This is a genomic window from Acinetobacter sp. UBA991 (assembly GCF_002292065.1).
GTDB classification, from domain to species: domain Bacteria; phylum Pseudomonadota; class Gammaproteobacteria; order Pseudomonadales; family Moraxellaceae; genus Acinetobacter; species Acinetobacter higginsii.
Window position 1 is genome coordinate 1 of the sequence record NZ_DBBF01000001.1, and the last position, 44,127, is coordinate 44,127.

A 44,127-nucleotide genomic window follows, 5' to 3' on the forward strand; every position below is an offset into this window, starting at 1 on the left:
TGATGAAAATGCTGGTGGTGACACTCAATCTGTCAATGTCATTGGTTTAACATCCTTAGTTTTTGGTAATGTAAATGTTTCGTATACCCAACATATTATAGCCAATGGGTTTGATAGCTCGCTTTATGGTATTGCAAAAGGGTACAACACGCGCCAACAGGTGCAGACTGGTGGATTTTTTAATAACACTTTCGGTGTAGCTGTATTAAAAAATAAAAATCAAAGTATATCGTTAATCTCATTTGTCGCATCACAATATGGCTACCCTACTGCATACAATCTACGTCAATATTTAAATTTAAATGGTAGTGGAATTAATGCGGCTTTATATGGTGATGCATATTTACAAGGTGGTGTTAAATATGTAACACCGACTGGATTTGATTCAAATGTATTAACAAACCCCGAAGTAGTTAATACTAAAGCCAATCAATATATAGAGTTAAGCGGAATACCATCACTCGATGTACCAAGCCCTAATGTATCACCGCGTATTTTGTATCCAACTGGTATTTTAGCTTGGTCATTTGGTGTCGCATGGATACAGCGCAATCCATCACCAAAAGGTTTTACTACTGATAGCTACGGTATCACCTGGATTTCACATAGTCCACGATACTTAGGGCCAAGCTATATAGATGCTTTCAATTCAGGCTATCCGAAAGTATTTGATCCTACTCAAAAAATTGGGGTGACAGGTGTAAATACTGTAATAGCTGGCGGTATTTTTGGTGATACTTCAATAAGAAATACCAGAAGAATAATTAAAGTATCGGGTTTATATGCACAATCTTTCAGTGATTGGGGTGTTGTTGAAAGCAATCTAAGAAATATAGTTCCTAATGGATTGGATAATCAAAACTTTGGTAGCAGTGCAATACGCAATAAAACGCCATCTATTGCACCTATTGGGATTAACAGCTTTACTGGATTAAATGCAGCAATTGGTTATCGCATTCGTACCATTAAGCCAAGTGGGTTTTATCAACCTAAATTTGGTACACATATACTTACTAAGCCACCAGAATTAAAACCTAGTGGAATTAATCAAAATATTTTTGGCTCTACATGGATTTCGCATAAGACTCGTTCTATTTATGCAGGGTTTGGGCGTGAGTCTTTATTGTTTGGTGAAATAAATGTTTGGCACTTTACAAGGTATTTAAAGCCAACAGGCATCTTTAATGACGGTTACGGTACGCCACGTGTAGAACATGGACGCAGAGTATTATTAGCAAAGGGTTCAACACACTCATCATTTGGGGATAATTCATGGCTATCTTATGGCGTGCGGTCACTCGCACCCATATCTATTGATTACCCTAAAATTGCTAACCATCGTGTTGGTGGAACACAAAATATTCAACCTTTTGGATATGTTGCAACACGATTTGGTAGTCGAATCATTCCTGAAAGTCAGTTGATTTACCCGCAAGGTTTCATCAATCCCTTTGGCATATCTGCAATTGATTTATGGAAGAAATATATTAAACCAAATGGCTTTTTGACAAACGGTCAAGAGGGTAGTCATCGTTTTGGTACACATAAATTTTGGAATTTAAGACAATATATTGTTCAATTTTACGATGGTGATAGTGGTTTAGTCCCACCTAAATGGACGGGTTGGACAAGTATTGAGAATCGAAACAAAACAATTGGTGCTATAGGGAGTAATTTTGCACGCATTGGTGAACCTAATACTGAAAACAAAGCCCGCTTATTGTCTCCAAACGGATTGAATGCATTAGTTTTTGGTCAGGCAATGATTGCTGATCGAATACGAAAATTAAAACTACAAGGTATGGAACCACCTTATATGAGTAGTTGGTCAGTGATTTACAATGCTTCACCCGTTATTGCTCAAAAAGGTTTTAAAGCTGATGCCTTTGGTATAGGGGCTATTCTGAATACCAGAAGATATTTCAATCGTATTGGTAATTTTGAAAGTCTTGAGTTTGGCAAGCCCATGATTGCTGATCGAATCAGGGCCTTAAAATTTGAACAACGCTATGCCATTACCCCACCTTATATACCAATTCATCGCATTGATTTGCACACTCGATATATCGAAGAAGTAGGTCGATTCGATGATTACCAAGCTTTTGGAAGTCCATCATTAAGTATTCACTGGAATATCATTACTCCTCGTTGGACACTGAGAGATGCTTATGGCACACCAACAGTTAAAAATCTTACACCAGAATTAGGTACTAGAGGTCGTAATAGTGAAGAATTTGGACAAGCTAGTATCCGTACACAATGGCGTGATCTATTACATTTAGGTAGTGAAACAGTTGTATGGGGTAGAAGTGAGATAGCATTTAGGGATCGACAATTTTCAGTGAGTGGGTTTACTCAATGGGCGATACCTAGACATACCGTAACTAAGACAGGTGTTCCACCTTATTATCCGCAATACATTTGGCTTGATGCAGTAGAAATAGATGGTAAACAAAATGATGGACATGGTATCAGTTTGCCTAAAGACCAAGTATCTGTGCCTAATGTTAAAACGAATGTGATATTTCCAAAGGGTTTTATCGCTAGTCTTTATGGTAGTCATTACACACAATCCAATGGAATTTTGGTGCAGCCTGGTTTGCAAGAATTGACGATTGGCAATCACTTTGTAGGGCTAAAAAATAGAAATGTCACAGTACCTTCTTTAGGTGACTCGATGATCGTTTCAAAACCTAGGTTATCACCTCACACAATTTATGCAGTGATGGAGTCACCTGCACAGGCAAGACAGAACCATGAGTCAAGAGATTTACATTTTGTAAATAGTGATTATGGTAACCGACAACCTGGCGAGGTCTTTGGTCGAACCACAATAACTTTACAGCATAGAAAGCTATCAGTTGGTTTAGGGAATCAAAGTAGTTTTGGTAATGGTCATAAAGTTGATTTAAAACGACGTTACATCAATCTTAAAAATTTTGGATTTAGAAGTCAGCGAATTGGATTTCATGTTGTTGGTCCCTTTGATCAACGTGTAGAACAGTTTGATTCCAATAATATGCAGAGCTTTGGACGGCCTTCATTAAGTATTCCTTATGGCGGTGCATTTTTTATTAAACCAAATGGTCTCAATTCTCCAGCATTGAACCGACCTATAGTGGATTTTTTTAATCGTACAATCAAAGCTATTGGTAGTAATCATCTACAAATGGGGACTCGAAAAAGTGGTGACACACCTTTCATGTGGCAGGGTCTACGTGTTGGTGAATTGATTAATGGAAATTATGGAGGTTTTGAAAATCAAGTATTTGGGAATACCTTTATTTCTTTAAAAGTCAGAAATATTGAAGCACAAGGCTTTGAAAGTTTTGTGATGGAGTATGACTACACACAATTCGATAAACGTATGAGAGTTATTCGTCAAGAGTTGCCTAAACCGAAACTGTTTATCAAGCCTGTGGGTGTTGATGCCTTATTCATAGCAGTGCCTAATATAAAGCCAGCAGTACATTATATTCGACCTGATGGAAATGCAGATCAGTACAGAAAAGGGGCATTTTAGTGGCAGCTTTAAAATTATTCCCACTTGCAGGCATCAATAATGTGGTTGCAGATGATGGATTACAGCAAGGTGGAGACTCACCGAAGTTATATTTACGTGATGCAGTGAATCTTGATATTACGGATACTGGTCGAGTTAAATTACGACAAGGCTCAAAGCAAGTTTCACCTTTGAAGTTTCAGAACATTTGGCAAAGTCCTTTACATCATGATGTGTTTGCCACATTGGATACTGAGTTCGTTAAATTAGATGCACAAACATGGCAACCTGAGGTATTAGGAAAAATTGGTCATACTGAGCTCTGCTATGAGGTCATCAATAATCGGGTTTATATTGCAAGTGAATTAGGCTTGTGGACATATAATGGAAAAACTATTCATCCATTAACCATTGATACGCCTGCAATGCCAATGTTAACAATGCAAAGCAGTGGCGGTTCGCTAAAAAGTGGAACTTACAGTTTGGCAATTTCATGGCTACGTGATCAACAAGAATCAGCTTTATCACAAGTTGCGTCTGATCAAATAGAACTCCAGTCGAATAGCAATCTTGATGATCAGGCACATGCAAGTATTCAGATAAACTTACCATACTGTTTTGATTCATCTGTTACGCATGTACGAATTTATATTACAGATCGCAATGGCGGTGAGCTATTGTTCCATTCAGACTATCCAATTAATACTCCTGTTATTACGCTTGGTAGTTTAGATTTAGGTATGACAGCTCGGTTTAAAGGTTTGTCACCTATGCCAACAGGTCGATATATGAAATATTGGCAAGGTCATTTGCTTATAGCAGATAAAAACATACTCAGATTTTCTGAGCCAATGGCATACCATCTTCATGATGAAAAATTTGGTTTTGTTGTTATGCCTCAGCGTATTACTTTCATCTTACCTGTTGATAATGGTATTTGGGTTGGCCAAGTCACGCATGTGGTTTTTCTTACTGGAACAAATCCATCAGAAATGACATTTCAGTCCAAAACTTCTCATGCGCCAGTACCTGATAGTGTAATTGAAATTGATAATAATGATATTGGTTCTGATATATCACAAGGCGGTAATACAACTGCATTATGGCTAGCAGAGAATGGTTATATTCTTGGAACATCGAGTGGTCAGATTATTGAGTTACAAGCTGGCATATTAAAAGGAATCACTGCAAAGTCTGGTAGGTCTGTAAGGCTAGGGAGAAGGGTTACAACCATTGTAACGTGATGTCATTGTTTACTTACATGGTATCTAATGATGAACACGAAAGAATTGGCGAATGATTTAAAAGCGGAAAACTATCAGATCACTGAGCAAGGCATTTATTTTCCAAAACAGGGAATTTTGGCTCAAGGTGAATATTTTGACCGTATTAACGGTGGTGAGTGGCAAACAACCCATAACCTAGTGGTTAATGAAGGTATTGTACATTTGCTCAATGTTGCAATGGGCACAACTGCGAAACCTGCAGGTTACTACCTTGCATTGTTCAGTGGTGCAACAGCACCAGCAGCGAATTGGACAGCAGCAAACTTTGCATCTGTTGCAGCTGAAATTGTGAGTATGACCGAAGGTTATACATCTGCAACACGTCCACAATGGACACCACAAAATACAACAACCAATTCAATTGATAACTTCAATACAGTAGCTAAAGTGACTATTGCAACATCTTCACAACTTACAGTGACAGGTGCTGCGATGTTAACCAATAGTACGAAAGGTGGTACAACAGGTACCTTAATTTCAGCATCAAAATACACCGCAGTTCGTGTATTCCAAGATGGCGATGAATATGAGATCGGTTATCGTCTGAGTTTTACTGCAGCGTAACCGATGCATAGTCCACGTCCCTATGGGCTTTTGGTGATCAATGGTGAACTCACTGAAAAAGATAATTTATTCATTGATCATCAGCTTAAAAAATTAAGTAATCAGAAAGCCATTTCAAATTTAGAGAACGTTAGGCAGGTCAAAGACTTGCCTGATGGCGGTTACGTCATATTGCAAGATATGGGCGGAATGTTAAAAGCGATTGCTCACAAAGAGCTATTATTAGATGAGTTTGAACCAGATGGTTTGGCAAAAATCTATGTACCAATGCTCTATAGTGGTGTGATTACAAAAGCAAGAATAAGAAAAGAGGAAGGGGTTGGCTTTAAAATTACAGAACAATGCCGTAGGCGTTTAATCAATTATTCTAATGACGCATTACCCAATAAAGAATTACATTTACAGCGATTTATTATTGAACCTAATGCTCAGACTGTACCTGAATTTATACCTCAAAATAATTTTAGTGACTTCATTACTACACAATACGTGCAACAACGTCCTACTTGGTATAGCGGAGCAATGGCTGAGGTCATGCAAATTGTTGGTGGTTACGGAAGACAAGATTTTAACAATCTGCCTGATCTACCATTTGAAAAATCACGAATTCAAATACCTGAAAAATATATGGAACGTATAGCTCAGGAAATCGAGGGTATACGGTTGCCAGCATATAGTGGTATTCCACCGCTAGATGGGGCATTTCAATATGACTATAAATTTCATAGTACAAATGGTGTTGTTTTTGATACAACAAATAAACCATGGCTAATAAGAATTAGATCAAATGGCGTTTTTGCTATGCCGATGCCTATCGTTCCAGTTACTGCAACACAAACATTTCGTGAATATATTGAAGAAATGGGTGATGAAGAAATTTTGAATATTTTAAATCGTTTTGGTGCTATGCCAAGTGGCGAAGGATTTCCAACAGGTGAGGACTTTGAAGCATGGCGTAGAGCAGGTGTGATGATTAAAGTCTGTGATACAGCAGATTTTTATTCACATATGTATTATTCACCTGCATGTGGTTGGTCACTTAACTTAACAGGCTCTGAAGGTTTTAATACGGCTTATACTTATGGTGAAGATGGAATTGCGGTAGGTGTGGCATATAAATTACGCTGTGAATTCGCACCTACTGAAAATCAGGGTTGGTTAAAAGCAGTTAAAATTACAGGTGAGAAAGCTAGGGTTATCTCACAATATTTATCCAAACTTTATGAAATTTTACCCAAAGGCGATCAGAAAACTTTAGCGATCCTTTATAAATTGCGACGAGTTGATGCTGATGATGTTTTTCAACGTGCTTTGATCAGTCAATACGATCCTCTTGGGGTAACACAGAATGATGTAAATTATTGGGATAACCTAGAGTTAGAACCAATTGCATCACTCAACGGAAATATTTCACAAGTAGCAAAAGGATTTTTATATCACAATGCAAAACCAGAATTTCAACCACAAATTAAATTTCCTGTGGTTGAAATGGGGGGATGTGTCTCATTCGATTTTGGTGCATATGCAGTACCAAAAGATAAACCAAATTGTGACACCATCATGCATGGCTATTATGTAGGCAATAATTTAAAAGTTATCAAATATTTTGTAGATTGGCGTGGCTATCAAAAGCAAATAGAGAGTAACTACGAACCTATGATGACAGTGGGTTCATGGGAACAAACAGAAACATCGGGAAGTTCATCACCGCAAGGTTATTTCTATACCACTGATTTTGATTTTAGAGAGGTATTTTCACCTGTTGTAACAACGACAACAATCAAAGGTGAAGATAAAGGTTTTGATAGTAAGCCTTTTTTTAGTTTTGTACATTTTTATGCAATGTCTGGTGATCTATGGCGTAATCGCTATTACACGCATCTAACAAAGACAAATCGAACTGAATCGGAAGCGATAAATTTGGCTATCTGTATTCCATATTTGACACGTAACTCAGCAGCTTTAGCTAAAAAAAATACAGTAATAGGAATTACAAAATCTGAATCATTAAATTTATATGCAATGCAAGACCCAACAACTTATAGATATTGGACATATGACTTTGTATTTGCATGGAATACGCCACTGAATAAACAAACAGGTAAACCATATCCTGTGAATGGGAATCCAGTTTGGGTAGAAATAGAACAATATAATCCTTCGGAATATTCCGACTTTGCGGATCAGGGAAGTTGGTTACCTGGTTTGCCTTATGACATTACTTGGTTAATCCATCCTGATACAAATCAATGGAATCATTCTGGTGGTGGGGGGGCTCCAAAAGTCAAAGAGTATTCAATATCAAATACGGAGCCTAGCAACACAACAGGTTCACTGTACTTCGATATAAGTGAAACGCCTGTTCAAGTAAATAGTCAAATACCACAAGAATGGTATTTTTATATTTCACCAGATGAATATGGAAATGTATTTTACAGAGATGCCTGTAAGGTTGTATTTGGCAATAGTGAATATGCCAACATATCTGAAACAGATCAGAATAACCTTCGCTATAAATGGGGGTACAGCAGTTTAGTTGAACATAAGTCCGCATATCATTTTATTGGAGTAATTAACGAATGACTTTATATCGTGATGATATTCAGGAAACCATTGCGTATTCCAATAATACAATAGGGAAGTCCAAAGCAGTCACGGAAGAAGTGATCAGAATCCGAGAAGATTCACTATATCGGCTTTCCGTGCTATCTGGTGATGTTGTTTTAATTACAGATGAATTGGTTGATTCTGCTATTTTTCCTGTCAAAGATGAAATCAATGTGACTGATCATATTATAGGTCGTAAACGCCATGTAGATTTTATCCATGATCAAATTATCGTTTCTGATGGTTTTAAAAATCGCCTACGTGCTAAATCGTTGATTCAAGATAATATTAGCTCTACATCAGCACAAAAAGATAAACAACGAAATATAAATATTGAGCAATTGTTAATTGGTGAAAACCTCAATACTAAAAAATATAGTTTTTCAAAATTAAATGAAGCTTTAAAAATTAAAGAGAATTTTAAGGCAATTGCTCGTTTTAAAGATTCAATTGCTGATGATCTTGATATTTTAGATACTTCTTTAAAGTCTAAATTACGAGCTTTTACAACTGAGCAGATTATTTATCAAGAAAATTATAGACTTAAAAAACTATCACGATCAGTGATTGCAGAAACACTGAAGGCAAAAGACAGTTGTATCACTCGATATTCTGATTTTATTGTGGATCATGTGACTTACTCAGAACAATATCGTCAGCGTATAAAAGCAAAACAACGTGTCATTGATACAATCAATATTAATGAGTTGTCAAAGCAACAGCGCAAATCACAAGAAAAAATTAATGAAACAGTAACGGCATTTGATTTTAATCAAGGGAAAAATATTGCCAAGCAATTAATTAACGACCTTATTTTTGTTGAAGATGATCATGCAAAAGAAAAACAATATGGCTATGCATGGACAGCAAATGTTGATACATGGGCAATGAGCCGTTACCAAGATTATGGTTTTAGTGAATTAGCTGTGATTAATGGCGTGCTCTATGGTGTTGCTGAAGATGGTGTGCATCAACTGGATGCCAATGAACTTATCGAAGCAAAATTGGTAACAGGACAATTAGATTTAGGCCAAGGACAGTTGGTTCATCCATTGGGTGCTTATCTTGAATATGAATTATCTGGAAATTCCAAAAAGGTTGAAGTTGGTGTAAGCACTACGCAAAGTGGCACAAAGCAAACCTTCTATTATTTACTACCTACAGAAAAAGCCGACTACTTGACCAATGGCCGTGTTTTATTTGGGCGTGGTTTACGTGGTCGTCACTTTGCATTTGAAATCAAAATATCTGGTGAACATGGTTATATCAATGATTTAAATATTGATATATCTGCTACCAAACGGAGAGTTTAAAATGACAGTTACAGTTCCTCAGATTGATATTGTGACGAAAGAAGTCACTGAAAAACTCGATTATTTTGAGCGAAAAGTAAATACTTATGCAAATGATGTATCAGAAGCTTTGGGTAATCTTACTGAAATTTCTGTTGCGGAAATTACCCCACCTTCCAATTTAGCTAAACCTAGTGAGTCAGGGTTTGAACCATTAAATGGTTTGAAAGCTCCTGAATTGAATATTGAGCGTCCAGTACCACCTGTCATTGATCTTGATATTCAGCAACCTAGGGAAATGATTAGTCCTGAGTTTACAGGGTTAAACATTAATATTCCTGATGCGCCTATTTTTTCAGAGGATTTATCTACACCTGATTTTATTAATGCATCAATGATCCCTGAGTTTGATACAGCAATTAACTTACCCACTGCACCAACCTTTGATGTGCAAAATTTTGATGCAGGTGCCTTACCAGACAAAATTAATTTAAGTGATTTAATAAAGGATTTAGATTTAAGTGATCTGGAATTACCAGCAACTCCTGAAGCACCAATTTTAAATTTACCCACAGCACCTAGTATGGATGTAATTTCGGTTCCATTAAGACCTGAAATTAATGACGATGTTGAAATGCCTAGTGCACCAACAATTGTCATTCCAGAAATGGATGTAATGGAAAAAATTCAATTGCCCGATTTCAAATATGAAGAAATTCCTGTATTTGAAGATAAACCACCTGAATTCAATATTACAATCCCAGACAATATTGATGCTTTGATTTCTGAAGCAAGCACAGTTGTTAAGCAAGACTATTATGCTTTTAATGCTGAGAGTGCAATTAAGCCATTGGTATTGGAAATCCGTTCATGGTTGGATGGAAGCCATACTGGACTTGGTTTACCAGCAGCGGTTGAGCAATCATTATTTAATCGAGCAAGAGAACGTACCAGTCGAGAAACTGAACGAGCAGTACAAGAAGCTGTTACCGAGTGGGCAAGTCGTGGTTTTTCAATGCCACAAGGGATGTTGGCAAAGCAGGTCAGCGACATTCGTGATCAAGGTAAACTCGCTATTGCGGATTTAAATCGTGATATTTTAATTCAGTCTTTTGATAAACAGCTTGAGCATATCCGTTTCCTGACTGAGCAAGGTATGGCTTTGGAAAAAATGAAGCAAGATATGTGGCTTGCTTATGTTTCTAACACCATGGAACTGGTTAAGTTTCAAATTGACAGTAAAATCAGTGTGCTAAATGCTCAGATTAGTATTTTTAATGCTCAAAATTCTGCATTTGAGAGTTTGATCACAGTTTATAAAACTAAAATTGATGCAACTATTTCACGGATCAGTGCCTACAAAGCAATGCTTGATGCACAGGCAGTTATTGGGCAACTCAACCAACAAAAAGTTGATGTTTTTAAAGCTAAAATTGAAGCGGTTATGACCAATGTTGAGGTATATAAAGCATTGGTTCAAGGTGCGACTGCACGAGCTGGATTGATTGCGACTAAATTTGATGCATATAAATCAGAGGTTCAAGCATATTCTGAACAGATTGGAGCTGAAAAGCTTAAAGTCGAAGCATATGATTCCCAAATTAAGGCTGAAACTTCCAAGGCATCCATGTATGAATCGCTTGCTCGTATGTATGCAGCAACTGTAGATGGCGTATCTGCTAAAGCCAATGTTAAATCTAAACAGATTGAACTCAACCTCGAAGCTGCACGTGTGAAAATATCTGAATATCAAGCAAATATTGAAGCGTACAAGGCGGAAATTGATGCAAAAATGGGTGTTGTTCAAAGTAATACATCAGCATTTAATTCACAAGTAGAGTTATTTAAAGCACAAGCCGACGTTGAAACATCCAGAGTAAATACTCAAGCAAGCGTTATTGACTCAATATCACGGACTAAAATCTCATTTGCAGATGCACAAGCCAAGTTTGCTGAAATGCGTATGCGTGTTGGTATTGCCAATAGTGAGTCATTGGCTAGGTTTGCTGATATGAAATCACGTACAGCGATTGCAGTATCAGAAGCACACTCACGTTATGCAGACCTAAGTTTAAGAACGACGATTGCGAATGCAGATGTTTATAACCGTTATATTGAATCTAAGTCACGAGTTTCTATTTCAAATGCTGAGATGCAAGCACGTTATGCTGATATGAACAGCCGAACCAATATTGCATTTGCGGAAACTCAGTCACGATATAATGACATGCTACTTCGTACTCAGATTGCAAATGCTGAAACGAAAGCAAGGTACGCAGATATGAATGTTCGTACCAATATTGCATTTTCAGAAATGCAGTTAAAAGAGTATGAAGCCAAGATGCAAAATGCGATACAAAAAGCACAGCTTGCATTAGAAGCAGCCAAAGCAGTGGGGCAGTTTTCATCTCAATTGGCTGCAGGTGCAATGTCAGCTATGCATATTTCCGCAAGTATTGGTGCAAATGCTTCAATTGGTGGCAGTGTTTCAGAAAGTACAAGCACTAGCACAAGTCACAATTACTCGTACTAACCCTGTAAGGCTAACGCCCATAGCTTAGATTGATTAACCATACATGATATTTATATTGGAATAAGTGTCATGTACGGCTTAAAAAAACGCCCAAAAGATGAAAGTGGACTGATTCAAGGTGCAGGTACGGGCACTTCTGATGATGTTAAAAAAAATGTTCCAGCAGGTAGTTATATTATGCCTGCTGATTCTACTCAGCAGATTGGTACCAATAATTTAAAAAATATGGGGAATCCCACGCCAGTTAATCTCAGTAACGGTGAATTCCAACTCTCGCCTGACCAAGTTCATTCGGTGGGTGTGCAAACACTTGATGCCATGAAAGATCAGACGCATATGCCTGTTGATCAACCTCAATTGGGTTTTAAGCCTGGTCAAAATAAACCTGAGTTATTTTTTGCTAATGGTGGCTTGGTACCAAGTGTTTATCCAAGTGCAGATGATATTCGTCGTGCACAACAAAATAGAATTGGTGGTCCACAAATGCGTGATGTCACACCAGTAAATCGTCAACTTCCAGCAACATCAACTACACCTTCAACAACCAGCTCACCATCAGCAAGTCCAGTTAATCCAGCACCAACACAAGGTGGGGGTTTTGGCGGAGGTATAAGAAACTTTGTCAACAATAGCAAGCTTGTAAAAGGTGTTGGTTACTTAGGTGCTGCATCCTCTCTATTTGCAAATGCTGCTACACCAAGTGAGGATTATCGAGAACGTTTTGGTTTTGGTGATCAGTCACCTGAAGATTTAGGTACAGCAAAAGGATTTGCTAAAGATTTTGGTGTTCGTGCATTAGGTTATGCTTCAGACTTGGGGAATGCGTTAACATTTGGACAGGCTGGGCGGTTCTATGCTGATAAACAACGCATTGCAAGTGAAGCAAAAGCAGCTCAACCTGAATTTAATGCTAAACAAAATAATCCAAATGCTGTAGTAGATAATCCATTTGGAAATACCAAAACATCAGCTACAACACAAACACCAGCACAACAAGAAGTTCAAACTCCATCAAACTCTGTACAGAACTCTAACCCTTATGCTATCCAGCAAAAAGGAAATAGTTTTAGCTACGCTAATCCTGGTGCAGCTGCACAAGCTCGAGCAGATGGTATTCGAGAAGGGGAAGGATTAGGATTTAAAGTAAGACCAGTGAATGACCCTCGTGGGGTGGCAAATTTATTTGCCAATACTCAAGAAATGGGACCAACTGAACAACAGATTCAAAATGCAATCGCTCAACGTGAATTGAATTTAGGCTTGGGTATGCGAGGTTATGGCAATAACCCTGTGCAAGCACCTCAACGTAATGATGCACAGGAAGCTGAACGTCAATCTGTAATTCGTGCAGCAAGCACACCAATTGCAGGTGCAAGAGGATTAACTGCTAATCAAGTCCGTACTTTATCTGATTTACAGCAAGGTGAGGATAATCGTGCAAATCAACGTTATACGACTGATGCAAATAATGTTGCTGCTTTACAGCGTGAAGCCATGGGGCAAGCTGGACAGAATTATCGTACAGAACTAGGTGAGCAAGGTACCAACAACCGATTTAATGCAAATTTAGGCTTTGATGCACAAAAGTTCCAAGCTACCAATGATTTGGCTAATCGTGAATTTAATCTTAATGCCACTGAGAAAGGTTTTGGTATTCGTAACTCAGCACGATTAGAGAAATTGTATGAACAATATGATTCTGCGAAATCAGATGAAGATCGTAAATCTATTCAAGAAAAAATTAACCGTTATACAGGTAATAAAGCAGACACTGGTAAAGACCGTTATATGACTGTGGGTGGTGGTCAAGTTTATGATAAAGAAAGTGGTTTGATTAATCAGCCACAACAATTATTTGACACTCAGACTCAGCAGTTCGTAAATACTCAAATTAATAATCAAACCAGTAATGGCCCAAAAGTAGGACAGGTTCAGGGTGGTTATAGATTTAAGGGGGGTGACCCAAATAGTCAATCTTCATGGGAAGCTATTTAAAAAGTTTATCCCCCTATAAGGTTCGACTAAAAAGTATTTAAACTAGAACATACATGACATGCTAATAGGAGTTTGTCATGTCTGAGCAAAAGAAACCTTGGGAACAAAATTGGAATCAACCAACTGCAAATAATTCTGACTCTACCAATAAAAAGCCTTGGGAACAAAACTGGAGCGAAGAAAAGACAGACCGACCTAAAGATAAAGGTTTTCTTGGTCAAGCAAAAGATCATGCAGTTTCCTTTCTTGGCAAGGGTACGGTAGCCGTAGGTGAGGTAGCAGTCGGTCTAAGTGACATGATGTCCGATGGTGCTACAGGTAAAATACTTTCCGAAAAACTTGGTTACGACCCAAAAGCTGCCAAAAATGTAATGACAGGTTGGCAGTCTGAGCAATACCAACAACAATTAAAAGATTCTGCAAATATTGGCAATCGAAAAATTGAGGAAGGTGACGACTTCGCAACAAAGGTTGGTAAAAAATTCGACAATGCTGTTGATATAACAAAAAATGCCATCAACAACCCATCACTTATCACAAATACTGTTGCTGAATCTCTCCCTTCAATGCTACTGGGTGGTGTATTAGGTCGTGCTTCTGGTATAGCCAATCCAGTTGTAGCTGGTGCTGTTGGTGAAGGTGCAGTTATGGCAGGTAGCCAAGCTGAACAAATTCGCCAAGAAACCGTAGATGGACGCTTAACCGCAGATCAATCTTTAGCAGGTGCGGCTACTGGTGCCCTTGGTGGCTTGTTTGGCTATGCTGGTGGTCGTCTTGCTCAGAAAATGGGCTTATCAGATGTTGATACAGCCATGCAAACAGGGCGCTTAACCACGCAACAAGTGGGTGAGGAAATCGCTAAGACACCGATGAGTGCAATTCCAACTGCTGTGATCAAAGGTGCAATTTCAGAAGGCTTTTTAGAAGAATTACCTCAATCCGTTTCAGAGCAAATTTTACAGAACTTGGCATTAGATAAGCCTTGGCATGATGGTGTTGAAAATGCAGCAGTCATGGGTACTTTGGCTGGTATGGCAATGGGCGGTACAGTCAGTGGTGCGGGTAAAACTGGTGATTGGTGGAATAGTCGATCTGACACAGGGTCACAAGATAGCCAACAACAATCAGGTTCACCTAATTTACCATCGGCACCTCCACAATTAGGTTCAAACCCAAATAGTGCATTGACCGGTGAATATATCCCACGTGAAGATGTGTCACAGGGGGGTAACCAAGGCCGCACAGCTTTTGTTTATGATCAGCCATCAATGGATGCTGATAATTTATTAAACAATAATGGCTTTGATTATGGCAGTGCAGCAACTGGTAATCCAGTCAGCCCAGATACACCACCGGCACCGAATGGTAATTACTTTGACAGTGATCAAGCCTTTGATGATCTGTTAAACGAAGTACCACCGTTGAACCAAACGCCTTCACAGCGTATGGGCTTGAATCCTAATGAGGGTCCATTGTCTACAGCCGCAGCTTTGGCCGTGGATACCGGTGTATCTTCACAGATGCAGCAAGCGGCTGCAGCAGCGGCACAGAATGAAAATAATAATTCACCTTTAACGACAGCAGCAGGTCTACTTAATGCGCCAAACGAAAATAGCTCAAGCAATGAATCAGGTACCGGATCTTCAAGTAATGGACCTCTTGGAGAAACAAGCAATTCGCAGCTTCGAGAAACATCAGGATCTATTTCCACCGTTGCAAACAGTAACGCAGATGACAGCAAAGGCAACAACCTTGAGCGACCAGGAGATACAGCACTCCTTTCAAATACTATCGGAAATGAGGGAAAAAATACGTCAGGAGGAGGAAGCGATAGCGTCAATTCAATTTCAGGAATTAGTGAGCCTTCACAAGCTGCACAAGGGCAGCCAGATCGTAATAACCTCAACACCGTCGGGAATAACTCCGTTTTATCAGGCGAAAATGAAGCAGCAGCGACAAGCAGTTCTACTATCGGAACAACTGCAGGTGATTCACAAAATCGAACTGTAGAGCCTATTCTAGGTGCCGACGGTAAAAATAAATGGTTTGGCAACCAGGATAAAGCACAAGCGTTTCTTGATAAGAAAAATTTAGGCAATGATTACCAGGTGGTCCAAGACGGCAAGCGTTTTGAGATTCAGCCTAAAGTCCAAGCTCCGGTGCAAGATAAAGCAGCTCCGGTGCAAGCGAAAATTTCAGACCTGGAACAGCAGCTTGCTACTGAAAAAAGCGTACCGAAAAAGGCACAGATCCGCAAACAGATTGCCGAACTGCAAAACGGTTTAGCAGACCAGGCACAAAGCGAAGTAAGTTTAGATGAACCACGAAAGGCAACCGCTGAGAACCTGAGTGGCGAATTTAAAAGAATGGAACAAGCGACTGCACGTGTGAATGCAGTACGTCAACGTATTCGTGAAGCCAATCCTGAAATCTTCACAGCTGAAAATGATCGTGTCCGTGAAACGCATGGCCTGACCAATGCGCGTGTGACTTCTATTGCCGACGAAATTGAAACATCGGGCAGTTATGAATTATCTGATCGTGAATACGAGAAGATCAAGAACAATCCGAATTACAAGATTGACTATGATGCGCGTAACTTCATGGGCAAGGTGACTGCGGTTAAGGACCCACATAGCGGTGAATGGGTAGGGAATAACGAACAGTCTGATTTAGATAATGCAGCACATGAAGCCGCGACCAGTGTGCAAAATGATTTACCTGCACCGACACAGGCACAGATCGAAGCCGGCAACTACAAGAAAGGTCACATCAAAGTAAATAACCTGGATATTGCCGTGGAGAATCCGCAAGGATCCGAGCGCAGTGGTACTGATCCAGATGGTAACGAATGGTCGCATAATATGAGCGACCATTACGGATACATCAAGCGTACTACTGGTGCTGATCAAGAGCATATTGATACCTATGTAGGTAAAAATCCTGAATCTGAAAATGTATTCATTGTAGATCAGATTGATCAGGGCAGCGGTAGATTTGATGAGCATAAGGTGATGCTTGGTTTTGACAGCCAGGAGGAAGCCATTACTGCATATAAATCCAATTTTGACAAAGGTTGGAAGGTTGGTCCTGTTACTCAAATGTCTAAAGATCAATTTAAAGATTGGTTAAAAAATTCAGATACCTCTAAACCAGTGGCTGAAAGTGGACAAAAAATAGAACCACAACACCCTGTCAACAAATGGCAAGAGGAAATGAACAAGGCTTTGGCCAAGGCTGATCCTGAGCATCCACTTTTTAAAAAACTACAAGCTAGTGCTAAGAACGGATTACGCTCTGTTTCAGATCGAGCGGTGGCATTACGTCAGGCACGTGAGATTGAGAAGAAAGCGGAAGCACAGGAACAAAAATATCTACCTGAAAAGCCAAAAGCAAAAGTCGAACCTTCTAAAAACACGTTAGTATCCGATGATCGTGCAGCGGAATTACGCGCTCGTCTAAAAGCCAAGCTATCACAACTGAATAGTGGTATTGACCCTGAAATCATGGCTATTGGTGCGGAACTTGCGGTTTACCATATTGAACGTGGTGCACGTAAGTTTGCAGCATTAGCTAAAAATATTGCGAATGATCTTGATGTGAGTGTCGAAAAGATCCGTCCATACCTGCGTAGTTGGTATAACGGTGCACGTGACATGATGGAGGATATGGGTGCGGATATTCAGGGCATGGATAGTGCAGAAACCGTTCGTGCAGAATTAGCAAAACTCGATAATCCACAACAACAGTCAAATACAGTACAGAGCAAAACAGAAACGGTTGTTACACCTGCAGGTCGTGAATTTGAGGTGCGCCACAAAGTCGTTGAAGCAAGCGACTTAATCACATCAAATCTGGACAGCGGTGCAATTAATGCAGAATACCCACAAGCCTTACAACCACGTGACCGCACCACTTTAAAATCCATTACCCAGGTCAATGACATTGCCAACAAACTTAACCCTAAATTATTGGGTGATAGTGCAAGCTCTACCAATGGTGCGCCTATCGTGTCGTCTGACAATGAAGTTGAAAGCGGTAATGGTCGTACACTGGCGATTCGCAAAGCCTACCAAATAGGCAAAGCAGACGCATACAAAGCATGGTTGGCTGAACAGGGTTATGACGTAGCCAACATGCAGCAGCCGATATTGGTGCGTGAGCGTATCACATCAATGAACATGGCTGAGCGTGTAGCCTACACAACAGAATCCAACGAGCGCGACACACTGGATATGAGTCCAAGTGAACAGGCTATGTCGGATGCGCCAAAGGTGATGGATATTTTACACCTGGTACAAGGGGGCAGCTTTAACAACACAGCCAATCGTGAGTTTGTGAACGCCTTTTTAACCGGTGTAGCATCTAAGAATGAACGCGGCACCATGCTTGATAAAGATGGCGTATCACTGACCCAGGACGGTTATCGCCGTATTGAATCAGCCTTGCTTGCAGCTGCTTTTAATGATGCTCAAATCATTAGCCAGGTGATTGAATCCAAAGACAGCGATATTAAAGCCATTGGTAATGCTTTGATTGAAGCGGCACCACAATGGGCGCAAGTCCGTAAAGGTGTACAGGAAGGTATCCTGGTTGAAGGCGTAAACGTCGAAGCCAATTTGGTTGAAGCGGTCCATCTGGTACGCAAAGCACGTCAGCAAAATTTATCCTTATCTGAAATGCTAAACCAGGACGATATTTTTAACGGAAGTATTGACCAGGTAACAAAAGACTTCGTTAGTATCTTCTATCGTGGTGATAAACTGGAAAAAGCGCGTAGCAGCCAGAAAGTTGCAGAAGCATTAAAGTCGTATGCGCAATTGGCTATGACTGCAAAAGCGACACCTAATCTGTTTGGTGATGCACCTTTAAGCAATGAACAAATTTTAGGACAAGTACATGAAAAACTCAGACAAAGTGAAGCCGAAAAGCAACAAGACATCTTCACTAGCCCGCAATCTAATGAACCAGACGCTGGCACAGTTGGCGGTGGACGATCAGGACGAGGAACTGGCCCAAGAAGTGAAACAGCGCAAGAACAATCAGAGCCTACAAAAGCCTTAAAGAAGACAGCTCCAACATCTGAAAAAGAAACGATTCAAGATTTTGGTGAAAAAATTGGTGGTGCTCGTAAAGATACTTCAGTGAAGACTGGCCCCAAAACCTCTGGCACTACTACAAAGGACAATCGTCCAACTTGGGCCAAGCGATTTGAGATTACTGAAATTGCTGCCTCAAGTAATCCAAATGAAGTTGGTAAATGGATTATCACGGATACAAGAAAAAAGGATTGGAAGGGGAATGCCAAGCAACTAGGCAAACAATTTTTTGATTCTCAAAAAGATGCTGAACTTGCACTACCAATTCTAGCTGTAGCTCAAAAGCATCGTGTGTGGGCTGCTGGAAAAGATAGCTTTTCTATCTATCGTGAAATTAGTGATCGGAAGCGCGTTAAAGTTGTCGAACAAGAATTTCAAACACGTGAAGATGCTATGAAATATATGGCAATCCATGCGATTGAAATTCTAGAAACCAATACAACTTTTGGGGAAATTGATCTTCCTCGACCTGAAAATACGGTAAGAAAAGGACTAGATAGCCGTAAAGGTGATGCTAAAGATGCCGATTTTATTCGTGTGTTTGGTTTCCGTGGTGTTGAATTTGGGAACTGGAATAATCAGGCAGAACGCCAAGAGCTATTAAATGATGCCTTTGATGGTCTCATGGACTTGGCTGAGATTTTAAATATCCCACCTGCAGCAATTAGCCTAAATGGGGAACTCGCTTTAGCGTTTGGTGCCAGAGGGCAAGGATTAAGTGGTGCAAAGGCGCACTATGAACCCGAACGTGCTGTGATTAACTTGACCAAATTGAATGGCGCAGGTTCATTAGCTCATGAATGGTGGCATGCATTAGATCACTATTTTGGTCGACAAGATGGCAAAGCCCCATCTGAATGGGTAACGAACGCGGATGGCAGTCGATCATTAAAGATTGCAAAACACTTTGAAGATATGAGCGTCACTTCTGGATTCTCTTATAAATCAAATGTTCGTGAAGATGTGCAAGAAGCCTATAAACAATTGGTACAGACAATTTTTAGAAAATCTGAAAACTATATTGATGATACTGTTAAGGTTGAAAGCTTCGTTAGTTCTGCGAGAAACAACTTAAAAGATCAATTAGATAAGTTACGTGCTGATCTTAATCGTGAGCTTGATCCAAAATATTACAAGCGCTTTAACAAAGCTGCCTCAGCTGAACAGCTGGCTGAGTTTGATACGGTTGCTGAGTTATTGCTTACAGGTACGGCACTTACTACGGAAATACGTCACAACAATAATAAGAATAGTCGAAATATATTTAGTGGTGCACGTTGGTCTAATGATGCCCTAGATAAATTGAGTGTGATTTATAAATCTGTCCGTGGTAGATCAGGGTTTAATGCTGAACAAAAGGGTGTACTAGACCGATTACGTCAATACATGAATACCTATGCCCAACGCCTCAAACTATTGGCAGAAGCTCAAAATGGTACAGAGAAAGCGAAAATGATACCAACGGATTTTGCTATGAACGCAAAAGAGTTAGATCAGGGACGCGGTACAGATTATTGGATTACTACTCCTGAAATGACAGCACGTGCATTCCAAGGGTATGTAGAAGATAAAATTTCTCAAAATAGTGGCTACAGTCCGTTTCTGAATTTTGGCCCTGAGAGTGCTGCGATTTTTACCCCATGGGGTTTTAAGCGACCATTTCCTACTGGTACAGAACGAAAAGCAATCAATGCAAAGTTTTCTGATTTGGTTGATACACTAAAAACAGAAGAAACAGAAACAGGGATTAAACTTTATAGTCGTGACAAATTAAAACCTGATAACGAGCGTAGAGGCGCTTCACCATTAGACACGACCTTTACTCCCTTATCCGTTGTCAGTGCTACCCGTAGAGTCCTTTCTGTTCTTCAGCATCTCAAAATAGTTACTGCACAAATAGATGCCTCTGTTCGGGGGCGGATTGTCGTTGGGGGGCAAAGGGTCGGGGTCAACAAAGTCAAAGGTTTGGATAGCCATAGCTTTATGGTTCAGGTGGTTGAGTCGTTTGATGGCTTGCCGTCTGCGATACAAGAAGATAATCGCTACCAGGGCGAGAATGGTGAAACCAAGCGATATGATGTATTGGGCGTATGGCATAACGGTACACTCTATATCAATGCAGGTGATATTCAGGGTAATAATAGCACTCAGCAGACCACTTTTGAAATGTATGAGGAATTGATTTTACATGAGGTGGTTGGACATTTTGGTGTACAACAGATATTTGGTCGAGAATATAAAACTAAGTTACAACAATTGTTTAATGCGCTTGGTGGGCTGGAGGGTATTCGCAAAATAGCCAAAGATAATGGCGTGGATATGCAGCAGTTTAATGATGTGTATATTAACCCACGTATGCAGGCGGTCAAAGATGAAATCTATACTGAATCTGATGTGCAGCAGTCTTTAGTCGGCGAATTATTTGCCTTTGTCGCTCAAAATGCCAAGTCACGTCCTTTTGTGCGTCAAAAGCTAAAAGAAGTTATAGGATATATCCGTCAATGGTTCCGTGATCGTGGCTTTGATAAATTCCTTTCACGTTACAATGATGCCGATTTGATGATGTTTTTGTCAGAAGCTCGTAAGGCTGTAGTTGATCGAAGCTATTTTGGTAAATATAAAAATCAAGAATTTTCATCTAAGAACAATTCTGATACTCCACTTTATAGCCGTGGCACTAAAAGTAATTCAGGTTCTACAACTCAACAAGTACGAGATGTGTTGATTGATCGTTTTGGTAAAGAGACCATTAATGAGCTTGAACGACAAGGTAAGCTTGAGATTATTCAGGATTATCAGGTTGAAGGTGTTGAGGGCTTCTATTACAACGGTAAAGCGGTACTCGTTGCATCGAATCTGACTGCTGAAAGCACAGTGCCAACATTCTTACATGAGTTGGGTGGTCATGCTGGTTTTCAAAATATGATGAACCAAAAACAATATAATGAATTGATGAATCAATTTAATAAATTGGTTGAGCAGGGTAATCCTGTTGCTTTAGCTGCAAAGATGCTTGCAGAACGTGAACAAGGCTCTGAACGTCAGCAGCTTGAATATTTACCATATTTATTAACTCTTTCATCTACTATGCAACAACGTAATGTGATTCAACGGAATGCACTGCAAAAGTTGATTAACAATATTGTTTCGTATGTAAAAGCATGGGTATTTGATAATTTTGGTATCAATCTTAATTTGAATCCGTCGGATATGCTTGCATTATCAGAGCGTATGATTGGGCAAATTAAACATCAATCATCATTGGATTTAATTCGTCAAAAATATCATGGTACAAATCAATGGATGACAGCACCAAACGGTGCAAAGACACATCTTTCAGAACAACAATGGTTACAAGTCCGGACACCAGAATTTAAGAAATGGTTTGGTGATTGGGAAAATGATGCAGCAAATGCTTCACAGGTATTAGATGAAAATGGGGAGCCTAAGGTTGTTTATCATGGTACTGCCACCGAGTTTAATGAATTTAAGCAGGGTCATGGCTTATTAGGGGATGGCATTTACTTAACTGATAGTTTTGATACAGCAGATGTATACGCCAATATCCGTGGGGAAAATGGCTTTGTACTTCCATTATTTGTAAACATTCGGAATGTGTTCAAAACTACAGGTAATGTTTCACGTGATGAAGTTGTAGAAGCGACAACTTCTGGGAAATATCAGGGAATTGTTCATCAGTTTGAAAATCAAGAATATATTGTTGCGTTAGAGCCTAATCAAGTAAAAATGGCTGAGGGGAATAAAGGCACATTTAATAGTGAAAGTTCAGATATTAGATTTAGCCGATCTTCAAATGATGTTGCTGATCGCCTAAGTGAAAATATTAAAAATTTGTACAGTGGCAACTTTAAACTACCAAGTATGGCTGATGCAATGAAATATGGTTTGATGTTTCTGAGTCGTATGCAGATCACAGATATTTATAAAAAAATTCTACCTCAGTTATCTGTATATAATGACTTGGTGCATCAGATGGATGCTGATAAAAATGATATAGCTGCTCATGCAGATAATATTGTGCGTGAGTGGGCTAAGTTAAATAAAAGAATCGATAAGAATGACCCTAACTCTAAAACAGAAGAAGAAGCATTGGCTGACTTAATGCATGAAGCCACTTTGGCTCAGATCGACCCAGCCAAGCCATACCAGTCAGGTGATGATAAAGTTAAGTATCAGCAATTATATAAAGCTTACAACGCTTTATCTCCTGAAGCTCGAACAATGTATAAAAAAGCACGTGATGCTTATAGTGGGCATTATGCCAAAGTACGTGAGGCGGTCAGGGAGCGTATTTTAAGGTCTGCTTTGAGTAGTGAGAGAAAAGCTGATTTATTGAAAAAAATCGAAGGTTCTTTTGGTCAAATTAAAGGTGTTTATTTTCCATTGGCTCGTTTTGGTCAATATGTCGTTGTGGCACGTAATCAGAATGGTGATGTGGAGAGCATTAGTCGTGCTGAAACTGAAAATGAGGCGAAGGCTTTACGTGAGCAATTGATAGAAAAATATCCTCAATTAAAAGTGGATTCTGTTATCCGTGATCAAGAGTATAACGCCTTACGTGATAAGGTTGGGCGTGGCTTCATGTCAGACCTGTTTGATGAGGTGGGTAATCTTGGCTTAGATGCAAAAAAACAAGCTGAATTTGAAGATACATTGGGGCAGCTATATTTATCTTCCATGCCTGATTTAAGTTGGGCAAAACATGGTATTCACCGTAAAGGAACTGCGGGATTTAGTAATAATGCTAGACGTGCTTTTGCGCAAAATATGTCAAGTGGGGCAAGTTATTTGGCTAAGTTGCGCTATGGTGATCAACTTACAGCACAGCTAGATGAAATGGAAGAATATGCTAAGGCTCAAATCAAAAAGGATCCTAGTTATAGGCAGCCTTTAGCATCCGCAGTCATTGATGAAATGAATAAGCGCCATAAAAATCTAATGAATGCAAAAGGGAATGCTGTATCTTCACTTTTAACCAGTATGGGATTTATCTATTTTCTTGGGTTGTCACCAGCAGCTGCAATGGTGAATATTCTGCAAACCCCACTTGTTGCATATCCTATTCTTGGAGCAAAATTTGGATTTGATAAAGCAGGTATAGCACTTTTAGGAGCGTCTAGCGATTATGCCAAAGGTGTTGGGTTTGAGATGCCTGATTTTACGGACTTGGAGAGTTTCAGAAATAGTCTTAGTGATTCAATTGATCCAGATATAGCAAAAGTATTAAAAGAACATGAAAAGCAGGCTTATGAAAAAGCTGTTTCTGCTGGTGTGATTGATGTAACACAGGCACATGATTTAGCAGGGATTGCTCAGGGTGAAGATAGTGGCGTGATGTGGAAGATGAGACCTATCATGCGCGCGGCATCTCTTATGTTTCATCATGCTGAACGTTTTAACCGTGAAGTGACTTTTATCGCTGCGTATCGATTATCTAAAGAAAGCGGTATGGCAGATCATGATGCATATAAACAAGCAGTAAAGATGACTTACGATGGGCATTTTGATTATTCAGCTTCTAACCGTGCCAGATTTATGCAGGGTAACGTAGCCAAAGTCATTTTTTTGTTCAAGCAATTTGGACAGAATATGATCTATACCATTGCACGTCAGTCTTACATCGCTCTAATTGGTAAAAACCACACTAAAGAGGAAAGAATAGAAGCTGCAAGGGCGATCAGTGCAATACTTGTAACTCACGCTTTGGCAGCAGGTGTTCTTGGACTACCAATGGTAACTACAATACTAGCTATAGCATCTGGTCTTGTTGGAATGGCAGGGGGTGGAGATGATCCATGGGATGCAGAAGTAGCTTTACGTAATGGTTTGGCCGATATGACTAGCCCAACTTTTTCAAATTTAGTGATGAAAGGCTTGTCTCGTGGTACACCTGCCGATATTTCTGGTCGTGTGGGTTTGGATAGTATGTTTTTAGCTAGAGCACCCGATGGTTTAGAGGGGCAAAAGCTTTATGAACAGTTAATCTTAGGCAATATGGGTGCAACAGTCGGGATGGGGGCAAACATAGCAAAGGGTATACAAGAACTTGGCCAGGGGAATTATGCTCGTGCTCTTGAAGAAATGTTACCTACTTTTGCAAAAAATCCTTTTAAGGCGTATCGGTATGCGACTGAAGGTGTACAGGATAAAACAGGTGTGGATATTTTGGATGGTCATCCAGTATCAGGTGCAGGAATATTCAGCCAGACAATTGGTTTCTCACCAAGTCAGGTGCGTACAGCATATGAAGGTAAATCAGCGATCTATCAACAACAACAAGCTCTGCAAAAACGTAAATCCAAATTAACAGCAAATTGGGTCCGAGCTAAACGCAATGATGATCAAGAGGGCATGGACTCTGCATGGAAAGATATTCAGGAATTTAATGAGGTTAATCCTAAGTTACGGATTAACCGTATAAATTTAATGCAAAGTTATCATCAAAATGCCAAACGTATTCGTGATGCTGAAAATGGCGTTTATCTTTCTAAGAAGTATCGTGATATTGGTGATTATGGACGATTTGCTGAAACGGATTAGTAAAAACTACAAAGCGACTGACTAGGTCGCTTTGTTCATTTTCTATATTGAATAAAAATTTAAACTAGTGAAAAATTAAACTCACTTTATAAACAGATGAAATAATTATGATTAATTATGATTTAATTTTTGAAGAACTTCAGGCTATGCATCCAAAAGGTGTAAAATTTTTCAAAGATCATACATCCCAAGAGTTTGAAGAGTTGAATGACTTTTTAGAAGATAATAAATTTGAACTAGGTATTGAGATAAAGCCTCATCGGGAAAGTCAAACAGGGCATAGATCAATAGATGCAATTATGGTTAAAAAACTATAATGTTTTTGTCGACAAGTTTGTGAAAGAAGCCACCTTATGGTGGCTTCTTTATTGGATTTTATTTGAGTTTTTCCTTATTTACTAAACCTGTAATCCTAGTCAAGCCAAATGCTGTCACTCGCATGTGTAAAAATACACGCTCTTGACCATCATTTTGATTTTTGATTACTGGTGATGCTTTATTGGTAAAAACACCATTCAACACATACTGTGCATGTGGTTGTAATTTCTTTTCAGCATCTCGATAACACCATTTTTTTTGAAGTAAAAGATTAATGAGATCCTTTTCTTTTATTCCAATTGTTTTGGCACATTCACGGATACAGTAGGTATGTACTGTTTCAGCAATGATATCGAGTGCTTGAGCTTTAGGTTCAAGTTTTTCAACTTTTTGGGTGAGTTCAATATTTTGTTTTGCCTGAGTTTCAATTGCTTGTAGTAGGTGATAAGGATTTGAAATATCAAATACTGGTTGAGCAACTTGAGCTTCAAGTTCTTGCCAACGATCTACCAAGCGAGCTGTAAATTCTGGGCAAAGTTGGGCAACCACGATAATACTGTCGCGCTTACCTTGTTCACCTGTGAATACATAAACTTGAGTAGTACGAGTACGACCCATTTTATCAGTAGATTGTTCATCCTCAATTTGAGGTTGAACAATAACGCTAGTGTTTACAAGCGTTTCAATAGTACGCTTAACATTGTCATGGCGTTTTTCAACAAGTTCAGCAATTTCCAAACTTGTCATCATTTGAATTTGTACAGGAACAATTGCATTCATGCTGCCAACTCCTCTGCAAAAAACTTTACCAAGTCAGGTGAGCATTCTTTGAAGTTATCAAATTCTTCAACACAAATATCTTGAAAGTTATTTGCTATTGATGAAGCTAAATGTGCCAAAGTTTTAATTGTTGGAGATAGTTCTGACTTTTCAGCAATTACAGTTGTTAATGCTGAAATTTCATCAAAACGATTATTTGCGATACGCACAAATTCAAGCAAACTCCGTAATTGCTGTTCACTGACCTGAACTTGCTTGTCTTGGGTGAATTGGGTTATATTGTTCATAGGTATTCATCCTTTGTGATGGCAACTAGACCTTGCGTTTGATTGGTAGTCGGGCAAGGTTTTTTTGTACCTGTTGATTTCATGCTTTCGCACTCTTTCTATTTTCAATTAATAATTTAACTGCCTCATTCAATAGAAATACCATTGAGCGTTTTTCTGAATTAGCAATAACCTTAAGTTCTTTGTGAAGTTCTTCTTCTAAGCGAACTTTCACATAAACAAATTCATTCTCCACTATCTTCTCCTAGTCCCCATTATGGGGTGTTGATTTATAGTACCCATTTTGGGGTTATTGGTCAAGACCCATTTTGGGGGTAATATTCGTTTTATTTGGGTTAATTTTTCATGAGTGAAGATCAAAACAGTGTTGTGACGCTCAAAGTTCGAGTATCACCTGAATTTAGAGAGAAAATTGTAAATACAGCAAAAGCAAATAATCGTTCTATGAATCAAGAAATTGTTGCACGTCTTGAAAAGAGCTTTGAAAACAATATTCCTTCAGCATTAGTTTCTGAATACATGCAGGCTGTTGAAGAAAAAAATGATATGATTAAAAAACAATTAGAAATCTCTAATCTTCTTGTACTCAAACTAGCTGAAAAGCTACCTGATGACGATCCATCGAAAAGCAGAATGTTAGAATTAATTAATCAATTGAATTAAAAAAAAGCCGACTTGATGTCGGCTTTAATTGTTTAATTACACTGCATTTGTCCGCCGACATTTTGGCATACACCACCAGTAGATGGAAAATATGTATCACCTGCACCACGATTATAGCGTGTGCCATCTGAACCCCAACATCCTGCACCATCACAGTTGGTTATTGTGGATGGTTGACGTTGTGGCATAGGTGCAGAGTAAGAGTTGTTTGAGTTTGAGTAACTATCACCACTCGATACATTTACACCATTCATTGCTGCTAGGGTTCTTAATTGGTTTGCGGTTAACTGACCATTTTGAGAACCTTTATATGGCGTACTAGCTTCCTGAATAATTTTTTGGCGCAATGCTTCATCTTCAGCAGAGCGTGTAGGCTGACGAGGCACAGTATAAGTATTTTGACGAGTGCCCTGATAGTGATTTACATACGTGTCAGGAATGGATGAATTAGAGCGATAAGTTTGTTTAGGTGCTGGTGTACTGGTTGTACCCAACGATCGTAAAGTTTCTATATTCTGTTGCTTAGCACCCTTAGGTGGTGGCTTACTTGAATAGGTAACATTACCTTTTGCATCAACCCATTTGTAAACCCCTGCATATAGATTTACTGGGATAGATAGCAAAACAAATGCTGTAAATTTTAATACACTCATGCGCATCTCAAAGATAATAATTATATGAAATTACGATAGATTAATTTTAGAGCAGTATCAACCCCCTGTAAGGTTCGCTAAATAACCACCTTTAAATAAAACTCTACGAAATAAAGTAGAGTTTTATTTCGGGGCAAGTTATGCAAGAAAACACAATTCCATGGATCATCAAAGTTGTGCCTGCCGTAGTGGGGGCTATTCTTGCCCTGGTATTAAGTGGTGATATTGATAAAAACGGAAAAATTCAAGTTTCTTTGGGTGTTATAGGCAAGTTTTTATTCAGCGTTTCAGTCAGCCTTTATGGCGGTTCAGCATTTATTGAATATTACGAATTATCAAAATATTCTCACATGGCTCAAGGCTTTGTGATGCTTATGTTTGCAGTTTTTGGATTATTAGGGATTGGCATTCTTTATCAGTCCATTGCACTGATGCAGGGTAAGCCTTTATCCGAGGTTATTAGTGAGGTCAAAGCTGCCTTTATTTCAATACTTAGTAATGGTAAAGGTGGGAAAAATTGATGAATACTCTTGATATTACACAACTTCAAAAAGCCGTTGGCGTGAAAGCTGATGGAATTCTTGGGCGTAATACTTTAACAGCTGTATTTCAAAAACTTGGTGCTAATCCTGCACGAGCTACTGAATTAGCATTAGCAGCAAATGTGCACTTAGAGACATATTCAATCAAGACGCAGTTACGCTTTTGTCATTTCTTTGCTCAACTTGCTCATGAAAGCGGAAATTTTCGCTATATGGAAGAAATTGCTTCAGGTGTAGCTTATGAAGGTCGAAAAGACTTAGGTAATGTAAACAAAGGCGACGGTGTGCGTTATAAAGGTCGAGGACCAATCCAGTTAACTGGTCGAGCTAATTATCGTAAGTATGGTCAAGAACTTGGAATTGACTTTGAAAATAACCCTGCAATTGTTGCGCTGCCAAGTGTTGGAATGCTTGTAGCTTGCAAATACTGGTCTGAAAATAACTTAAATGTATTTGCAGATTATGATGATGTAACCACGATTACTCGTCGTATTAATGGCGGTTTAAATGGCTTTGATGATCGTAAAAATAAACTTTCTATGATTAAAGGGTGGTTTAAATGATTGATGCCGTGTTAGGTAAATTTTACAAATACATCATTTTAGGCTTGATGATATTTATCTTTGGCTATGTTTTTTATGCCAATTCTCTTGCTGGAAAATTGGCAGATTCTGAAAAAGTTAAAACTAAAGCAATAGCTGATGCTATTAAGCCTTATCAAGATGCAATTGATCAGGCTCAAGAGGAAAAAGCCACCATTATGAAAACATGGTCAGCTAAAATTATAGAGGTTGAACAAAATGCAATTAAACAAATCCAAGCTGCCAATAGTGATGCTCGTAATGCTCAGTTTTCAGCTGATAGCATGTCAAAGCAACTCAGTGAAGCCAACAAACGTTTGTCCAGTGCTCCCAAGCAAACCATCATTAACTACACCATTGCCAACTCAGAATTACTCGAAAGCTGCACAACAGAATATAGAAGTTTGGCAGAAAAAGCTGATGGACACGTCATTGATGTCAGGCGATTAAATGAAAGTTGGCCAGAACTAAATAAAACCCTCAATTGAGGGTTTATTTCTTGATAAGATTTGAAATATCAGCATCAAAATATTTAGTAATATCAAACCATTTTTCTATTTCTTTTTCCCATTTGTACACACGTTCATTTTCAATTTTTAATACGTCTAACCCTTTGATGCTAAAGTGAGTCGTATCATTTGGAAGGTGTTTCCAATCAATAGTCCCATTATCATTAAACCAATTTTCCCAAGCATTTTGTATGTATGGGACCACAAAAGATTGTTGCACATCATTCCATGCAAATATGTTCTGTATATTGGATTTTTCTTTATACATATCTTTAACACTTTTAGTCGGGCGGAATGATTTCATAAATCTTTCCAACTGTTCTTTAATAAAAGAAAATTCAGTATTTATAACGTCAGGTGTTTGAACTTGAGAATAAGCTTCCTCTGCATCCGCAATATCAGCAGCTGATACATACCTTTGTTTTAAAGCAAATTTAGAATAATTATCGTCATATTGTTGTCGGGCAAATTGAATAGCTGTCTGATAATCTAAACGTTCGCCACGTTTTCTTAGGTTTACATACCGTTTAAGACTATTCCATGATGAATGCAATGTAATTGTTTGAAGTTGCGGTATCGTAAAGCCATCCTCTGCATAGCGTGTTGCAGCTTCATGGCGTAAATCATGGAACCTTAAATCTTCAATTCCATTTAAACGACATGCTCTACGAAAATAATCACTGACTGTCTGTACATTGACAGGTAATAAAAGCTCATCACTATAACCCAGCTCGAGCATTCTTTTTCGAGTAGAAGGTTCAAGTAATTCTTCAATAATGAGGAGGGCATTAGGCTCTAAATGGGCAAACTTATGATTTCCTTTGGATCCATCTGGATTTTTAACGTCTCTGATCTTCCATTGACTATTTTTTTTGTCAAAATCAGCTAAACGCATTTCACATAGTTCACCTTCACGACGACCTGTATAGATCGCAAGCCACATGACCAGGTGCATAGGAATGGCATTGCGAACTCGTTTCCAGCCTTTATAAAAGTGATTGGTCAGAATATGAAGTTCTTCTGATGTGATTAAACGATCACGTTCCTTTGATTTAGTAACAATACGAGCTTTTTTTAGACCGATCAGCGAATGTGACAATTCATTTTTTGCATGTGCAACATCTTCACCCCATACAAGTTCAGCATGGTTTAGGACCGATGAGATATGGGATAAATCTTTTAATGCAGTTGCTGGGGCAACTCCATCTATCATTTCAATTGGATTGCCTTTTCGTCGTTCAATGGCAAATGATGAGAAATCTTGACGTGAAAGGGTATAAGCATCTTTATGGGCAATATCATAATTACAGATATTTTTTAGTGCTGCAGTTTTGGTATCAGCAAATTCATCACTAATTTCATCTAAATATTGAGTGATGAATTGTTCTAAAGTTTTTGACACAACCTTAGCTTCTGGATTTAGAATAGCAGGATTAACCAGAATCTCTGCTTCAAGTCGCTTAATCCATTCTTTGGCTAATGACTCTTTTGCAAAAGTTCTTGTTTTAATAAATGGTGGTAAGCCTTTACGAGTTATTCGTATTTGAGCTCTGTATCGAGTTTTACCATCTGCTGTAGTTCGTTCTGCAATTGTTCCCATATTTACGCCATAAAGTTGGATTTACGCCACAAGGGTGATTATGGCGCAAATAAGGCGTAAAGAATAGTTAAGAATGATTGAAAATGATGTAAAACCTTTGAGAATATGGGAAAGTGAAAATTGAGTAAAAACAACGTAATTGCAGAATTGTTTGATAAATCAAAGCATTCCCCTATTTTTGTCGCCCCGATGGCTGGCGTTACGGACCGTCCTTTTAGAACGCTGTGCAAATACTTTGGTGCAGGGCATGCGGTCAGTGAAATGATGACTGCAGACAAGACACTACGTATGAGTAAAAAGAGTCTTTATCGGGCTAATTTTGATGGTGAGCTTGCACCAATCTCTGCACAAATCGCAGGTTCGGATCCAGAGCAACTGGCTGAAGCAGCACGTTATCAAGTGGCGAATGGTGCGCAGATTGTTGATATCAATATGGGTTGCCCAGCTAAGAAAGTATGTAACAAACTTGCAGGTTCGGCTTTATTACAAGACGAAGATCTCGTTGCGCGTATTCTCGATGCCGTAGTTTCTGCAGTGGATGTACCAGTCACTTTAAAAACCCGATTAGGTTTTTTAAATGGCCATGAAAATATTTTACGTGTGGCCAAACGTGCTGAAGAATCTGGAATTGCAGCCTTAGCCTTGCATGGTCGTACCCGTGAAGATATGTATTTGAATACTGCACGTTATGAGCTGATTAAGCAGGTTAAAGAATTGATTGATATCCCATTGATTGCCAACGGTGATATTGATAGTCCCGAAAAAGCCAAATATGTACTGGATTATACGGGTGCAGATGCCATTATGATTGGGCGTGCAGCCCAAGGCCGACCTTGGATATTCAGAGAAATTGCTCATTACTTAAAAACAGGTGAGCATCTTGCTGCGCCTGATATTGCAGAAGTCAAAGCAGTATTATTGGGGCATCTGGCTGAGCTGTATGATTTCTATGGTGAATACTCAGGCTGTCGTATTGCCCGTAAGCATATTGCTTGGTATACCAAAGGCTTACGCTCAAGTAACGAGTTCCGTCAGAATATGTATAAAGTTGAAAATACGGCTGATCAAGCCAAAGTGGTGGAATCATATTTCGATGAATTACTTGATCAAGGTCTACGTATGAGTGATGTACAAGTTGAACAAGTGAATTTATTGGATATTTAATAATTATTTTAATTGTATTGAAAAGCCTGTAATTCGATCTGAATTACAGGCTTTTTTTATTACGATAAATGAGCCGTGATTTTTTGCAGAATCTGCAAGATCACATCAAACTCACTTTGTAATGGTGTGCTTTTACGGGTCACTAAAGCCAATGTACGGCTTGGTGCAGCTTCAATCGCTTTCACATCAATATCTTGATTGAAATGAATCATACTGTTTTTAAGCGCGATCTCAGGTAAAAGAGTAAAGCCTAAATCAGACGATACCATTTCAACCAGCGTTGGTAATGAACTTGCTTTTAAGCGATGATCATTTTTGCGCTCACCAACAGGGCAGGCACTTAAAGCATGGTCGCGTAAGCAATGACCTTCCTCAAGCAGCATTAAACGAGATAGATCCAAATCATCGAGAGAATTTGCATTGGCTGCATTGGTATCTTTCTTGTTATACACAAGGAATAAGTGTTCTTTGGCAATTTCAGCAACTTTTAAACTGCGCGTATCAAACGGAAGTGCAAGTACAATCATGTCTAAATTACCATGTTCCAACTTCTCTACAATCTTCTCACTTTGTGCTTCATGTAAGTGTAGCTGGATTTTTGGCAATTGCTGATGAACTTCATCTAAGAGTTGAGTCAGAATAAAAGGTGCAATGGTTGGAATAATACCGAGATGTAAATCACCTGTTAATGGTTCACTCATCTCTCGGCTTAAACGCATCAGGTCTTGGGCATCGGCAAGCAACACTCGCGCTCGCGCCACCACTTGCTCACCTAATGGGGTTAAACGGACGTTTTGACGATCACGCTCAACTAAGACCCCACCTAATAAACGCTCCAATTCCATGATGCCACCAGACAATGTTGACTGGGTAACAAAGGAACGACGCGCTGCTTCAGTAAAATGTAAAGTTTCTGACAACGTAACTAAATATGATAGCTGTCTTAATGAGGGTAATGCAGCCATAGTGTCCTAGTGTGATGATCTAAAGTGGTGAGTAAACAAACCACTAAGTTGCGGAATGAAATGTGCAGGAATATCATGCCCCATTCCTTGAATTAATTCAAACTTAGCACCCGAAATTGCTTTTGCAACAGCTTTCCCGTGACTTGGTGGTAACAGGCGATCTTTTGATCCGTGTACAACCAATGTCGGCTGAGTAATCGTTTTGTTCAATGGTAACAAAGAACCTGTACATAATATTGCTAAAAATTGTTGAAGTACACCCGCTGGATAGAAACTACGTCGATATAATTTGCGAATGGTTTGAATTGATTCGACTGGATTGACATAACCAGGTGAACCGATAATACGGAAAACATTTAAACTATGATTAATAATTGTTTCTTCATCATGCCCTTCAGGTTTACCCAATAAGCTAAAAAGCTGCTTTGGAAAAGGCGGAGGTAAAAACGGCTGATTATTACTGGTAAATAACAAACCTATTTTTTCTACTTTTTCTGGATATTTCGCAGCAACAATCTGTGAAATCATTCCGCCCATTGAGGCACCAATAATATAGGATTTCTCGATGCCAAGTTGATCAATCAACATTGCTACATCATCGGCCATATCATATAAGGTATAAGGTGCACCTTCATTGCGAAGTCCAAACATGAAACGACTCATCAGTTTCATGGTATTGAGTCGTTTGCCCTTATTACGAATTTTAGAAGATAAACCGATATCGCGATTATCAAAGCGAACTACACGGAAACCTTGATCGATTAAGGCTTTACAGAAGAAATCAGGCCAAAACAGCATTTGTGCACCTAGGCCCATGATCAATAAGATGGTTGGATGCTCAGGATTTCCGCCCATTTCAACATGTAGTTCAATGCCATTGCCCAAAGTAACTTTGGTTTCCTGCATAAAAGAAGCATATGGTGACACGTTAAATTGGAGGGCACTGTTCATGATCTTCGTTCCAAATTGAATTCTTCTTATTGCTTAGAGAGTTTGAAGGAAATTCTTTTCTCAACAAACTCTCGTATTTAAACCTTAAACTTGCGCTGGAATCAAGTCTGGAACCAGCTTGGTGAGGGTTAAACGTTGTTTGCCCGCAGTTGCACCTAACAGTACAAAACCCCTTAAGGTTCCTTCACCATCAGCTGCTTTGGCAAGCATACCATCATCAAACTCTTCGGTTTCCCAGTTCACATCCACATTAAGCGGTGCAGGTAAAACCGTCAATGGCGCAGCGGGTGTTTTTACTGCAACAGGCATAGCAGGGTAGTGTACCGCTGTGCTTTGACCACTGAGCGTTTTTGCTAAAGCACGTGCTTGCTGCATAATTGGCATCACATATGGCAATAACGTGCCATTCACTTCTGCACAGTCACCGACGGCATAGATATCCGCTTGATTGGTTTCCAAAAGCGTGTTGGTAATAATGCCACGACTGGTTTGAATGTCTGCTGCTTTCGCTAAAGAGATATTCGGTTGTAAGCCAATTGCAGAAAGAACAATATCAGCGACCAGTGTTTTACCATTGGCTAAGGTGACTTCGTAGTCTTCACCATTATTAATCTTGGTTACTTTTTCCACGGTGGTGGAGAGTGCAAATTTAATGCCTGCTTGTTCTAAGTTGGCCTTAAAGGCTTCAGCGACATGGTTTGGTAATAAACGACCGAGTGGCTGAGGGGCTAAGTCAATTACAGTAACATCATATTGGCTATGCAATAAGTCATTGGCAAATTCACAGCCAATTAAACCTGCACCAAGAATAACCACGCGTTTGTCTTTACGGTTTGTAAGGTTTTCACGGAAGATACGATAGTCGACCAATGAGTTCACAACATGGATGTCATCACTGCCATCACCGGCAATCGCTAAGCGGATAGGGTTTGCACCGACAGCCAGTACTAATTTTGAATAAGGTTGGGTAATGGTTTGCCCATTTTTTTCTAATGTAAGTTCATGGTTTTCGGCATTGATTGCTTTCACCCATGTGTCTGCATCAATGCGCATATTCAATTGGGTTGCCATCTTTGTCGCATCGCCTAAAGCAATTTGTTCTGGTGCTTTATTCCCTGCAAAGGCATTAGATAATGTTGGTTTTGCATAATTTACCGCATCATCTGCACAGATCATAACCAGTTCTTGTTCAGGACTTAGTTTACGAAACTCTCGCGCTACGGTGTAACCTGCCATGCCCGATCCGATGATAACGATAGGATGCATTCTATTCTCCAATATTTTCTTATTTAAAAACAAACGATAGCAAAAAAAAGACCATGATCATTGTCACGGCCTTCTTGATCTATTTAGATTTCAACCATTTCAAAATCAGCTTTTGAAACGCCGCAATCTGGGCAAGTCCAATCATCTGGGATATCTTCCCATTTGGTCCCTGCTGCAATGCCGTCTTGTGGCCAACCTTCTGCTTCGTCGTAAATCCAACCACAAACGATACATTGATATTTTTTCATGTGACTCTCCAAACTGATAGGTATGTTCAAGTTGCCTTTCAGTAAAACTATTCCGTAATGTCGCTATGATCGCTGCAATAGGAACTAACTTATGCTAATCGGGAGTTAGATTTTTACGCAGAACGACATTTAAGTAAAGTAAATGCAAGAGTTTAATCATTTATTCAAAAAGTGATATGGCAATTCTATCTGAAAGTCTTGTTATTTGAGCAATTACTCTAATTTTTTTTAGGGATATAACGCTTATACAATTAAAAAAAGCCGAAATGTATAAATATAGTGTGTATAAAAAACAAACATTCAGAATCAAGATATGATGATGAAAACAATGATCAAGGAGAATAAAACATGGAAACCTTATCTTATAATATAAAAATTTATGCGACCCCTGAAAAAGTTTGGGAGGTTCTTTGGACTCCAGAAAGTTATCAAGCATGGACAAAATTCTTTGCATGCGATTCAACCATGACTACGGATTGGAAAGTGGGTGGTAAAACCTATTTTGGAGATGGCAAAGGCAATGGCATGATCTCTACCATTGAAAGTATCGATGAGCCTAAAGAGATTGTTTTTAAGCATCTTGGGATGATTGAGAACGGTAAGGAGGATCTGGAAAGTGAGGCTGTGAAGTCTTGGGCAGGTGCTTTGGAAAAATATATGCTGTTTGATTTTAATGGTGAAACGCAATTGCATGTAGAGGTCGATATTCAACCAGAACATGCAGAATTTATGAATAAAGGCTTTGATCAGGGACTTGCTATGGTCAAGCATTTAGCGGAGAAATAAGCGACAGCGAATCGATTGTTGAGCGGAAAATTGCTGCGTTATCTTGATTCAAAAACTGATCAATCTTGATTTTTTTGAATTGTCTGGTTGAAACAATACGAAAATGAGTTGTGATCTGCTATCCTATGTCACTTCATTTTTTACTTAATCGAGGCAGAGATGACGCAACAAAACGCTCAATCGACTTCTGAACAAACACTTTCCGAAAACGATTTAATCGCACAGCGTCATGCCAAATTAAAGCAAATCCAAGAGACTGCAAAACAAACGGGTAAGAGCCCGTGGCCAAACACGTTTAAACGTGAGCACTATGCAGCTGATTTGCAAGAACAGTTTAAAGATCAAGACAAGGCGCAAATTGAAGGCGCTGAAAAAGTTTATGTAAAAGTTGCTGGTCGTGTGATGTTGAACCGTGGATCATTTATGGTGATCCAAGATATGACGGGTCGTATTCAACTTTATGTGGATCGTAAAGGTCTGCCAGCTGATATTTTAGAAACCATTAAAAGTTTAGACCTTGGCGATATCATCGCTGCTGAAGGTTATATTGGTCGTTCGGGTAAAGGTGACTTATATGTGCACCTTGAAGGTTTTGAATTACTGACCAAATCACTTCGTCCACTTCCAGATAAATTCCATGGTTTAACCGATACAGAAGCTAAATATCGTAAACGTTATTTAGATTTGATCGTAAATGAAGAAACACGTAAAACTTTCGAAATTCGTGCCCAAGTAGTTGCAGGTATTCGTGCATTCTTGACCAATGAACGCTTCATGGAGGTGGAAACGCCAATGATGCATGTGATTCCGGGTGGCGCATCTGCTAAGCCATTCGTAACACATCATAATGCTTTGGACATGGAACTGTATTTACGTGTTGCACCGGAACTCTATTTAAAACGCCTTGTAGTGGGTGGTTTTGAGCGTGTGTTTGAAATTAACCGTAACTTCCGTAACGAAGGGGTTTCAACACGCCACAACCCTGAATTCACGATGATCGAGTTCTATCAAGCCTATGCTGATTATAAAGACTTGATGGTATTGACTGAAAACATGCTTGAAAAATTGGCAGTTGATATCTTGGGGTCTACCGATGTGCCTTATGGTGACGAAGTTTATAGCTTCAAAGGGCCATTCAAGAAAATCTCAATGTTTGATGCAATTCTTGAGAACAATCCAGACTTCACACCTGAAAATGTGAATGACCGTGAATTCTTGGCCAAATTTACCAAAGAAGTTTTAAAAGAGCAGGTAAAACCTGGTTTTGGTTTAGGCAAATTACAAACGATTGTGTTTGAAGAAACTGTAGAAACTAAACTGCGTCAGCCGACGTTCATTACTGAATATCCAGCTGAAACTTCACCACTTGCTCGTCGTAATGATGATAATCCACATATTACCGATCGTTTTGAGTTCTTTATCGGTGGTCGTGAGTTGGCAAATGGTTTCTCTGAGTTAAATGACCCGATTGATCAGGCTGAGCGCTTCCAAGCGCAGGTTGCAGAAAAAGATGCAGGTGATGATGAAGCAATGCATTACGATGCAGACTTTATCGAAGCATTGGAATATGGCTTGCCACCGACAGCTGGTCAAGGCATCGGTATTGACCGTTTGGTGATGTTGTTTGCCAATGCTGCGAGTATTCGTGACGTGTTGTTATTCCCGCATATGCGCCGTAAAGATTAATTTACCATTCATTAAAAAGCCACTTCCATGAAGTGGCTTTTTATATTCATGATTAAAAAAATATAATTATTGCATTTGATGATTGAAAAGAGATCGTAAAAAAACGATCATGTGCACATAAATAAATTTGAGAACAGTTTAGATATGTTTCTAAAAAAATCCCTTTATGTCGCATTATTTGCTTCGCTTTCCTCTGCAACATTTGCACAAGGTCTCATCTTAAACGATGCAAATTTACGTACAGATTTAAATTGGCTGAACCAACAAGGTGTTATTCAAATTAGTACGTCGACTTGGCCAATGAGTGGCGATGAAATTCAACGTGCTTTATCCCAAGCGAAAGTGAGCAATAATGCTCAGCAAAAGGTGGTGAATTCAGTTGCTAATGCACTGAAAGCAGATAATGAAACGGTTAAACTTGGTTTACATGCCGGCTCTGATCTTAAAACTGTTCCTCAAACATTTGGTGATAACCAAAAATCACAATATCAGGTCGCTGCTGAGTTTAATGCAGGTGGTGAAAATTGGGATGCAAAACTTCGTGTGAATGGAGAGAAAGATCCACTGGTTGATAATGGGCATGATGTCAATGTAGAAGGTTCTTATCTTGCTGGTAAGCTTTGGAATCAATGGGTGATTGCAGGTCAGATTCCGACCTATTGGGGTCCTGGGCATGATGGAAGTTTGATTCGCGGTGATGCGAGTCGTCCTGTGTATGGTGTTACAGCACAACGAGCTGTACAAAATGCATTTGAGAGCAAATGGTTATCTTGGATTGGTCCTTGGCAGTATCAAGCATTTGCTGGGCAATTGGATGATTATAAGGCTGTTCCTGATGCAAAACTGCTTGGTTTACGTGTAACGGCACAACCTTTGTCTTATCTTGAACTTGGTGCATCACGTGTATTGCAATGGGGCGGTGAAGGCCGTTCAGAAAGTTTGGACTCACTTTGGAATGCCATTAAAGGTAATGATAATCTTGATTATGATACTGATAAGTCAAATCAGATTGCAGGATTTGATTTTCGGTTGAATACACAACCATTACTACAAGTCCCTGTCGGTGTTTATGGACAATATGTGGGGGAAGATGAAGCCGGTGGACTCCCTGCTAAAAAGATGTATTTAGCGGGTATAGATTTCTCTTCTTCTTATAAAAATATGCCGTATCAACTCTATGCAGAATGGGCAGATACGCGTAGTAATGGAAAAGTAGATGGTGTTTCATATAATCATTATGTTTACAAAGATGGCTATTATCAACATGGTTTTTCTTTAGGCCATGCAATGGGTGGTGATGGTCAAATGTATTCGGTTGGTGGTGATATTCGTTTTGATACAATGAACCGTTTAAATGGTCGTTTGCTTTATACCAAGGTGAATCCATTAGATTTAAGAATTAATGAGGCATTTCCAAAGCAAGATACAATAAAAGCTCTTGATTTGACTTGGACACACTACTTGAAACCAACAATTCCATTAAAAGTGAATGGTTGGGTCAGTGATTCTGATTTGAATGGCAGTGATGGTGGTGTTTCTGTTGGTGTTGAAATTCCATTAGAACGGAAAATGTTCGGTTTTTGATAGGTTTTAAACCTTTGAAAAAAGGAGCCTTTTGGCTTCTTTTTTTATATTTTTTGGTGAGGAATAGATTGTATTGATATTCCATAATCTTATTTTTATATCATAATTTTGCATATTGATATGAAAAAACAAGCTAAAGAACTGGATCTAAATTATTATAATGAATAACCGCTATTGAGTGGTTTTTTGCCACCAGTAAGAATATCTATATCATGAAAAATTGGAGTTGTTATGGCACTCGTTCCTCCACACAGTCTTCAAAGTGGTGGTTTAATCCCACTTATAGATTTTATGGATAGCATGGATAAGGAGGAAATTGTACATGACTGAAAATAGATTAACTCACCTCAAGCAACTTGAGGCAGAAAGTATTCATATTATTCGTGAAGTTGCAGCTGAATTTGAAAACCCTGTGATGCTTTACTCGATTGGTAAAGACTCGGCAGTAATGTTGCATTTGGCATTAAAAGCATTCTATCCAGCGAAACTCCCATTCCCACTACTGCATGTAGATACGGGTTGGAAGTTTAAAGACATGATTGCTTTCCGTGACAACATGGCAAAAACGCATGGCTTTGATCTGATCGTGCATCAAAATGTAGAGGGTCGTGAGGCGGGGATTAACCCGTTTGATCACGGCAGTTCAAAATATACGGACATCATGAAAACCCAAGGTTTAAAACAAGCCTTGGATAAGTATCAGTTTGATGCTGCTTTTGGTGGTGCACGCCGTGATGAAGAAAAATCTCGTGCCAAAGAGCGTGTGTATTCATTCCGTGATAATAAACATCGTTGGGATCCAAAAAACCAGCGTCCGGAACTTTGGAACCTTTACAACGGTAAAGTGAACAAAGGCGAAAGTATTCGTGTATTCCCATTGTCTAACTGGACTGAGTTAGATATCTGGCAATATATCTATCTCGAAAATATTCAACTCGTTCCTCTTTATTTCTCTGCAGTTCGACCTGTGGTTGAACGTAGTGGTACGTTAATCATGGTCGATGATGAGCGTATGCGCTTAAAAGAAGGTGAAGTTCCACAAATGAAATCGGTACGTTTCCGTACACTTGGTTGTTACCCGTTAACAGGTGCAGTTGAGTCTGAAGCAGATACCTTGCCTGAAATTATCCAAGAAATGCTTTTAGCAACCAGCTCAGAGCGTCAAGGTCGTATGATTGACCATGATGAGGCTGGCTCGATGGAAAAGAAAAAGCAAGAAGGTTATTTCTAATTTCCTTAAGCAAGTCCCTCTTTTTAAAGAGGGATTTAGGGAGATTAAAACCGATTTCTAAAGAATATGTGGAGTTTTGAGCAATGTCTCATCAATCAGATCTTATTAGCCAAGACATCTTGGGATATTTAAAACAGCATGAGCAAAAAGATTTATTACGCTTTTTGACGTGCGGTAATGTCGATGATGGTAAAAGTACCTTAATTGGTCGTTTACTTTACGATTCAAAATTGATTTATGAAGATCAATTGCAAGCGGTAACACGTGATAGTAAAAAAGTGGGTACTACAGGTGATGCACCTGATCTTGCTTTGCTGGTTGATGGTCTACAGGCTGAACGTGAGCAGGGCATTACCATTGATGTGGCTTATCGTTATTTCTCTACAGAAAAGCGTAAGTTCATCATTGCTGATACCCCAGGACATGAACAATACACGCGTAACATGGCGACTGGTGCATCCACTGCCGATCTTGCGATTATCTTGATCGATGCACGTTATGGTGTGCAAACTCAAACTCGTCGCCATTCATTTATCGCAAGCTTACTCGGTATTAAAAATATCGTTGTTGCGATTAACAAGATGGACTTGGTTGAGTTCTCTGAAGCACGTTTCAATGAAATTCAAGTTGAATATGATGCTTTCGTGAGTCAACTTGGTGATCGTCGCCCTGAAAATATTGTGTTCGTACCGATCTCGGCATTGAATGGCGACAACGTTGTTAATCCATCAGCAAGTACGCCATGGTACAAGGGTCAAACCTTGATGAGCCTTCTTGAGTCAGTGGAAATTAAACGTGAATCAAATAAACGTGAATTCCGTTTCCCTGTTCAATATGTGAATCGACCAAACCTCGATTTCCGTGGTTTCGCAGGTACGATTGCGCTTGGTCAAGTGAATGTTGGTGATGAAATTATTGCCTTGCCATCTGGTAAAAAATCAACAGTTAAAGAAATCGTAACTTTTGATGGCAATCTAGAACAGGCCGTTGCTGGTCAGGCCGTGACTTTAACCTTAAACGATGAAATTGATATTTCTCGTGGTAACGTTTTGGTCCGTGCAGGCGAGCAACCATTGATTTCACGTAGTGTGCGTGCATCAGTGGTCTGGATGAATGAGCATCCGCTGGTAAAAGGCAAACTGTACAATGTCAAAATTGGGACTCAAACTGTTCCAGCGAAAGTGACGGCAATTAACTTCCGTGTCAATGTGAATACGTTGGAACACACACAAGTTGAAGAGCTTGAGTTGAATGCAATTGCGGATGTTGTAGTTGAGTTTGATGCGCCAGTGGTCTTTGATCAATACCAAGACAGCCGTTACACCGGTTCATTTATCTTTATTGACCGTCTAAGCAACGTAACTGTTGGTGCGGGTATGGTTGAAGCTGCGGTTGAATGGGCAGCGCATAGCAATCCTGTGACTGCAGAAGATCGTGCAGCTCGTTTAGGTCAGAAGCCTGCGGTGATTGGTGTTTCTGCATCGTTGATCGAGAAAGCTCAAGCTTTAGAAAGCTTGTTGATCCAGCAGGGTGTGGTTGCGATTGCGAAAGCCAATTTAACTGCTGAGCAAATTGCATTGTTGCGTGAAACAGGTGTTGTAATTATCACTACGACTGTTGAAGGTACAGATACCGAGATTGCTGCTGAAACGGTTGAAGAAGCCGCTGAAAAAGTGGTGGAGTTAGTTCGTCTTTAATCGGCTGAGTTGATTTTGGAAACCCGCGCAAGCGGGTTTTTTTATTTGAGTGGGCTACAAAAAGCTGGAATTGGTTCTGTTGGATATTTACTCATTGTATTCTTTGCAGTTGTAGTTTTGATATTATGTTGTGCAACTTGGTTTAACTGCTTTTCTATACACTAAATAAACACCACTCAAGATTGCTGTAATTCCAATATAGTCGAAAGTAGAAAGTTGGGTATTAAAAATCATAAAGTCGAGTATTAAAGTCACAAGGGGCACAAGATAGAATAAGCTTGTTGTATTCACCAGATTGCCTGATTGTAGTAATTTATAAAAAATTAGTTGAGCAATCACAGAAACAATGATGCCTTGATATAAAACTGGAATCCAAAAGCCCCAATTCATCTCAAAATTAAATGATTGAAAAGGGATGATTAAGATCATGAAAATCAAAGAAATTGCATATTGTAGTGGTAAAACGTGCCATGGTTTTTCAGAAATTTTTCTTTGTAGAATCACACCTGCCGTAATACATGTCAGGCACATAATTGAAGCAAGCGTTGCCCATAAAGATAATTTATTGACAAACATATTGTTATAAACCAAACAAATAATTCCAAAAAAACTAAGCAGTAGTCCAGTAAGCTTCACTTTGGAAAAACTCTTTTCGGTAATAAAAAAAGTCAAAATGGGCTGTAATGCAAGGATGGTGGAAAGGAGCCCTGGTGAAATTCCAAATTCAAGGGATAAAAAATAAAATAGGGTATAACCCGTAATTAAAAAGCAACCCGTCAATATGACATATTTAAAAGAGGTGTTTTGTGGGTAAAAAGGCTGTTTTGAAATCACACAGAAGGATAAAATTAATGCGGTAGCAATCAAAAAGCGAAAAAACAGAAAAGGAATTGCAGCACCATGATGAAGTCCCCATTTGGTAAAAATAGCAGCGCTACCCCAAAGCAAAACAAATAGGCCAATATAAAGGAAATTCTCATTCTTAAGTTTGACCATTTTACTTATCCTTTTTAATATCTATATTTTTAGGTCTTTGAATATCAGTTTTATATGATCACTAAACTATGATTTTCACTCGATGGTTATAAAAATGCTTTACCATCTAAGACGGATAGAGCAAGTTATTTTAACAAATAATAAAAAGAATATATTTAGAAAGGGGCTTAGGAAGTTAAAG

General features: G+C 39.1%; 29 protein-coding genes. 19 read left to right on the forward strand and 10 right to left on the reverse strand.

The features are described from left to right. The 9 genes from B2727_RS00005 to B2727_RS00045 form a co-directional block, all read left to right on the forward strand. Positions 1 to 3,523 (forward strand): hypothetical protein (locus tag B2727_RS00005; RefSeq protein WP_291345672.1); only part of this gene is annotated, 3,523 nt, incomplete at its 5' end. Next, positions 3,523 to 4,746: a hypothetical protein gene (locus tag B2727_RS00010; protein ID WP_291345674.1), complete on the forward strand. Its 1,224-nt coding sequence runs from the start codon at positions 3,523 to 3,525 to the stop codon at positions 4,744 to 4,746. The genes B2727_RS00005 and B2727_RS00010, both read left to right, overlap by 1 nt. Before the next feature lie 30 nt (positions 4,747 to 4,776). Next, positions 4,777 to 5,352 carry a hypothetical protein gene (locus B2727_RS00015; RefSeq protein ID WP_291345676.1) on the forward strand — a complete coding sequence of 192 codons (576 nt, stop codon included), beginning with the start codon at positions 4,777 to 4,779 and terminating at the stop codon, positions 5,350 to 5,352. A gap of 3 nt (positions 5,353 to 5,355) precedes the next feature. Further along, positions 5,356 to 7,935 (forward strand): hypothetical protein, encoded by a 2,580-nt coding sequence (locus tag B2727_RS00020; protein ID WP_291345678.1) that lies wholly within the window; start codon positions 5,356 to 5,358, stop codon positions 7,933 to 7,935. Then, a complete protein-coding gene (locus B2727_RS00025) occupies positions 7,932 to 9,272 on the forward strand; it encodes a hypothetical protein (protein WP_291345680.1) in 1,341 nt (446 codons plus the stop codon). Before B2727_RS00020 ends, B2727_RS00025 begins: the two co-directional genes overlap by 4 nt. A 1-nt stretch (position 9,273) precedes the next feature. Continuing rightward, complete coding sequence (locus B2727_RS00030) at positions 9,274 to 11,784, forward strand: hypothetical protein (protein WP_291345682.1); 2,511 nt, start codon at positions 9,274 to 9,276, stop codon at positions 11,782 to 11,784. A gap of 69 nt (positions 11,785 to 11,853) precedes the next feature. Next, complete coding sequence (locus B2727_RS00035; RefSeq protein WP_291345684.1) at positions 11,854 to 13,779, forward strand: hypothetical protein; 1,926 nt, start codon at positions 11,854 to 11,856, stop codon at positions 13,777 to 13,779. A gap of 77 nt (positions 13,780 to 13,856) precedes the next feature. Further along, positions 13,857 to 25,439 (forward strand): PLxRFG domain-containing protein, encoded by an 11,583-nt coding sequence (locus tag B2727_RS00040; protein ID WP_291345686.1) that lies wholly within the window; start codon positions 13,857 to 13,859, stop codon positions 25,437 to 25,439. Between the two features lie 107 nt (positions 25,440 to 25,546). Further along, a complete protein-coding gene (locus B2727_RS00045; protein ID WP_010112791.1) occupies positions 25,547 to 25,756 on the forward strand; it encodes a hypothetical protein in 210 nt (69 codons plus the stop codon). A gap of 58 nt (positions 25,757 to 25,814) precedes the next feature. Here B2727_RS00045 and B2727_RS00050 read toward each other — a convergent pair whose 3' ends face one another. The 3 genes from B2727_RS00050 to B2727_RS00060 all read right to left on the reverse strand — a co-directional run bounded on the left by B2727_RS00050 (position 25,815) and on the right by B2727_RS00060 (position 27,059). Continuing rightward, on the reverse strand, positions 25,815 to 26,537 hold the full coding sequence (locus B2727_RS00050; protein ID WP_291345690.1) for a phage antirepressor KilAC domain-containing protein: 723 nt from the start codon (positions 26,535 to 26,537) through the stop codon (positions 25,815 to 25,817). Next, complete coding sequence (locus B2727_RS00055) at positions 26,534 to 26,824, reverse strand: hypothetical protein (protein WP_151835264.1); 291 nt, start codon at positions 26,822 to 26,824, stop codon at positions 26,534 to 26,536. The genes B2727_RS00050 and B2727_RS00055 overlap by 4 nt, the downstream gene beginning before the upstream one ends. Positions 26,825 to 26,903: 79 nt before the next feature. Next, on the reverse strand, positions 26,904 to 27,059 hold the full coding sequence (locus tag B2727_RS00060) for a hypothetical protein (RefSeq protein WP_171057658.1): 156 nt from the start codon (positions 27,057 to 27,059) through the stop codon (positions 26,904 to 26,906). A 110-nt stretch (positions 27,060 to 27,169) separates the two neighbouring features. Here B2727_RS00060 and B2727_RS00065 point away from each other — a divergent pair, with 110 nt between their 5' ends. After that, positions 27,170 to 27,487: an Arc family DNA-binding protein gene (locus B2727_RS00065; RefSeq protein ID WP_010112787.1), complete on the forward strand. Its 318-nt coding sequence runs from the start codon at positions 27,170 to 27,172 to the stop codon at positions 27,485 to 27,487. A 32-nt stretch (positions 27,488 to 27,519) separates the two neighbouring features. Here B2727_RS00065 and B2727_RS00070 read toward each other — a convergent pair whose 3' ends face one another. Next, on the reverse strand, positions 27,520 to 28,140 hold the full coding sequence (locus tag B2727_RS00070; RefSeq protein WP_291345706.1) for a DUF4124 domain-containing protein: 621 nt from the start codon (positions 28,138 to 28,140) through the stop codon (positions 27,520 to 27,522). A 140-nt stretch (positions 28,141 to 28,280) separates the two neighbouring features. Between B2727_RS00070 and B2727_RS00075 the strand changes: the two genes are divergently transcribed. From B2727_RS00075 to B2727_RS00085, 3 genes are read left to right on the forward strand one after another with little or no spacing between them, the layout of a single operon-like run. Continuing rightward, on the forward strand, positions 28,281 to 28,661 hold the full coding sequence (locus B2727_RS00075) for a hypothetical protein (protein ID WP_042890510.1): 381 nt from the start codon (positions 28,281 to 28,283) through the stop codon (positions 28,659 to 28,661). Further along, a complete protein-coding gene (locus B2727_RS00080; RefSeq protein WP_174498793.1) occupies positions 28,661 to 29,245 on the forward strand; it encodes a glycoside hydrolase family 19 protein in 585 nt (194 codons plus the stop codon). Before B2727_RS00075 ends, B2727_RS00080 begins: the two co-directional genes overlap by 1 nt. Further along, positions 29,242 to 29,751, forward strand: coding sequence for a hypothetical protein (locus B2727_RS00085; protein ID WP_291345712.1), 510 nt, complete (start codon positions 29,242 to 29,244; stop codon positions 29,749 to 29,751). The genes B2727_RS00080 and B2727_RS00085 overlap by 4 nt, the downstream gene beginning before the upstream one ends. Positions 29,752 to 29,755: 4 nt before the next feature. Here B2727_RS00085 and B2727_RS00090 read toward each other — a convergent pair whose 3' ends face one another. After that, complete coding sequence (locus tag B2727_RS00090) at positions 29,756 to 31,372, reverse strand: tyrosine-type recombinase/integrase (RefSeq protein ID WP_291345714.1); 1,617 nt, start codon at positions 31,370 to 31,372, stop codon at positions 29,756 to 29,758. 147 nt (positions 31,373 to 31,519) lie between these two features. Between B2727_RS00090 and dusB the strand changes: the two genes are divergently transcribed. Continuing rightward, entirely contained in the window at positions 31,520 to 32,536 is a 1,017-nt protein-coding gene (dusB, locus tag B2727_RS00095) for a tRNA dihydrouridine synthase DusB (protein ID WP_291345762.1), read from the forward strand. Between the two features lie 59 nt (positions 32,537 to 32,595). On the opposite strand, the gene oxyR is transcribed toward dusB, so the two are convergent. From oxyR to rubA, 4 genes are all read right to left on the reverse strand, one after another. Continuing rightward, entirely contained in the window at positions 32,596 to 33,501 is a 906-nt protein-coding gene (gene oxyR, locus B2727_RS00100) for a LysR family transcriptional regulator OxyR (RefSeq protein WP_005202466.1), read from the reverse strand. A 6-nt stretch (positions 33,502 to 33,507) separates the two neighbouring features. Continuing rightward, entirely contained in the window at positions 33,508 to 34,452 is a 945-nt protein-coding gene (gene estB / locus B2727_RS00105; protein WP_005202467.1) for an esterase EstB, read from the reverse strand. An 84-nt stretch (positions 34,453 to 34,536) separates the two neighbouring features. Continuing rightward, the gene (rubB, locus tag B2727_RS00110; RefSeq protein WP_005314280.1) at positions 34,537 to 35,718 is read right to left on the reverse strand and encodes a rubredoxin reductase RubB; all 1,182 of its coding nucleotides are present in this window, start codon (positions 35,716 to 35,718) and stop codon (positions 34,537 to 34,539) included. 83 nt (positions 35,719 to 35,801) lie between these two features. After that, positions 35,802 to 35,966, reverse strand: coding sequence for a rubredoxin RubA (gene rubA, locus B2727_RS00115; RefSeq protein ID WP_004678010.1), 165 nt, complete (start codon positions 35,964 to 35,966; stop codon positions 35,802 to 35,804). Between the two features lie 348 nt (positions 35,967 to 36,314). Here rubA and B2727_RS00120 point away from each other — a divergent pair, with 348 nt between their 5' ends. From B2727_RS00120 to cysN, 5 genes are all read left to right on the forward strand, one after another. Further along, positions 36,315 to 36,752 carry an SRPBCC family protein gene (locus tag B2727_RS00120; RefSeq protein ID WP_005202469.1) on the forward strand — a complete coding sequence of 146 codons (438 nt, stop codon included), beginning with the start codon at positions 36,315 to 36,317 and terminating at the stop codon, positions 36,750 to 36,752. A 159-nt stretch (positions 36,753 to 36,911) separates the two neighbouring features. Beyond that, a complete protein-coding gene (gene lysS, locus B2727_RS00125; protein ID WP_005202470.1) occupies positions 36,912 to 38,438 on the forward strand; it encodes a lysine--tRNA ligase in 1,527 nt (508 codons plus the stop codon). Positions 38,439 to 38,582: 144 nt separating this feature from the next. Beyond that, positions 38,583 to 40,022, forward strand: a complete 1,440-nt coding sequence (locus tag B2727_RS00130) for a capsule assembly Wzi family protein (RefSeq protein WP_005202471.1) — start codon at positions 38,583 to 38,585, stop codon at positions 40,020 to 40,022. A gap of 322 nt (positions 40,023 to 40,344) precedes the next feature. Beyond that, positions 40,345 to 41,253: a sulfate adenylyltransferase subunit CysD gene (gene cysD / locus B2727_RS00135; protein ID WP_004808480.1), complete on the forward strand. Its 909-nt coding sequence runs from the start codon at positions 40,345 to 40,347 to the stop codon at positions 41,251 to 41,253. 83 nt (positions 41,254 to 41,336) lie between these two features. Beyond that, positions 41,337 to 42,950, forward strand: coding sequence for a sulfate adenylyltransferase subunit CysN (gene cysN / locus B2727_RS00140; protein WP_005202472.1), 1,614 nt, complete (start codon positions 41,337 to 41,339; stop codon positions 42,948 to 42,950). A gap of 123 nt (positions 42,951 to 43,073) precedes the next feature. Here cysN and B2727_RS00145 read toward each other — a convergent pair whose 3' ends face one another. Beyond that, a complete protein-coding gene (locus B2727_RS00145) occupies positions 43,074 to 43,946 on the reverse strand; it encodes a DMT family transporter (RefSeq protein WP_005202473.1) in 873 nt (290 codons plus the stop codon). Between the last annotated feature and the right edge of the window lie 181 nt (positions 43,947 to 44,127).

Bases quoted from the DNA above. Each gene is read 5' to 3' on its own strand.
- B2727_RS00145 (WP_005202473.1), bottom strand. From the start codon at position 43,946: ATGGTCAAACTTAAGAATGAGAATTTCCTTTATATTGGCCTATTTGTT.
- B2727_RS00075 (WP_042890510.1), top strand. From the start codon at position 28,281: ATGCAAGAAAACACAATTCCATGGATCATCAAAGTTGTGCCTGCCGTA.
- B2727_RS00040 (WP_291345686.1), top strand. From the start codon at position 13,857: ATGTCTGAGCAAAAGAAACCTTGGGAACAAAATTGGAATCAACCAACT.
- cysD (WP_004808480.1), top strand. From the start codon at position 40,345: ATGACTGAAAATAGATTAACTCACCTCAAGCAACTTGAGGCAGAAAGT.
- B2727_RS00045 (WP_010112791.1), top strand. From the start codon at position 25,547: ATGATTAATTATGATTTAATTTTTGAAGAACTTCAGGCTATGCATCCA.
- B2727_RS00030 (WP_291345682.1), top strand. From the start codon at position 9,274: ATGACAGTTACAGTTCCTCAGATTGATATTGTGACGAAAGAAGTCACT.
- rubB (WP_005314280.1), bottom strand. From the start codon at position 35,718: ATGCATCCTATCGTTATCATCGGATCGGGCATGGCAGGTTACACCGTA.
- B2727_RS00080 (WP_174498793.1), top strand. From the start codon at position 28,661: ATGAATACTCTTGATATTACACAACTTCAAAAAGCCGTTGGCGTGAAA.
- B2727_RS00065 (WP_010112787.1), top strand. From the start codon at position 27,170: ATGAGTGAAGATCAAAACAGTGTTGTGACGCTCAAAGTTCGAGTATCA.
- rubA (WP_004678010.1), bottom strand. From the start codon at position 35,966: ATGAAAAAATATCAATGTATCGTTTGTGGTTGGATTTACGACGAAGCA.
- B2727_RS00090 (WP_291345714.1), bottom strand. From the start codon at position 31,372: ATGGGAACAATTGCAGAACGAACTACAGCAGATGGTAAAACTCGATAC.
- B2727_RS00050 (WP_291345690.1), bottom strand. From the start codon at position 26,537: ATGAATGCAATTGTTCCTGTACAAATTCAAATGATGACAAGTTTGGAA.
- B2727_RS00055 (WP_151835264.1), bottom strand. From the start codon at position 26,824: ATGAACAATATAACCCAATTCACCCAAGACAAGCAAGTTCAGGTCAGT.
- B2727_RS00085 (WP_291345712.1), top strand. From the start codon at position 29,242: ATGATTGATGCCGTGTTAGGTAAATTTTACAAATACATCATTTTAGGC.
- B2727_RS00035 (WP_291345684.1), top strand. From the start codon at position 11,854: ATGTACGGCTTAAAAAAACGCCCAAAAGATGAAAGTGGACTGATTCAA.
- B2727_RS00070 (WP_291345706.1), bottom strand. From the start codon at position 28,140: ATGAGTGTATTAAAATTTACAGCATTTGTTTTGCTATCTATCCCAGTA.
- lysS (WP_005202470.1), top strand. From the start codon at position 36,912: ATGACGCAACAAAACGCTCAATCGACTTCTGAACAAACACTTTCCGAA.
- B2727_RS00120 (WP_005202469.1), top strand. From the start codon at position 36,315: ATGGAAACCTTATCTTATAATATAAAAATTTATGCGACCCCTGAAAAA.
- estB (WP_005202467.1), bottom strand. From the start codon at position 34,452: ATGAACAGTGCCCTCCAATTTAACGTGTCACCATATGCTTCTTTTATG.
- oxyR (WP_005202466.1), bottom strand. From the start codon at position 33,501: ATGGCTGCATTACCCTCATTAAGACAGCTATCATATTTAGTTACGTTG.
- B2727_RS00025 (WP_291345680.1), top strand. From the start codon at position 7,932: ATGACTTTATATCGTGATGATATTCAGGAAACCATTGCGTATTCCAAT.
- B2727_RS00015 (WP_291345676.1), top strand. From the start codon at position 4,777: ATGAACACGAAAGAATTGGCGAATGATTTAAAAGCGGAAAACTATCAG.
- cysN (WP_005202472.1), top strand. From the start codon at position 41,337: ATGTCTCATCAATCAGATCTTATTAGCCAAGACATCTTGGGATATTTA.
- B2727_RS00020 (WP_291345678.1), top strand. From the start codon at position 5,356: ATGCATAGTCCACGTCCCTATGGGCTTTTGGTGATCAATGGTGAACTC.
- B2727_RS00130 (WP_005202471.1), top strand. From the start codon at position 38,583: ATGTTTCTAAAAAAATCCCTTTATGTCGCATTATTTGCTTCGCTTTCC.